The organism is Nocardioides terrigena (genome assembly GCF_003047265.1).
GTDB lineage: Bacteria > Actinomycetota > Actinomycetes > Propionibacteriales > Nocardioidaceae > Nocardioides > Nocardioides terrigena.
The window spans coordinates 225,791-282,309 of sequence record NZ_PZYY01000003.1 but is presented as its reverse complement, the minus strand read 5'-3'; the positions used below and the strand labels follow the sequence as shown (position 1 = coordinate 282,309).

General features: G+C 70.4%; 53 protein-coding genes and 1 tRNA gene (2 of these 54 running past the window's edge). 27 read left to right on the top strand and 27 right to left on the bottom strand.

Annotation, left to right across the window (positions count from 1 at the left end):
- Window positions 1-329: the end of a sulfite exporter TauE/SafE family protein gene (locus DAE25_RS08045; RefSeq protein WP_107765685.1), read on the top strand. 430 nt of this gene lie to the left of the window's left edge; only the last 329 of its 759 coding nucleotides appear in the window; the start codon falls outside the window, past its left edge; its stop codon occupies window positions 327-329.
- 10 nt (window positions 330-339) lie between these two features.
- Here DAE25_RS08045 and DAE25_RS08040 read toward each other — a convergent pair whose 3' ends face one another.
- From DAE25_RS08040 to DAE25_RS08030, 3 genes are all read right to left on the bottom strand, one after another.
- Entirely contained in the window at window positions 340-1,293 is a 954-nt protein-coding gene (locus tag DAE25_RS08040) for an alpha/beta hydrolase (RefSeq protein WP_107765684.1), read from the bottom strand.
- A gap of 102 nt (window positions 1,294-1,395) precedes the next feature.
- Window positions 1,396-2,985 (bottom strand): catalase, encoded by a 1,590-nt coding sequence (locus DAE25_RS08035; RefSeq protein WP_107765683.1) that lies wholly within the window; start codon window positions 2,983-2,985, stop codon window positions 1,396-1,398.
- Window positions 2,986-3,112: 127 nt separating this feature from the next.
- Window positions 3,113-3,532 carry an ankyrin repeat domain-containing protein gene (locus tag DAE25_RS08030; RefSeq protein WP_107765682.1) on the bottom strand — a complete coding sequence of 140 codons (420 nt, stop codon included), beginning with the start codon at window positions 3,530-3,532 and terminating at the stop codon, window positions 3,113-3,115.
- 79 nt (window positions 3,533-3,611) lie between these two features.
- On the opposite strand from DAE25_RS08030, the gene DAE25_RS08025 reads away from it, so the two are divergent.
- The gene (locus tag DAE25_RS08025) at window positions 3,612-4,715 is read left to right on the top strand and encodes a PP2C family protein-serine/threonine phosphatase (RefSeq protein WP_159083641.1); all 1,104 of its coding nucleotides are present in this window, start codon (window positions 3,612-3,614) and stop codon (window positions 4,713-4,715) included.
- A 9-nt stretch (window positions 4,716-4,724) separates the two neighbouring features.
- Here DAE25_RS08025 and DAE25_RS08020 read toward each other — a convergent pair whose 3' ends face one another.
- From DAE25_RS08020 to DAE25_RS08005, 4 genes are all read right to left on the bottom strand, one after another.
- Window positions 4,725-5,681, bottom strand: a complete 957-nt coding sequence (locus tag DAE25_RS08020; protein WP_107765680.1) for an ABC transporter ATP-binding protein — start codon at window positions 5,679-5,681, stop codon at window positions 4,725-4,727.
- Window position 5,682: 1 nt separating this feature from the next.
- Window positions 5,683-6,507 carry an ABC transporter permease gene (locus DAE25_RS08015; protein WP_234410918.1) on the bottom strand — a complete coding sequence of 275 codons (825 nt, stop codon included), beginning with the start codon at window positions 6,505-6,507 and terminating at the stop codon, window positions 5,683-5,685.
- Window positions 6,500-7,297, bottom strand: a complete 798-nt coding sequence (locus DAE25_RS08010; protein ID WP_107765679.1) for an ABC transporter permease — start codon at window positions 7,295-7,297, stop codon at window positions 6,500-6,502. Before DAE25_RS08010 ends, DAE25_RS08015 begins: the two co-directional genes overlap by 8 nt.
- Window positions 7,298-7,363: 66 nt before the next feature.
- Window positions 7,364-7,885 carry a YbhB/YbcL family Raf kinase inhibitor-like protein gene (locus DAE25_RS08005; RefSeq protein WP_107765678.1) on the bottom strand — a complete coding sequence of 174 codons (522 nt, stop codon included), beginning with the start codon at window positions 7,883-7,885 and terminating at the stop codon, window positions 7,364-7,366.
- An 83-nt stretch (window positions 7,886-7,968) separates the two neighbouring features.
- Here DAE25_RS08005 and cobA point away from each other — a divergent pair, with 83 nt between their 5' ends.
- Window positions 7,969-9,207: a uroporphyrinogen-III C-methyltransferase gene (gene cobA / locus DAE25_RS08000; RefSeq protein WP_107765916.1), complete on the top strand. Its 1,239-nt coding sequence runs from the start codon at window positions 7,969-7,971 to the stop codon at window positions 9,205-9,207.
- Window positions 9,200-10,003 carry a TrmH family RNA methyltransferase gene (locus DAE25_RS07995; RefSeq protein WP_107765915.1) on the top strand — a complete coding sequence of 268 codons (804 nt, stop codon included), beginning with the start codon at window positions 9,200-9,202 and terminating at the stop codon, window positions 10,001-10,003. Before cobA ends, DAE25_RS07995 begins: the two co-directional genes overlap by 8 nt.
- Before the next feature lie 182 nt (window positions 10,004-10,185).
- Here DAE25_RS07995 and DAE25_RS07990 read toward each other — a convergent pair whose 3' ends face one another.
- Both DAE25_RS07990 and def read right to left on the bottom strand, forming a co-directional pair.
- Entirely contained in the window at window positions 10,186-10,980 is a 795-nt protein-coding gene (locus DAE25_RS07990) for a TrmH family RNA methyltransferase (RefSeq protein ID WP_107765677.1), read from the bottom strand.
- Window positions 10,977-11,579, bottom strand: a complete 603-nt coding sequence (def, locus tag DAE25_RS07985; RefSeq protein ID WP_107765676.1) for a peptide deformylase — start codon at window positions 11,577-11,579, stop codon at window positions 10,977-10,979. The genes DAE25_RS07990 and def overlap by 4 nt, the downstream gene beginning before the upstream one ends.
- 95 nt (window positions 11,580-11,674) lie before the next feature.
- Between def and DAE25_RS07980 the strand changes: the two genes are divergently transcribed.
- Both DAE25_RS07980 and DAE25_RS07975 read left to right on the top strand, forming a co-directional pair.
- Window positions 11,675-13,054, top strand: coding sequence for an acyl-CoA dehydrogenase family protein (locus tag DAE25_RS07980; RefSeq protein ID WP_107765675.1), 1,380 nt, complete (start codon window positions 11,675-11,677; stop codon window positions 13,052-13,054).
- Window positions 13,054-14,268 (top strand): acyl-CoA dehydrogenase family protein, encoded by a 1,215-nt coding sequence (locus DAE25_RS07975; protein WP_107765674.1) that lies wholly within the window; start codon window positions 13,054-13,056, stop codon window positions 14,266-14,268. Before DAE25_RS07980 ends, DAE25_RS07975 begins: the two co-directional genes overlap by 1 nt.
- A 26-nt stretch (window positions 14,269-14,294) precedes the next feature.
- On the opposite strand, the gene DAE25_RS07970 is transcribed toward DAE25_RS07975, so the two are convergent.
- Window positions 14,295-14,585, bottom strand: coding sequence for a YiaA/YiaB family inner membrane protein (locus DAE25_RS07970; RefSeq protein WP_056886650.1), 291 nt, complete (start codon window positions 14,583-14,585; stop codon window positions 14,295-14,297).
- Between the two features lie 97 nt (window positions 14,586-14,682).
- Here DAE25_RS07970 and DAE25_RS07965 point away from each other — a divergent pair, with 97 nt between their 5' ends.
- Genes DAE25_RS07965 through DAE25_RS07955 form a run of 3 tightly spaced genes read left to right on the top strand, consistent with a single transcriptional unit; the run spans window position 14,683 to window position 18,209 of the window.
- A complete protein-coding gene (locus DAE25_RS07965; protein WP_199907488.1) occupies window positions 14,683-16,131 on the top strand; it encodes a pyridoxal phosphate-dependent decarboxylase family protein in 1,449 nt (482 codons plus the stop codon).
- Window positions 16,132-16,146: 15 nt separating this feature from the next.
- Window positions 16,147-16,761 carry a hypothetical protein gene (locus tag DAE25_RS07960; RefSeq protein WP_107765673.1) on the top strand — a complete coding sequence of 205 codons (615 nt, stop codon included), beginning with the start codon at window positions 16,147-16,149 and terminating at the stop codon, window positions 16,759-16,761.
- A gap of 11 nt (window positions 16,762-16,772) precedes the next feature.
- Window positions 16,773-18,209, top strand: coding sequence for a GuaB1 family IMP dehydrogenase-related protein (locus tag DAE25_RS07955; protein ID WP_107765672.1), 1,437 nt, complete (start codon window positions 16,773-16,775; stop codon window positions 18,207-18,209).
- A gap of 34 nt (window positions 18,210-18,243) precedes the next feature.
- On the opposite strand, the gene DAE25_RS07950 is transcribed toward DAE25_RS07955, so the two are convergent.
- The gene (locus DAE25_RS07950; RefSeq protein ID WP_107765671.1) at window positions 18,244-20,010 is read right to left on the bottom strand and encodes a BCCT family transporter; all 1,767 of its coding nucleotides are present in this window, start codon (window positions 20,008-20,010) and stop codon (window positions 18,244-18,246) included.
- 99 nt (window positions 20,011-20,109) lie between these two features.
- Between DAE25_RS07950 and DAE25_RS07945 the strand changes: the two genes are divergently transcribed.
- A complete protein-coding gene (locus DAE25_RS07945) occupies window positions 20,110-20,664 on the top strand; it encodes a nucleosidase (RefSeq protein ID WP_107765670.1) in 555 nt (184 codons plus the stop codon).
- Here DAE25_RS07945 and DAE25_RS07940 read toward each other — a convergent pair.
- Window positions 20,648-21,238 (bottom strand): LysR substrate-binding domain-containing protein, encoded by a 591-nt coding sequence (locus DAE25_RS07940; protein ID WP_234410917.1) that lies wholly within the window; start codon window positions 21,236-21,238, stop codon window positions 20,648-20,650. The two genes, DAE25_RS07945 and DAE25_RS07940, sit on opposite strands and share 17 nt — an antisense overlap.
- 23 nt (window positions 21,239-21,261) lie before the next feature.
- Here DAE25_RS07940 and DAE25_RS07935 point away from each other — a divergent pair, with 23 nt between their 5' ends.
- On the top strand, window positions 21,262-21,876 hold the full coding sequence (locus DAE25_RS07935) for an HAD family hydrolase (protein WP_199907487.1): 615 nt from the start codon (window positions 21,262-21,264) through the stop codon (window positions 21,874-21,876).
- A gap of 28 nt (window positions 21,877-21,904) precedes the next feature.
- On the top strand, window positions 21,905-22,096 hold the full coding sequence (locus DAE25_RS07930; protein WP_107765669.1) for a hypothetical protein: 192 nt from the start codon (window positions 21,905-21,907) through the stop codon (window positions 22,094-22,096).
- 59 nt (window positions 22,097-22,155) lie between these two features.
- Here the strand turns inward: DAE25_RS07930 and DAE25_RS07925 are convergent.
- Window positions 22,156-22,241 (bottom strand) — tRNA-Leu (locus tag DAE25_RS07925).
- A 79-nt stretch (window positions 22,242-22,320) separates the two neighbouring features.
- Here DAE25_RS07925 and DAE25_RS07920 point away from each other — a divergent pair.
- Complete coding sequence (locus DAE25_RS07920) at window positions 22,321-23,658, top strand: M20/M25/M40 family metallo-hydrolase (RefSeq protein ID WP_107765668.1); 1,338 nt, start codon at window positions 22,321-22,323, stop codon at window positions 23,656-23,658.
- A gap of 6 nt (window positions 23,659-23,664) precedes the next feature.
- Here DAE25_RS07920 and DAE25_RS07915 read toward each other — a convergent pair whose 3' ends face one another.
- From DAE25_RS07915 to DAE25_RS07905, 3 genes are all read right to left on the bottom strand, one after another.
- On the bottom strand, window positions 23,665-24,321 hold the full coding sequence (locus tag DAE25_RS07915) for a hypothetical protein (RefSeq protein WP_107765667.1): 657 nt from the start codon (window positions 24,319-24,321) through the stop codon (window positions 23,665-23,667).
- A gap of 126 nt (window positions 24,322-24,447) precedes the next feature.
- Window positions 24,448-24,675 carry a DUF5703 family protein gene (locus DAE25_RS07910; protein ID WP_107765666.1) on the bottom strand — a complete coding sequence of 76 codons (228 nt, stop codon included), beginning with the start codon at window positions 24,673-24,675 and terminating at the stop codon, window positions 24,448-24,450.
- Complete coding sequence (locus tag DAE25_RS07905) at window positions 24,675-25,622, bottom strand: aldo/keto reductase (protein WP_107765665.1); 948 nt, start codon at window positions 25,620-25,622, stop codon at window positions 24,675-24,677. The genes DAE25_RS07910 and DAE25_RS07905 overlap by 1 nt, the downstream gene beginning before the upstream one ends.
- Before the next feature lie 76 nt (window positions 25,623-25,698).
- Between DAE25_RS07905 and DAE25_RS07900 the strand changes: the two genes are divergently transcribed.
- On the top strand, window positions 25,699-26,523 hold the full coding sequence (locus DAE25_RS07900; protein ID WP_234410916.1) for an undecaprenyl-diphosphate phosphatase: 825 nt from the start codon (window positions 25,699-25,701) through the stop codon (window positions 26,521-26,523).
- Here DAE25_RS07900 and DAE25_RS07895 read toward each other — a convergent pair.
- Both DAE25_RS07895 and corA read right to left on the bottom strand, forming a co-directional pair.
- Complete coding sequence (locus DAE25_RS07895; protein ID WP_107765663.1) at window positions 26,489-27,739, bottom strand: MFS transporter; 1,251 nt, start codon at window positions 27,737-27,739, stop codon at window positions 26,489-26,491. The two genes, DAE25_RS07900 and DAE25_RS07895, sit on opposite strands and share 35 nt — an antisense overlap.
- Window positions 27,730-28,707 (bottom strand): magnesium/cobalt transporter CorA, encoded by a 978-nt coding sequence (gene corA / locus DAE25_RS07890; protein WP_107765662.1) that lies wholly within the window; start codon window positions 28,705-28,707, stop codon window positions 27,730-27,732. The genes DAE25_RS07895 and corA overlap by 10 nt, the downstream gene beginning before the upstream one ends.
- 32 nt (window positions 28,708-28,739) lie before the next feature.
- Here corA and DAE25_RS07885 point away from each other — a divergent pair, with 32 nt between their 5' ends.
- Genes DAE25_RS07885 through mshC form a run of 4 tightly spaced genes read left to right on the top strand, consistent with a single transcriptional unit; the run spans window position 28,740 to window position 32,115 of the window.
- On the top strand, window positions 28,740-29,468 hold the full coding sequence (locus tag DAE25_RS07885) for a histidine phosphatase family protein (RefSeq protein ID WP_199907486.1): 729 nt from the start codon (window positions 28,740-28,742) through the stop codon (window positions 29,466-29,468).
- 10 nt (window positions 29,469-29,478) lie between these two features.
- Window positions 29,479-30,060 carry a DUF3090 domain-containing protein gene (locus DAE25_RS07880; protein WP_056886665.1) on the top strand — a complete coding sequence of 194 codons (582 nt, stop codon included), beginning with the start codon at window positions 29,479-29,481 and terminating at the stop codon, window positions 30,058-30,060.
- Window positions 30,061-30,067: 7 nt separating this feature from the next.
- Complete coding sequence (locus DAE25_RS07875) at window positions 30,068-30,841, top strand: SCO1664 family protein (protein ID WP_234410915.1); 774 nt, start codon at window positions 30,068-30,070, stop codon at window positions 30,839-30,841.
- Window positions 30,842-30,876: 35 nt separating this feature from the next.
- Window positions 30,877-32,115, top strand: a complete 1,239-nt coding sequence (mshC, locus tag DAE25_RS07870) for a cysteine--1-D-myo-inosityl 2-amino-2-deoxy-alpha-D-glucopyranoside ligase (protein WP_107765661.1) — start codon at window positions 30,877-30,879, stop codon at window positions 32,113-32,115.
- Here mshC and DAE25_RS07865 read toward each other — a convergent pair whose 3' ends face one another.
- A complete protein-coding gene (locus DAE25_RS07865) occupies window positions 32,116-32,961 on the bottom strand; it encodes a PAC2 family protein (RefSeq protein WP_056886667.1) in 846 nt (281 codons plus the stop codon).
- Window positions 32,962-33,388: 427 nt separating this feature from the next.
- Here DAE25_RS07865 and metH point away from each other — a divergent pair, with 427 nt between their 5' ends.
- Window positions 33,389-37,072, top strand: a complete 3,684-nt coding sequence (metH, locus tag DAE25_RS07860) for a methionine synthase (RefSeq protein ID WP_107765909.1) — start codon at window positions 33,389-33,391, stop codon at window positions 37,070-37,072.
- Here the strand turns inward: metH and DAE25_RS07855 are convergent.
- On the bottom strand, window positions 37,017-37,748 hold the full coding sequence (locus tag DAE25_RS07855; RefSeq protein ID WP_107765660.1) for a histidine phosphatase family protein: 732 nt from the start codon (window positions 37,746-37,748) through the stop codon (window positions 37,017-37,019). The two genes, metH and DAE25_RS07855, sit on opposite strands and share 56 nt — an antisense overlap.
- Window positions 37,749-37,882: 134 nt before the next feature.
- On the opposite strand from DAE25_RS07855, the gene DAE25_RS07850 reads away from it, so the two are divergent.
- From DAE25_RS07850 to DAE25_RS07835, 4 genes are read left to right on the top strand one after another with little or no spacing between them, the layout of a single operon-like run.
- Entirely contained in the window at window positions 37,883-38,218 is a 336-nt protein-coding gene (locus DAE25_RS07850) for a three-helix bundle dimerization domain-containing protein (RefSeq protein WP_107765659.1), read from the top strand.
- Window positions 38,219-38,245: 27 nt separating this feature from the next.
- Window positions 38,246-39,052 carry an adenylate cyclase gene (locus DAE25_RS07845; protein WP_107765658.1) on the top strand — a complete coding sequence of 269 codons (807 nt, stop codon included), beginning with the start codon at window positions 38,246-38,248 and terminating at the stop codon, window positions 39,050-39,052.
- 16 nt (window positions 39,053-39,068) lie between these two features.
- Window positions 39,069-40,820, top strand: a complete 1,752-nt coding sequence (locus DAE25_RS07840; protein WP_107765657.1) for a SulP family inorganic anion transporter — start codon at window positions 39,069-39,071, stop codon at window positions 40,818-40,820.
- Complete coding sequence (locus DAE25_RS07835; protein ID WP_107765656.1) at window positions 40,817-42,358, top strand: Ppx/GppA phosphatase family protein; 1,542 nt, start codon at window positions 40,817-40,819, stop codon at window positions 42,356-42,358. Before DAE25_RS07840 ends, DAE25_RS07835 begins: the two co-directional genes overlap by 4 nt.
- Before the next feature lie 77 nt (window positions 42,359-42,435).
- Here the strand turns inward: DAE25_RS07835 and DAE25_RS07830 are convergent, their stop codons facing one another.
- The 3 genes from DAE25_RS07830 to DAE25_RS07820 form a co-directional block, all read right to left on the bottom strand.
- The gene (locus DAE25_RS07830) at window positions 42,436-43,200 is read right to left on the bottom strand and encodes a helical backbone metal receptor (RefSeq protein ID WP_107765655.1); all 765 of its coding nucleotides are present in this window, start codon (window positions 43,198-43,200) and stop codon (window positions 42,436-42,438) included.
- Window positions 43,197-46,424, bottom strand: a complete 3,228-nt coding sequence (icmF, locus tag DAE25_RS07825; protein WP_107765654.1) for a fused isobutyryl-CoA mutase/GTPase IcmF — start codon at window positions 46,422-46,424, stop codon at window positions 43,197-43,199. Before icmF ends, DAE25_RS07830 begins: the two co-directional genes overlap by 4 nt.
- 62 nt (window positions 46,425-46,486) lie before the next feature.
- Window positions 46,487-47,005 carry a MarR family winged helix-turn-helix transcriptional regulator gene (locus tag DAE25_RS07820; RefSeq protein WP_107765653.1) on the bottom strand — a complete coding sequence of 173 codons (519 nt, stop codon included), beginning with the start codon at window positions 47,003-47,005 and terminating at the stop codon, window positions 46,487-46,489.
- Window positions 47,006-48,025: 1,020 nt separating this feature from the next.
- Between DAE25_RS07820 and DAE25_RS07810 the strand changes: the two genes are divergently transcribed.
- Window positions 48,026-49,099, top strand: coding sequence for a DUF262 domain-containing protein (locus DAE25_RS07810; protein ID WP_199907485.1), 1,074 nt, complete (start codon window positions 48,026-48,028; stop codon window positions 49,097-49,099).
- 533 nt (window positions 49,100-49,632) lie between these two features.
- Window positions 49,633-50,073: a hypothetical protein gene (locus tag DAE25_RS23110; RefSeq protein ID WP_159083640.1), complete on the top strand. Its 441-nt coding sequence runs from the start codon at window positions 49,633-49,635 to the stop codon at window positions 50,071-50,073.
- 469 nt (window positions 50,074-50,542) lie between these two features.
- Here DAE25_RS23110 and DAE25_RS23105 read toward each other — a convergent pair whose 3' ends face one another.
- Together DAE25_RS23105 and DAE25_RS23100 are read right to left on the bottom strand one after the other, a co-directional pair.
- Entirely contained in the window at window positions 50,543-51,271 is a 729-nt protein-coding gene (locus DAE25_RS23105; RefSeq protein ID WP_159083639.1) for a hypothetical protein, read from the bottom strand.
- A gap of 303 nt (window positions 51,272-51,574) precedes the next feature.
- Window positions 51,575-52,243 (bottom strand): hypothetical protein, encoded by a 669-nt coding sequence (locus DAE25_RS23100; protein WP_159083638.1) that lies wholly within the window; start codon window positions 52,241-52,243, stop codon window positions 51,575-51,577.
- A gap of 470 nt (window positions 52,244-52,713) precedes the next feature.
- On the opposite strand from DAE25_RS23100, the gene DAE25_RS07800 reads away from it, so the two are divergent.
- Entirely contained in the window at window positions 52,714-53,034 is a 321-nt protein-coding gene (locus tag DAE25_RS07800; RefSeq protein WP_159083637.1) for a hypothetical protein, read from the top strand.
- Window positions 53,035-53,352: 318 nt separating this feature from the next.
- Here the strand turns inward: DAE25_RS07800 and DAE25_RS07795 are convergent, their stop codons facing one another.
- Both DAE25_RS07795 and DAE25_RS07790 read right to left on the bottom strand, forming a co-directional pair.
- Window positions 53,353-54,435, bottom strand: a complete 1,083-nt coding sequence (locus DAE25_RS07795) for a tartrate dehydrogenase (protein ID WP_107765649.1) — start codon at window positions 54,433-54,435, stop codon at window positions 53,353-53,355.
- 119 nt (window positions 54,436-54,554) lie between these two features.
- Complete coding sequence (locus tag DAE25_RS07790; RefSeq protein ID WP_107765648.1) at window positions 54,555-55,445, bottom strand: LysR family transcriptional regulator; 891 nt, start codon at window positions 55,443-55,445, stop codon at window positions 54,555-54,557.
- A gap of 112 nt (window positions 55,446-55,557) precedes the next feature.
- On the opposite strand from DAE25_RS07790, the gene DAE25_RS07785 reads away from it, so the two are divergent.
- Window positions 55,558-56,519 carry the 5' portion of an SLC13 family permease gene (locus tag DAE25_RS07785; protein WP_107765647.1) on the top strand. Its footprint extends 670 nt past the window's final position, so 962 of the gene's 1,632 nt are visible here — the first part of the coding sequence; its start codon is at window positions 55,558-55,560; its stop codon lies beyond the right edge, outside the window.

The window sequence follows — 56,519 nt, the reverse complement described above, 5'->3', positions numbered from 1 at the left end:
CGGGGATGTTCGCGTGCGGTGTCTACGGCGGCTACTTCGGTGCCGCCCAGGGCGTGCTGATGATGGCGGTGCTCGGCATCGGCGTCGACGAGACCCTCCAGCGCCTCAACGGCGCCAAGAACGTCCTCGCCGCCCTGGTCAACGGGATCTCCGGGGTGCTCTTCGTGCTGCTCGCCGACGTCGACTGGAAGATCGTCGGACTCATCGCGGTGGGCGCCGTCATCGGTGGCGTGATCGGCTCCTCGGTGGGTCGACGCCTGCCCGCACCGGTCCTGCGCGGCTTCATCGTCGTGGTGGGCGTCGTGGCCCTCGTGGCGTTCCTGGTCTGAGCCCCGAGGCTCAGCGGTCGACGTAGGTCGACAGCCAGGTGTCGATCTCGTCGTAGACCCGCGCCCGGACGTCCGGCAGCGACAGCACCACGTCGTGGCGGGCACCGTCCACGGCGATGCTGGTGACGTGGCGTCCCAGGCTGGAGGCCCAGCGCCGGATCTGCTCGACGTCCAGCACGACGTCGTTGCTGTGCACGGCGTCGCCCATCGTCGTCGGCCACGCCGAGGTCGTCGAGGAGAGCACCAGGCACGGGCCGGGGACGTCGAGGCCGCGGTGCAGCTCGGCGTGGCCGCGGCGCACGGCGCGCAACCACCCGGCGTACACGGGGTAGGACTCGACGGGCTTCCAGTCGAGGTTGAAGTCGAACTCGCCGTGGTGGTCGCGGTGCAGCGACTGGGTGTAGACGCCGCTGACCTTGCGGGGGATCAGGCGGCGCGGCTGCCGGGCGCCCATCCGGTCGAGGGCCAGGCGCGCGGCGGGGTTGCGCAGCCAGGCGCTGCCCTGCAGGTCGAACCACGGGGAGTTGAGGACGACGCCGGCCAGGCCGTCGGGCCGACGGTCGTGCAGCCACAGCGGCAGGGTCAGGCCGCCGGTGGAGTGGGCGGTCGTGACGATCCGGGTGTGGTCGACCGCGATGCGCCCCCAGGCAGCGTCGAGGTCGGGGAAGTACTCCCGCAGGTCCTCGACGTAGTTGGGCGTCTGGTGCTCCCGCAGCGAGCGGCCGTACTTGCGCAGGTCGAGGGCGTAGAAGTCGTGGCCGCGCGCGTTCCACCACTCGGCGTACTCGGTGTGGAAGAAGTAGTCGGCGAAGCCGTGCACGTGCAGGACGGCGCGGTCGGTCGGCTCGGGAGCCGGGCGGTGCACGAGGGTCGCGTGCACCGGGCCCTCGGCGTCCTCGCCGAGGTCGAGGGTCTCGACGGTGTACGGCGCACCGAGCACGTCGTACGTCGGGTCAGGGGCCATGGCGCGCACGATAGCGGGCCGTCGTCCGAGGCCCCGGACGGCACGTGGGCCCCGGACGGTGTCCGGGGCCCACGTGGGTCAGGCAGGTGTCGAGCGAAGCGGTCAGCGGGCCGCGTGCGTGTCGCTCTCCCTGACGGGGTCCGACGCGTCGTCCTGCGCGTCGTCGGGCTGTCCGCCGGGGTTGTCGTTCGGGCCACCGGCGCGCACGAGCTCCTCGATCTGCTTGCCGCAGTCGGCGTCGACCGCCTTCCAGTAGGCGAAGGCGCGCTCGAGGACGTCGCCCTCGACGCCGCCGAGGAGGTGGCCGGCGACGGTCTTGACGAAGTTGGCGCGGATCTCGTCGTCCCACACCTCGCGGACCAGCGTGCCGGCCTGGCCGAAGTCGTCGTCGTCCTGGCGCAGGGCGTAGGCCTGGCGCACCATCGCGCCGTCGGCCTCCCAGCCGTCGGAGACCTCGCCGACCTCGTCGGCGTAGCCGCGACCGAAGGAGTTGGGCGCGTAGACCGGGTCGTCCGAGCGGTGCTCGAAGGCCATCGGGCCGTCCTGGGTGTAGGTGTTCATCTCCACCCGGGGACGGTTGACGGGGAGCTGCAGGTAGTTGGGGCCGATCCGGTAGCGGTGCGTGTCCGAGTAGGCGAACGCCCGGCCCAGCAGCATCTTGTCGGGGGAGAAGCCGATGCCGGGGACCGTCGCGGACGGCTCGAAGGCCGCCTGCTCGATCTCGGCGAAGAAGTTCTCCGGGTTGCGGTTGAGGGTCATCGTGCCGACCTCGATGAGCGGGTAGTCGCTGTGCGGCCACACCTTGGTGAGGTCGAACGGGTTGTAGCGGTAGGTCTTCGCGTCCTCGTAGGGCATCGCCTGGATCGACAGCGTCCACGAGGGGTGCTCGCCGCCCGCGATCGCGTCGTACAGGTCGCGGCGGTGGAAGTCGGCGTCCTCACCGGCGATGCGGGTCGCGTCGGCGTCGCTGAGGCTCTCGACGCCCTGCTTGCTGTGGAAGTGGTACTTGACCCAGTGCTTCTCCCCGGCCGCGTTGGTCCACAGGTAGGTGTGCGAGCCGTAGCCGTTCATGTGGCGGTAGGACTTCGGGATGCCGCGGTCGCCCATGAGGTAGGTGACCTGGTGGGCCGACTCGGGGTTGAGCGACCAGAAGTCCCACTGCATGTTGTTGTCGCGCAGGCCGCTGCCGCCGCGACGCTTCTGCGAGCGGATGAAGTGCGGGAACTTCATGGTGTCGCGGATGAAGAACACCGGGGTGTTGTTGCCGACGAGGTCGTAGTTGCCCTCGTCGGTGTAGAACTTCAGCGCGAAGCCGCGCGGGTCGCGCCACGTGTCGGGGGAGCCCTGCTCGCCGGCGACGGTGGAGAAGCGGGCCAGCATCTCGGTCTTCACACCGGGCTGGAAGAGGCCGGCGCGGGTGTAGGCGCTGACGTCCTCGGTGGTGACGAACCCGCCGAACGCGCCGGAGCCCTTGGCGTGCACGTTGCGCTCCGGGACCCGCTCGCGGTTGAAGTGCGCCATCTGGCTCAGGAAGTGCACGTCGTGGAGCAGGATCGGGCCGTCGGACCCGAGCGTGAGCGAGTTGCGGTCGCTGGGGGCGGGTGCACCCGTGTCGGTGGTCGATCCGAGCCGGGCCTCCTCCGAGGGGGCCGTGGCGATCGAGCTGTCCGTGGGCTGGGGCAGGTCGGGCATGTCACTCCTTGGGGGCGGGGTCGGGTGGGGTCGGTACGACGGTGCAGGCCCCCGGTGTCCAACGTCGCACTCACTCTGGAACAGGTCAAGAAAGTCCGCCCGTGGGGGTGGAAGTCGTGCGACCCCGTCACCCCAGCAGGTCGGAGCGACCGAACATCTCGGCCGTCGCCCGGGCGGTGGGGGCGCCGGCGTCGGGGTCGGCACCGCCGGCGAGCAGGCGGCGTACGACGTCGTCCTCGCCCTTGAAGACCGCGCCGGCGAGCGGGGACTGACCCCGGGCGTTGAGCCGGTCGGGGTCCGCCCCGCGGTCGAGGAGCAGGCCGACCGTGCCGGCGTGGCCGTGGTAGGCGGCGAGCATGAGCACGGTGTTGCCGTCGTCGTCGGGGTGGTCGACCGGGAACCCGCCGTCGAGGTAGCGCGCCAGCAGGTCCGTCTCGCCCTGGCGGGCGCAGTCCATCGCGAACGCGACCACCTCCGCGAGCAGGGCTGCGGGGTCGGCGGCGGGATCGGCGGCGGGCTGGGTGGACTGGTCCGGTGAATCGGTCATCAGGCTCCCGAGCCTAGGGGCTGGTGCGGACATCGCCCGAACGGCCCCGACGGTGGTCCCCGAGACCTATTCTCAGGAGGTGTCGACTGCTCTCGGGTCCGTGCCGCGCCGTCTGGCGCTGCACGTCCACGACCGGGTGCAGAGCTGGCGGACGGGGTCCCGGGGGAGCCAGGTCTACGTGCTCTGCCTGCTGCTGGGGGGCTCGGCGGCGTCCTTCGCGGCGGCGTGGGTCGCGCCGGACCTGGTGCCGGTCACGGTGTGGTTCGTCTGGCTGCTGCTGGGCGTGCTGCTGCTGCGCACCCTGCCGCTGGTCGTGCTGTCCGGATTCATCCTGGTCGCGGCCGGCGCCACGACCCTCCACGAGGGCGTGGACGGACCCGCGGTCGCCACCCTGGTGACCCTCGCGGTGTCGGTGGGCCTGGTCGTCTACCAGTCCAGCCGTCAGCGCTCCGGCCTACCGGTGGCCCTGAGCGAGCCGATGCTCGCCCAGCTCCGCGACCGCCTCCAGCGCCAGGGGGTCGTGCCTCCGCTGCCCGACCCGTGGCGCACGCAGTCGGCGATGCTCAGCGCGCACGGCACCGGCTACGCCGGCGACTTCCTCGTGGCCGACCTGCACGACGACCGTCACCTGGAGATGGTGCTGGTCGACGTGTGCGGCAAGGGGGCCTCGGTGGGGCCGCAGGCGCTGCAGTTCGCCGGCGCGCTGGGCGGCCTCCTGGGCGCGCTGCCCCCGGACGCGCTGATGCGGGCGGCCAACGCGTTCCTGCTGCGCCAGGAGTCCGACGAGTCCTTCGCCACCGCGGTGCACGTGCGGGTCGACCTCGAGACCGGTGACTACACGATCACCAGCGCCGGTCACCCGCCGGTGCTGCACTGGTTCCCCGCTCGGAGCGAGTGGGAGGTCGACAACGCCCGGGGCACGGCGCTCGGGGTGGTGCCCGACCCCGAGCTGCACGCCAGCGAGGGCCGGCTCGGGGCGGGCGAGGCGCTGATGTTCTACACCGACGGGGTCATCGAGACCCGCGGTCGCGACCTCGACGACGGCCTGGAGTGGCTGCGCGGGGTCGCCCGCACCCGCGTGCTGGCCGCGGGGTTCGCCGGCTTCGCCCGTGCGGTGCTGGCGAAGGTGCCCCGGGGCGACGACGACCGGGCCGTGCTCGTCCTGGACCTGCGGGCCGACTGACCTCGGTCGTCAGGCGCCGCGGGAGTAGAGGTCACGGATGACCTCCTCGATGTCCGGCTCCTGGATGGACAGGTCGGCCACGTCGTACGACGCCGCGACCGCCGCGACGATCGGTGCGGCGCTCGCCTCAGTCGGGAAGGACAGCCACTGGCGTGGTCCCTCGACCCGGCGCACCACGGCGCCCGGGACCTCGATCGCGGGCGCCTCGTCGACCAGGTCGACCACCAGCGTGCGCGTCGAGCCGCCCTGCGCGTGCAGCGCGGGGAGCGGACCGTCGAAGACGGCCGTGCCGTGGTCGATGACGATGACCCGGTCGCAGAGCGCCTCGATGTCCTGCAGGTCGTGCGTCGTCAGCACGAGCGTGGTGCCTCGCTCGGCGTTGAGGGCCCGCAGGAACTCGCGCAGCCGCCCCTTGCTCACCACGTCGAGCCCGATCGTGGGCTCGTCGAGGTAGAGGATCTCCGGGTCGTGCAGCAGCGCGGCCGTGATGTCACCACGCATCCGCTGCCCGAGCGACAGCTGGCGGACCGGCGTGTCGAGCTGGTCGCGCAGGTCGAGCAGCTCGACGAACCGCTCGAGGTTGGCGCGGTAGCGCTCCGTGGGGATCCGGTACATCTTCTGGAGCAGTGCGAAGGAGTCGCGCAGGGGGAGGTCCCACCACAGCGTCGTGCGCTGGCCGAAGACCACGCCGATCCGGCGGGCCAGGGCCACCCGGTCCTTGCTCGGGTCGAGGCCGGCGACGCGGAGGTGGCCGGCGGTGGGGACCAGGATCCCGGTGAGCATCTTGATGGTCGTGGACTTCCCGGCGCCGTTGGGGCCGATGTAGCCGACCATCTCGCCCGCCTCGACGGAGAACGTGAGGTCGTGGACCGCCCGCACCTCGTCGCGCAGCCGGCGGCGACCGCCGTCGACCTTGCGGCGCACCACGAAGGTCCGCTCCAGGTCCTGTACGTCGATCAGGGCCATCTCAGCTCCCGGTGGAGGTGTAGTGGCGCACTCCGGTGCGCCAGACGAGCAGGGCCGCGGTGACGACCACGGCCGCGGCGAGAGGAGAGCAGAACTGCAGCCACTCGGGCAGGCCGAACGGGTCCGGCCGGCCGAGCAGGTAGAGGCAGGGGTACCAGTTCACGAAGGCGATCGGCAGCACCACGGTGAGGGCGATGGCCAGCTCGCGGGGGAAGATCGTCAGCGGGTACTGGGTGAGGGTGTTGCCGCCGTACGTGAAGGCGTTGGCGAACTCGTTCGCGTCCGTCGTCCAGAACTGGATGCAGCTGAAGAGCACGAACAGGCCGAAGAACAGCGCGCTCGAGCTCAGGACCATCACAAGTGCCATCCCCACGCGGGACGGGGTCCAGTCGACGACCGGGAGCGCCCAGACCAGGACCACGGTGGCCTGGGTGATCCGGCCGAGCCGACGCAGGGTGAACCGGTCCGAGCAGACCTGGACCAGCAACGGGACCGGCTTGGTGAGCATCTGGTCGAGCCGGCCGGTCCGCACGTACTCCCCGATCCGCTCGACGCTGCCGATGAGGGTGTCGGCGACGCCGATGCCGATCCCGGTGGCGCCGTAGAGCAGCGCTATCTCGCGCAGCTCGAACCCGCCGAGCTGGTCGATGCTCGAGAACATGATCGCGATGCCGACGAAGTCGAGTGCGTTGATCAGCATGCTGCCCACCACCAGCATCGCGAAGGAGGCCGGGTACGAGATCTCCGCACGGATCCACAGCCGGGCGATCTCGCCGTAGCGGGCGAGCGGGTGCCACGGGCGCACCAGGGTCGCGAGGTCAGCCACCCTGGACCACCACCTTGCGGGTGGCCCGCGCGAGCACGAGCCAGCAGGCTGCGAGCAGCACCACGGCCCAGCCGGCCTGGAAGGCCAGGGCACCGAGCAGGTCGACGCCGGTGTGGCGACCGAGCCAGATGTCGTTGGGCACCTGGATCATCGCGGACCAGGGCAGTGACTCGGCCAGGATGCCGAGCCAGCCGGGGAACAGGACCAGGGGGAGGGCCATCCCGCTGAAGAAGATCGCCAGTGCTCCGCTGAGCGTGCGTGCCCCCGTCGCGTCGAGCAACCAGAACGCGGTGCTCGCGACCAGGAACCTCAGCCCGAAGCTGACCACGACGGCGAGCGGGACGCTGACGAGGAAGCCGAGTGCAGCCGCCGGGGAGTCCGGCATGGCGATCTGGAAGAGGACCGCACCGACGACGGTGGGAGCCAGGCCGCGCGTGAGCAGGTGGTACGCCGCGCGTCCGAGGTCCGCGGCGAGGTACCACTGGATCACCCCCACCGGCCGGTAGAGGTCGATCGCCACGTCCCCGGACCGGATGCGCTCGGCCAGGTCGTCGGTGGTGCCCCCGCCCCACAGGGCGACGGTCATCAACAGCGCCTGGCCGAGCCAGACGTAGGTGACCGCGTCCACCTTGTCGTAGCCGCCCGCCGTCGGGTTGGCGTCCCACAGCGCCAGGTAGGCGAAGGAGTAGATGACTCCGAAGACCGAGTTCGTGAAGACACCGGCGAGCGTGGCCGCCCGGTACGTCGAGTAACGGCGGAACGCGCGCGTCGCGATGGCGACGTAGAGCATCCCGGCCTCCCGTGATCGGCGACCGGGATCCTCTCACACGTCAGCGCTGGATCGAGCCGGGTCCGCTCAGTGCTGGTAGGTCCCGTGGATGATCGCGCGTCCCAGGGTCTTGAAGGCCAGGTTGAAGGAGACCACCGCGTTGGAGGCGTCGGCGTCGACGCCGAGGGTCTCCTCCTGCACCGCGTGCACGACGAAGAAGTAGCGGTGGGGCTGGTCGCCCTGCGGGGGAGCGGCGCCCATGAAGCCGGCCTCGCCGCCGTCGTTGCGCACGTGGAAGGCGTTGCCCGGGAGGTCGCCGGAGGAGGCGCCGGTGTCGAGCGAGGTGACGTCGGCGGGGATGTCGACCAGCGACCAGTGCCAGAAGCCGCTGGGCGTCGGGGCGTCGGGGTCGAAGCAGGTGACCACGTAGCTCTTCGTCCCCTCCGGAGCGCCCTCCCAGCTCAGCTGGGGAGAGGTGTTGCCGTGCTCGGCGACCTGGTCGTCCTTGAGGGGCTGGCCGTCGGTGACGTCGGTGCTGGTGACCGTGAAGGACGGCACCGCCGGGAGGAGGTCGTAGGGGTTCGGGGCGATGGGGCGCTCGAGGCTCATACCCCGAACCTAGGAGTGCCGTGGTTGCCGTTTCAAGCGTGGACGCCGGTGCCGCCGATCCCGTGGCGCGCGAGAATGGCGAGATGAGCGACCCCACGCCGTACCTCTCGGGACTGATCCTGCGCGACCGCAGGGTCGTGGTGGTGGGCGGCGGTCACGTGGCGCAACGCAGGGTGCCGATGCTCATCGCGGCGGGTGCCCGGGTCACCGTGGTGTCACCCGTGGTGACGCCCGCGCTGGAGGGCATGGGCGGCGAGATCACCCTCGAGCTGCGCCGCTTCGAGCCCGCCGACCTCGACGGTGCGTGGTACGTCATCGCCGCCACCGACGACCACGCGGCCAACACCTTGGTCTCCGAGGCCGCCGAGGAGCGCCGGATCTTCTGCGTGCGCAGCGACGACGCGACGGAGGCGACCGCCTGGACCCCCGCCGTCGGGCGGCACGGCACGGCCACGGTCGGGGTGCTCGGCAACCGCGAGCCCCGCCAGTCGGCGACGCTGCGCGACGACATCATCACCGCGCTCCGCGACGGGCACCTGACGGCGTCCGGAGCCCTGGACCGCTCGCCCGGCGTGGTACTGGTCGGCGGGGGACCGGGGGACCCCGAGCTGGTGACGGTGGCCGCCCGGCACGCGCTCGCCTCCGCCGACGTGGTGGTGGCCGACCGCCTCGCACCGCGGGAGCTGCTGGACGAGCTCGACCCGGGCGTGGAGCTCATCGACGTGGCCAAGCTGCCCCGCGGCCGCTCGGCCCTCCAGGAGCACATCAACGAGATCATCGTCGACCGGGCGCGGGCCGGGAAGCGGGTCGTGCGCTTCAAGGGTGGCGACAACTTCGTCTTCGGCCGGGGCTACGAGGAGGTCCTGGCCTGCGAGGCCGCCGGGGTGCCGGTGACGGTGATCCCCGGGCTCTCCTCCTCGGTGGCCGTGCCCGGCGTCGCCCAGATCCCGGTCACCCACCGGGGCATCACCCACGAGTTCACCGTCGTCTCCGGGCATCTGCCCCCCGGGCACCCCGAGTCGCTCGTGGTCTGGCCAGCGCTCGCCCAGCTGCGGGGCACGCTCGTGCTGATGATGGCCGTCGAGAACGCCCCGCACATCGCCGCCGCGCTCGTCGAGGGAGGTCGTCCGGCCGAGACCCCCGTCGCGGTCGTGGTGGAGGGGACCATGCCCGAGGAGCGCACCGTGCTGGCCACCCTCGGCACGCTGGCTGACGAGCTCGCGGCGCACGAGGTGCGGCCGCCGGCCATCATCGTGGTCGGCGAGGTGGTGGCGGTGGCACACCCCGTGCACTACGGGCGGCATGCTGCTCCCCGTGGCTGACCTGATCGAGATCACCGACCCCGCCGACCCGCGGCTGGCCGACTACCGCGACCTGCGCGACGTCGAGCTCCGCAAGCACCTCGAGGCCGAGCACGGGCTCTTCCTGGCCGAGGGGGAGAAGGTCGTACGCCGCGCGCTCGAGGCGGGCTTCGTCCCGCGGTCGCTGCTGATGGCACCGCGCTGGCTCGACGGCCTCGCCGACGTCCTGGCAGCAACCGACGCTCCCTGCTTCGTGCTCGACGAGGCCCTGGCCGAGCAGGTCACCGGCTTCCACGTCCACCGCGGGGCGCTGGCCTCGCTCGAGCGTCGACCCCTGCCCCCGGTCGCCGATGTGCTCGAGGGTGCCCGCTCGGTGCTGGTGCTGGAGGACATCGTCGACCACACCAACGTCGGTGCCATCCTGCGCAGCGGCGCCGCGCTCGGCTTCGACGCCGTCCTGCTGTCGCCGCGCTGCGCCGACCCGCTCTACCGTCGCGCGATCAAGGTGGCGATGGGCGCGGTGTTCACCATGCCGTGGACCCGCCTGCCCGACTGGTACGACGCCCTGCCGGACCTGTCGGCGGCCGGCTTCACCACCGTGGCACTGACGCTCGCGCCGGACTCCACGCCGGTCGAGGAGGCCGTGGCCGGGGTCGAGCGGCTGGCCCTCGTCCTCGGCTCCGAGGGCCACGGGCTCTCGGCGCGGTGGGAGCAGTCCGCCGACCGTCGGGCGATCATCCCCATGCGGGAGGGGATCGACTCCCTCAACGTGGCCGCCGCTACCGCCGTTGCCTGCTACGTCGCCGCCCGCCGCTGACCCTGCCGGCCGGGCCTGCCTGCGCACCTGCGCAGCCATGGGGCGGGGCGTGGGTCGCTTCCCTGCGCACCTGCGCACCTGCGCACCTGCGCAGGCAAGCCAGCGCGGTGGCTTCCCAGAGCTGCGCACGTGGGCAGGAATGGGCCCCGGCCCGATCGCGGTCGCTCCCGTCGGGCGCGACGCTACCGTCCGGCCCGACGCTGGCGGGCCGCCTCGTCGAGCACGATCGACCCGGCGGTCGCGGCGTTGAGGGAGCTCGCCGAGCCGGCCATCGGGATGGACACGAGCTCGTCGCAGGCCTCTCGCCAGGCCGCGGTCATCCCGGAGGTCTCGTTCCCGACGACCACCAGGAGAGGACCGGTGAGGTCCGCGGCCCGTAGGTCGGTGGTGCCCGTCTCGTCGGTCCCCACCACGCGGACGCCCGCCGGCCGAGCCCAGTCGAGCACCTCACGGTGCGACGGCGCCCGCACGACGGTCAGCGCGAAGAGGGACCCGGTGCTCGCCCGGACCGCGCGGGGGTCGTAGGGGTCGGCGGCGTGCCCGGTGACGACCAGCCCGGTGGCGCCGAAGGCGTCGGCCGAGCGGGCCAGGGTGCCGATGTTGCCCGGCTGGGTCGGGCGGTCGAAGACCACGGTGAGACCGGTCGGGTCCAGGCGGGAGAGGTCGTCCGGGGGCATGCCCACGATCGCCAGCAGCTCGGAGGGCTCGTCCTTCTCGCCCAGCTCGGCGACGAGCTCGGGCGCCATCACCACCCGCTCGGCGTCCGTGGTGCCCCACACGCCCGCCGCCCAGGCCGACATGCGGGGCCGACCGTCGGAGATGAGCGCGCGGACGGTCCAGCCGTGCTCGATCGCCAGGCTGATCGGCCGGACGCCCTGGACGACGAGCTCGCCGAGCCGGTGTCGCTTGGTCCGGTTGTGCAGCAGCGACTCCCACTGCTGGAAGCGCGCGTTGCGGCTGGTGATCCGGACGGTCACGACCCGGCCGGCCAGTCCAGCGGGTAGTCGTCGGCCGCCTTGTCGTGCTGCTTCTGGAGCTTCTTGCGGGCCTTGGTGGGCAACCGGTCGCCGAAGACAGTGCCCAGCGTGTGGTCGGTCTCGTGCTGCAGGCACCGGGCCAGCAGCCCGTCACCCTCGAAGTGCACCGGCTCACCGTCGAGCCCGGTGCCGTCGACGGCGGCCCAGTCGGGTCGGGCGCACTCCACGAATGCACCCGGGTAGGACAGGCAGCCCTCGTCGCCGTCGTCGAGGCTGCGGTCGCGGCCCTCGGGGAGCGTGACCACGGGGTTGCAGACGACTCCGACGGTGTGCTCCCCGCTCTCGTCGGGGCAGTCGAAGACGAACATCGCCACGTCCTCCCCGACCTGGCACGCGGCGAGACCGACCCCGTCGGCGGCGTACATCGTCGCGACCATGTCCGCGGCCAGGGACCGCAGGGAGTCGTCGTACGACGTCACGAGCTGCTGCGGCGCGTGCATGACCGGCGTGCCCCAGCGGGTGACGGGGCGGACGGTGCCACCGGTGGGGAGCTCGCCGTGCGGGGCGTGGACAGGGGGGCCCGAGGGGTCGGTCGGCATGGCGCAGATCCTAGTGAGGTGCCTCGTGACGCCCGACACGCAGACCGGACCGGGAAGGTGTGGCCTCGTGTGTAACTCAGAGTTACATTAGAGCCATGTACTTCACCGCAGACTTCCTCAGGCGAGGACTCCGGCCGGGCGGCAAGCACGGCCTGTCGTCCCGGGAGAGCCGCGACCCGATCGGTCTGGCCGTGGCCGGTCTCAACCGGCTGGCGCAGAGCGAGGTCATCGACCGGCTGGGGCTGCGCCGCCAGACCGAGCAGGCGGTCTTCACCGTGACCCGCAGCGGCTTCCGCGGGGCCACCGCCGCCGGGCGCACGTTCGCCCGGATGGGCACGCGCGGGGCACCCGGCACCCGGCCCGGGGCCGCGCGGGCGGACGACCGCTTCGACCTGACCCCGACCGAGGACGAGCAGATGCTCGTCGACGTCGTGGCCGAGTTCGCCGCCGAGGTCGTGCGACCGGCGGCGGCCGACGCGGACGCGGCATGCGCCGCCCCCGAGACACTCCTGCGGGCCAGCCTCGAGATCGGGCTGCCGATCCTGGGAGTCCCCGAGTCCCTCGGCGGCATCTCCGACGAGCGCTCCGCGGTGGCCGGCACCCTCGTCGCCGAGGCGCTCGCGAGGGGCGACATGGGGCTGGCCGTCGCGGCCCTCGCCCCCGGCTCCGTCGCCACGGCCCTCGGGCTGTGGGGCACCGACGCCCAGCAGCAGACCTACCTCCCCGCCTTCACCGGCGACGACGTGCCGACCGCCGCGCTGGCGCTCACCGAGCCGACGGTGCTCTTCGACCCGTTGACGCCGGCCACCACGGCCCGGCGCGACGGAGACGGCTTCGTGCTCGACGGCCTCAAGTCCGCGGTCGTGCGCGGCGCCGAGGCCGAGCTGTTCGTCGTCGGCGCCGAGCTCGAGGGCCGACCCGTCCTCTTCCTGGTCGAGTCGTCCGCCGCGGGCCTGACCGTCGAGGCCGACCCGGCCATGGGGGTCCGCGCCGCGTCGCTGACCCGGCTGGGCCTGTCCGGCGTGCGGGTCCCGGCGGACGCCGTCCTCGGCGAGACCGACGGCTCGACGTACACCGAGTGCGTGCGGCTGTCCCGCCTCGCGTGGTGCGCCCTCGCGGTCGGCACCGGGCAGGCCGTGCTCGACCACGTCACGACGTACGTCAACGAGCGCGAGGCCTTCGGCGAGCCGATCAGCCACCGCCAGGCCGTGGCGTTCATGGTCGCCGACATCGCGATCGAGCTCCAGGCCATGCGGCTCGTCACCTACAAGGCGGCGTCGCGCGCCGCCCGCGGCGAGGACTTCGCCCGCGAGGTCGCCCTCGCGCGCTCGCTGTGTGCCGACAAGGGCATGCGGATCGGCCTCGACGGCGTCCAGCTGCTCGGCGGCCACGGCTTCGTCAAGGAGCACCCGGTCGAGCGGTGGTACCGCGACCTGCGTGCCATCGGGATCATGGAAGGAACGGTGCTCGTCTGATGATCAACCTCGAGACCCCCAGGAAGCACCGCACGCTCGTCGACCAGGCCCACCAGGTCGCGATGAACATGCTGCGGCCCATCTCGCGCAAGTACGACCGCGAGGAGCACGCCTATCCCCAGGAGCTCGACCTGCTCGCCGCGATGATCGACGGGCTCTCCGAGTCCGGGTCGGCGGAGGGGGCGGGCGCGTCCGGCGTACGCCGCGACGAGGCCGAGGACGACTCCGGCGGTGTCCGCAACGGCGCCAACCTCGCCTCCGTCATGTCGATCGCCGAGATGTGCTGGGGCGACACCGGCCTGCTGCTGTCCATGCCCCGCCAGGGCCTCGGCAACTCGGCCATCGCGTCCGTCGCGACGCCCGAGCAACAGGAGAGGTACGCCGGGACGTGGGCCGCGATGGCCATCACCGAGCCCAGCACCGGCTCGGACTCCGCGAGCATCTCCACGACCGCTCGCCTCGACGGCGACGAGTACGTCATCAACGGCGAGAAGATCTACGTCACCTCCGGCGAGCGCGCCGACAGCGTGGTCGTGTGGGCGACGCTCGACAAGTCCCTGGGCCGGGCGGCGATCAAGTCGTTCGTGGTCCGCAAGGACAACCCCGGGATGAAGGTCGAGCGTCTCGAGCACAAGCTCGGCATCCGGGCCTCCGACACCGCCGCGATCACGTTCACCGACTGCCGCGTGCCCGCCGAGGACCTCCTCGGCTCCCCGGAGGTCGACGTCAAGCAGGGCTTCGCCGGGGCGATGGCGACCTTCGACAACACCCGGCCGCTGGTGGCCGCGATGGCCGTCGGCTGCGCCCGTGCGTCCCTGGACCTCACCCGCGACCTGCTCGAGCAGGCCGGGGTCGAGATCGACTACGACCGCCCCGCCCAGGTGCAGTCCGCCGCGGCGGCGACGTTCCTCCGGCTCGAGGCCGACTGGGAGGGCGCCCAGCTGCTCACGATGCAGGCCGCCTGGATGGCGGACAACCGCCGGCCCAACTCGCTGGAGGCCTCGATGGCCAAGGCGAAGGCGGGCCGGGTCGGCTCCGACATCACGCTCTCGTGCGTCCAGCTGGCCGGCTCGCTGGGCTACAGCGAGGTCGAGCTGCTGGAGAAGTGGTCGCGCGACTCCAAGATCCTGGACATCTTCGAGGGGACCCAGCAGATCCAGCTGCTCATCGTCGCCCGGCGGCTGCTGGGGCTGACGAGCGCCCAGCTGCGCTGAGCGACGCGCCGTCCGGGCCCGGGCGATCAGGCCGACTTGAACGGGTCGTGCTGCGACAGCGCCTTGTCGAGGCGGGCCTGGTCGAGCCGGTGCATGACGGTCGTGTCCTCCTGCATGTCGCGCACGACCTTGGCGAGCGTGAAGGTCGAGGTCGTCAGGTAGAGCGTCCCGAGGGCGAGGAATCCCTTGACCCACGGGTCGGCGTCCATGAAGTAGACGGCGACGAGCATCGCGAACAGCGCGGCCCCGAAGGAGATCGCGGCCTGGGCGGCGAAGGCGGTGGTGTTCTTGGCGGTGGTGCTGGCTGTGTTGGGCATGGGAGGAGCCTCGTCGCGGCGGGTTCGCCGCGGACCTGTCGCGCTACCCGACGTCCCCTGAGTACGACGGCTCAACCGCGCGCAGTACCTTCGGGCCATGTCTGACAACGCCGGGCACATGTCCCCCGAGGAGTTCCGCCGGCAGGGGTACGCCACCATCGACTGGATCGCCGACTACTGGGCGTCCCTCGACGACCTGCCGGTGCTCTCGCAGGTCGCTCCCGGCGACGTACGACGCGCGCTCCCGGCCTCGCCGCCGGAGCAGGCCGAGGGGTTCGACGCCCTCCTCGCGGACCTCGACGAGGTGGTCGTGCCGGGCCTGACGCACTGGCAGCACCCGCGCTACTTCGCCTACTTCCCGGCCAACTCCTCGCCGGCCGCCATCCTCGGCGACCTCCTCTCCAGCGGGATCGGCGCGCAGGGGATGATCTGGGCCACCAGCCCGGCGGTGACCGAGGTCGAGCAGGTCGTCGTCGACTGGCTGGCCCAGGCCCTCGGGCTGCCCGAGCAGTTCCAGCACCGCGCGGAGGGTCCCGGCGGGGGCGTCATCCAGGACACCGCCTCGACGGCGACCTTCACCGCCCTGCTCGCCGCGCTCCAGTCCGCGGGCGCCGGGACCGTCCGCGAGGCGGGGCTCGGCGACACGCGCTGGACCGTCTACGGCTCCTCGCAGGCCCACTCGTCGCTGGTGAAGGCCGCCATGATGGCGGGGATCGGTGCCGAGAACGTCCGCATGGTCGAGGTCGACCCGGCCACCCAGGCCATGGACGTGGCCCACCTCGAGCGACTGCTGGCCGACGACATCGACGACGGTTGCCGGCCCGTCTTCGTCCAGGCCTGCGTCGGCACCACCTCCACCGGGGCGATCGACGACGTGCAGGCCATCGCGGAGGCCCTCGACGGTGTCGGCGCGTGGCTGCACGTCGACGCGGCCTGGGCCGGGGTCGCCGCCGTGTGCCCCGAGCACCGGGAGGTCCTGACCCGGGGGCTGCACCTCGCGCAGTCGTTCGTGACCAACCCCCACAAGTGGCTGCTGACGACCTTCGACTGCAGCGTCCTGTGGGTGCCGGACCGCGAGTCGGTCGTCGACGCGCTCTCGCTGACCCCGGAGTACCTCCGCAACGCGGCCTCCGAGTCCGGGGAGGTCGTGGACTACCGCGACTGGCACCCGCAGCTCGGCCGTCGGTTCCGGTCGCTCAAGCTCTGGGCGGTGCTGCGCACCTACGGGCTGGAGGGGCTGCGCGCCCACATCCGCGACGGCGTCGAGCTCGCCCGACGGGTCGAGGACCTGGTGGCGGAGGACGACCGCTTCGAGCTGGTGACCGCCCGCAGCCTCAGCCTCGTGGTCTTCCGCGCGGTGGCCGGTGACGAGGAGACGATGGCGATCATGGATCGCGTCAACGCCTCCGGGGTCGCCTACCTGAGCCACACCCGGGTCGAGGGCCGGGCCGCGATCCGCTGGGCCGTCGGGAGCTGGCGCACCACGGCAGCGGACATCGACCGCACCTGGGCCGCCCTCACGGAGGTGGCCACCGGCCCCCGGTGATGCTCGGATGGGGGCATGAAGCTCTACGCCGACAGCCCCGGCCGCCGTACCGCCCAGATCGTCGCCGACCTCCTCGTCCTCGGGTGGATCGTCCTGTGGGCCCGGGTCGGGGGAGCCGTCCACGACGGGACCACGGCGCTGGCCGAGCCCGGCCGGCAGACCGACGAGTCGGCCACGGCGATGGCCGGCCAGCTGCGGGACGCGGGCGGGCGGCTCGGCGAGGCACCCCTGGTGGGCGACGAGCTGGCGACGCCGTTCGACAGGGCGGCCGACGCCTCGGAGGGCATCGCGTCGGCCGGACGGGCGTCGGTGGAGGCCATCGAGCAGCTGGCCGTCGTGCTCGGCCTGGCCATCGCCCTCATCCCGATCCTGGTGATCCTGGCCGTCCACCTGCCCCGGCGGTGGCGGTTCGTGCGCGAGGCCACGGCCGGGGCACGTTTCATCGACTCCGCCGACGACCTCGACCTGTTCGCCCTGCGGGCCCTCGCGCACCAGCCGATGCGGGTGCTGGCCCGGGTGAGCGACGACCCGGCGGGGGACTGGCGACGCCAGGACCCGGAGGTCGTACGCCGCCTGGCCGAGCTGGAGCTCGAGGACGTCGGCCTGCGCCCGCAGCACCGACTCACGTAGATTCCCGACACGTGCGCTTCCTCCACGACGCGGCCCCGCCGCACGACCTGACCTACGACGACGTCTTCATGGTCCCGCGCCACTCGGCCGTGGCCAGCCGGTACGACGTCGACCTCGCCACCCACGACGGCACCGGCGCGACGCTGCCGCTGGTGGTGGCCAACATGACCGCCATCGCCGGCAAGCGGATGGCCGAGACGACGGCCCGCCGCGGCGGCCTCACCGTCATCCCGCAGGACATCCCGATCCCGGTGGTCACCGACGTCGTGCAGTGGGTCAAGCAGCGCCACCTCGTCTTCGACACCCCGATCGAGCTGGCGCCCACCCAGACGGTGGCCGAGGCGCTGTCGCTCATCCCCAAGCGGTCCCACCATGCCGCCGTGGTCGTCGAGGACGGTCGCCCCGTGGGCGTCGTCTCCGAGGCCGACTGCGCCGAGGTCGACCGCTTCGCCCAGGTGGGTGCGGTGATGCGCCGCGACCTCGTGACGGTCGCCGCCGACGCGGACCCGCGGGTCGTCTTCGACCGGCTGGACGCTGCCAAGGCACCGCTCGCCGTCGCGGTCGGCGAGGACGGCTCGCTGGTGGGCGTCCTCACCCGGCTGGGGGCGCTGCGGGCCACGCTCTACACCCCGGCGGTCGACGCGTCCGGCGGCCTGCGGATCGCGGCCGCGGTGGGGGTCAACGGCGAGGTCGCGGCCAGGGCGGCCGCCCTGCTGGACGCCGGCGTCGACTGTCTCGTGGTGGACACCGCCCACGGGCACCAGGACCGGATGCTCGAGGCGCTCCGCGCGGTGCGGGCGCTCTCACCGGCGGTGCCGATCGTGGCGGGCAACGTGGTCTCCGCCGAGGGCACCCGCGCGCTGGTCGAGGCGGGCGCCGACATCGTCAAGGTCGGCGTCGGCCCGGGCGCCATGTGCACCACCCGGATGATGACCGGTGTCGGGCGCCCGCAGTTCAGCGCGGTGCTCGAGTGCGCTGCCGCTGCCCGGGAGCTCGGCAAGCACGTGTGGGCCGACGGGGGAGTGCGGCACCCGCGCGACGTCGCGCTCGCCCTGGCCGCCGGCGCCAGCTCGGTGATGATCGGCTCGTGGTTCGCCGGGACGCACGAGTCGCCGGGCGACCTCATGCACGACGCCGACGGGCGGGCCTTCAAGGTGTCCTTCGGGATGGCCTCGGCGCGGGCCGTCGCCCACCGCACGTCGACCGAGTCGGCGTACGACCGGGCCCGCAAGGGCCTCTACGAGGAGGGCATCTCCTCGTCGCGGATGTATCTCGAGCCGGCCCGGCCCGGCGTCGAGGACCTCATCGACCAGATCTGCTCCGGGCTGCGGTCGTCCTGCACGTACGCCGGCGCGACGACGCTCGAGGAGCTCCACGAGCGCGCGGTCGTCGGCCTGCAGTCCGCCGCCGGCTTCCACGAGGGACGGCCGCTGAGCACCTCCTGGTGAGGAGGCGCCCAGCGGCCGCCGGGGTGGTGCTGGGTCAGGCCTTCGTCTGCGAGGGGCGCGCGGTGGACGTGTCGTCCGCGCCGGGCTCCTGCTCGACGGAGAGGCGGAAGTCGTCCCCGTGCTCGGTGACGCCCGCGATCACGGCGTCGTGGACGGCCTCGCGGGCCACCCGCGTCCGGACGATCATCGGGTCCTGGCTGAGGTCCTTCACCAGGGACACGCACAGGCCGATCATCACCACCACGAACGGCACGGCCGCCACGATGGTGATCGTCTTGAGGCCGTCGAGGGCGGTGTCTCCACCGACCAGCAGCATGACCGCGGCCACGCCGCCGGTCGCGACGCCCCAGAAGATCACCGGCGCCTTGCTGGGCTCGATGGCACCGTTCTGCGAGAGCGACCCCATCACGATCGACGCCGCGTCGGCACCGGAGATGAAGAAGATCGCCACCAGGACCATCACCAGGATGCTGGAGACGGTGGCCAGCGGGAACTGGTCGAGCACGGTGAAGAGCTGGTCCTCGAGGGCACCGGCGCCGTAGACGTCGGTGCCGTCCATCTGGAGCTTGATGGCCGCGCCGCCGAAGATCGCGAACCAGACCAGGGTGACCAGGCTGGGGACCAGCAGCACGCCGGTGACGAACTGGCGGATCGTGCGCCCGCGCGAGATCCGTGCGATGAACATCCCGACGAACGGGGTCCACGAGATCCACCAGGCCCAGTAGAAGACCGTGTAGCTGCTGAGCCACGCGGCCGCGGCCTCGCCGTCGGCGTTGGTGCGACCGGCCATGGTCGGCAGCTCGCGCACGTAGGAGGCGATCGACGTCGGGATGATGTCAAGGATGAACATCGTCGGACCGACGACGAACACGAACACCGCGAGCGTCAGCGCCAGCACCATGTTGATGTTGGAGAGCCACTGGATGCCCTTGGCGACGCCGGAGACGGCCGACAGCACGAAGCAGACGGTGAGGACCGCGATGATGGCGACGAGCACGCCGTTGCCGACCTCGCCGAGGCCGGTGACGATGCGCAGGCCGCTGGCGATCTGGATGGCACCGAGACCGAGCGACGCGGCAGAGCCGAAGAGCGTCGCGAAGATCGCGAGGATGTCGATGACCTTGCCGGCCGGGCCGTTGGCGTGCTTGCCGAGCAGGGGCTCGAAGGCCGAGCTGATGAGCTGGAGGCGACCCTTGCGGTAGACGCCGTACGCGATGGCGAGACCGACGACCGCGTAGATGGCCCACGGGTGCAGGGTCCAGTGGAACAGCGTGTGCGCCATCGCGTTCTCGGCGCGCTGCGGGTCGGCGAGGGTCTCGGAGCCGGGCGGCGCGAAGCCGTCGGTGTCGGCGAAGAACGTGAGCGGCTCGTTGACGCCGTAGAACATCAGCCCGATGCCCATGCCGGCGGAGAACATCATGGCGACCCACGAGGTGGTGGAGAACTCCGGCTCGTCCCCGTCGCGACCGAGGGGGATGTTGCCGTACTTGCCCAGGGCGAGCCACAGGGCGAAGACGACGAAGGCGGACGACGTGAGGACGAACAGCCAGCCGAGGTACTCCATCGTGCCGGTGAGGGCCGTGCCCGAGGCGCTGGCCAGCGAGGCGGTGTCGAGGAACCCCCACAGCAGGAAGCCGATCGCGATCGCGGCGGTGACGCCGAAGACGACCTTGTCGAGGAGCTGGGGGCGCTCGGACTCGGCGGAGGGCTCGACGTCCAGAGCGGGGTGCGGGATCACCGTGTCGGTGGGTGACTTGAAGGGGTCGGAGAGCGGGCGCTCCGACGTCTTTTCCTGGGTCACTGGAAGGTGACACCTCCTGGAGCTACTCGGGTGAACGGGCCCGTCGACACTAGGTGCTGGGTTGTCAAAGGGCTAACCAGGAAGGGCTAGCGTGACGAGGTGCACACCCTCGTCGTGGCCGCCACCGCGGCCGAAGCCGCCCACGTCCCGCCCGACCTCCCGCTCGTCGTCACCGGCATGGGCAAGACCGCCGCGGCCGTCGCCACGGCGCGTGCGCTGGCGGCGTACGACGACGTCGCTGGGCTCACCGTCGTCAACATCGGCACCGCCGGCGCGTTGCGTGACGGGCTCACCGGCCTGCACGAGCCGGGTGTCGTGATCAACCACGACATCAACGCCGACATCGTGCGCTCGCTCGGCCACGACCCCGAGGAGCGGCTCGTGGTGGGGGAGTCCGGCGTGGTGCTGGCGACGGGCGACGTGTTCGTCACCGACCCGCTGGTCCGCGACCGGCTGGCGCTCGCGGCGCACCTCGTCGACATGGAGGGGTACGCCGTCGCGTTCGCCGCGCGGTCCTTCGGCGTGCCGGTCCGGCTGGTCAAGCACGTGAGCGACGAGGCCGACGAGTCCGCGATGGACTGGCCGAGCCGGGTGGAGGCCAGCGCGGTGGTGCTGGGCCGGTGGCTCGAGGAGTGGCTCAGCGCGAGCTCGTGACCCGGCGTCCCCGGACCACGCCGACGAAGGCCTGCGTCACGTCGTCGTCTCGGTCCCGGAGCCAGACCAGAGCGATGGTGGTGGGCTCCAGGTCCGTCACCGGCCGGCTCACCACGTCCTTGCGCTGGTGGAGCCGGGCCACGCTCATCGGCACGACCACCACGCCGGTGCCGGCGGCCACGGTCTCGATCGCGTCCCTCTCCGACATCGGCGGCCAGTCGAGCTGCTCGGCGGTGGGCGTCCAGCCGCTGGCGTGCGGGCGCACCAGCTGCTCGTCGGCCAGGTCGTCGAGGGTCACCTCGTCGACCGCGCCGACGACGTGCTCGAGGCCGGCGACGACGACCGGCACCTCGTCGTACAACCGGATGCAGTGGAGGTCGTCCGTGTCGACGGGCAGCCGGACGAGGGCCATGTCGAGGCTGCCGTCGCGGACTCCCTCGACCTGCTCGTCCTCGCTGACGGGGACCAGCTCGAGCCGCTCACGTCGGCGCTCGCGCCAGGCACGCGCCCACTTGTCGGGGGTGGCACCGGTCACGAAGCCGACCCGCAGGGTCGGGCGCAGGTTGGCGGTCACCCGGCGAGCCTAGGGTGAGCCTCGTGATCACGCACGTGCTGCTCGACGCCGACGGCGTCGTCCAGGACCTTCCCGGCGGCTGGTACGCCGCGATGGAGCCCTTCCTCGGCGACCGCTCCCGCGGGTTCCTCCACCGGACGTGGGCCGACGAGGAGCCCACCCTGGCCGGCGAGGGCGACTACCTGCCGATGCTCGAGGCGAGGCTGCTGGAGTACGGCGTCGCGACCCCGGTCGCGGAGGTGTACGCCGCGGTGTGGCACCGCATCGACGAGGTCGCCTCGTCCTTCGAGGTCGTGTCGGCGCTGCGCAGCGCCGGCTACGGGGTGCACCTCGCCACCAACCAGGAGCGCCACCGCGGCACGTACATGCACGACGTGCTCGGCTACCGGGACCGCTTCGACGTGAGCGCCTACTCGTGGGAGGTCGGGGCCGCCAAGCCGGACCCGGAGTTCTTCCACCGCGTCGTACGACGCATCGGGGCGCCGGCGCACGAGGTGCTCTTCGTCGACGACAACGAGGCCAACGTCGAGGGCGCGCGGGCGGCGGGACTGGTCGCCGAGCACTGGCACTTCGAGCGCGGGCCCGGCTCCTTGGCCGACCTGCTGGCCTCGCACGGGATCCGGCTGGGCACTCCCTGAACGGACGCCGCGAGCGTAGGGTCGCGCCATGGTGTGGATCGTGGTCGGCGCCCTGGTCGCCTACTTCTCCGTCGCCGGCTGGTTCCTCGAGCGCCGCTGGCGTCGCGACCCCGACGGGCCGATGGAGTCGGACGCCCCGGGGGTGCGGGGCCTCGGTGAGGCGCCGGCCCGGGTGCACCACAGGATGGGACCTTCGGGCCGTCCTCGCCGCGGGCGTTGACCCGCTCCTCCGTGGCCCCGAAATGAAGAAAAGGCCCCGTGGAGCCGGAGCCTTCTCAGTGTCCGAGGGGGGACTTGAACCCCCACGCCCTAATACGGGCACTAGCACCTCAAGCTAGCGCGTCTGCCAATTCCGCCACCCGGACGAGTGCTGGAGAACCGTAGCAAAACGCCTGCCCAACACCCGAATCGGGGTCCCCCCGTCCCTGGGGCAGGATGGGGGTCATGGCTGACGAGACCTCGGTGACCCCTCTCGACCCCGCCCACGACCCCGCGGGCGAGGTCGTCGACCTGTGCCGCGACCTGATCCGCATCGACACCTCCAACTACGGCGACGAGGACGGCCCGGGGGAGCGGAAGGCGGCAGAGTACGTCGCCACGCTGCTCGACGAGGTCGGCATCGAGTCGCGTCTCTACGAGTCCGAGCCGGGCCGGACCAACCTCGTCGCCCGGTGGGGCGGGTCGCCCGGCTCGACCAAGCCGCCGCTGCTCGTGCACGGCCACCTCGACGTGGTCCCCGCCGCGGCGGACGACTGGCAGGTCCACCCCTTCTCCGGCGAGGTGCAGGACGGCTTCGTGTGGGGTCGCGGCGCCGTCGACATGAAGGACTTCGACGCCATGCTCCTCAGTGTGGTCCGCGCCCGGGCCCGGGCCGGCCGGCTGCCCGACCGCGAGCTGGTGCTCTGCCTGACGGCCGACGAGGAGGCCGGCGGCCACAAGGGTGCCGAGGTCCTCGTGGAGCAGCACCCGGACGAGATCGCCGACTGCACCGAGGCGATCGGTGAGGTCGGCGGCTTCAGCGCGACCGTCCGCGGCCGTCGGATCTACCTCATCGAGGCCGCCGAGAAGGGCATGGCCTGGATGAAGCTCACGGCCCGCGGGCGCGCCGGCCACGGCTCGATGATCAACACCGACAACGCGGTCACCCGCCTCAGCGGCGCCGTCGCCCGGATCGGCGCCCACGAGTGGCCGGTGCGGCTGACGCCGACCATGGAGGTCCTGCTGGCCACCGTCGCCGACATCGCCGGCACCGAGGCCACCCCGGACAACGCGGTCGAGCTGATCGACGAGTTCGGCAGTGCCGCGCGGATGCTCGGCGCGGTGATCCGCAACACCGCCAACCCGACGATGCTCGGCGCCGGCTACAAGGTCAACGTGATCCCCACCGAGGCGACCGCGCACGTCGACGGCCGCTTCCTGCCGGGCTACGAGGACGAGTTCTTCACCACCCTGCGCGAGCTGTGCGGGGAGGGGGTCGAGATCGACTTCCTCTCCCACCAGCAGCCGTGGGAGATGCCCTACGAGGGCCACCTGGTCGACGCGATGACCCGCTCGCTGATGGCCGAGGACCCCGACGCCGTCGTCGCGCCGTACCTCATGAGCGGCGGCACGGACGCCAAGCACTTCACCAAGCTGGGCATGACCTCCTACGGCTTCGCGCCGCTGCGGCTGCCGGCGGACCTGGACTTCACGGCGCTCTTCCACGGCGTCGACGAGCGGGTGCCGGTGGATGCGCTGGAGTTCGGGGCGCGGGTCTTCGACCGCTTTCTCGACGAGCTCTGAGCCGGCTCACCACCCGTGCTCCGACGGGTGGGCGTCGTAGCGGGAGCGGGAGGACGTGAGCCCGCGGGCCCGGTCCAGCCGGGCCATCGCGGCGTAGCGCGCCTCGTCAGGGGTGGCAGGAGGGACGCGGCACAGCAGCGCGGACACCAGCCGAGCCGTCAGCTCCTCGTCGAGGCCACGAGCGACCACCTCGTCGCAGACCTCGCGCACCGCGCCGGCGTCGGCGGTCTCGCAGTGCAGGAGCGCCCACGCCGCCTCGAGCAGCAGCGCCACCTCGAGCCCGGCGGCGCCGGCGAGGTGCTCGACCCGTTGGACCACGGGCGCCGGGGGAGGGAGCCGGACCATGATCTCGGCCCACGGGTAGTCCGGCTGCTCCCGGACGTGCCCCCGCAGCGTCGGGAGCACCCGGTCGGCGAGGATGGCCCGCTGCTCGGGCGGCAGCAGGGCGCGCAGTCGCGGGGTGACGGCGCCCTCCGTGCGCTCCAGCGCGTCGGCGATCGCGGGCACGTCGTGGCCCTCGCGGACCAGCGCCACCAGCCGCTCGTAGTCCTCGTCGGCCCAGGGCTGACCGGAGCGGCCGGGGCGCCCTCGGGCGTCGCGACGTGGACGAGGGACCTGGGGTGGCGTGCCGTGCGGGGCGTTGACGTCGTGGAACGGGGTCATGGACCCAGCGTGCGCCGACGCCGGGATCGCGTCGAACGCTCCTCCACAGGGAGCGTGGGAGATGGACGATCCACAGGTCCGGTGGCCCTGAGTGGCCCGCTCCCGGCCGGGGCGACCGCAGGAGGCTCAGCCGGCGAAGAGCGTCAGGCGCTGGCGGATGATCTTGCGGCGCAGCACCACACGTCGTACTCCGTCGTTGCCGATCCGCAGCCGGTCGAGCTCCCAGCCGCCGTGCTCCGCGCGTTCGACGAGCACCCTGGTCACCACGTTGCGAGAGAAGTCACGGGGCAGGGTCAGCGTCTCGAACTCCCACTCCACCCCCGCCCGCGGCGGTCGCCGGTGCGCGCGAGCCATCAGTCGCCGCTCACGTCGTCGAGGGCGTCCACGATCTCCCGGGGCAGCGTGAGCTCCTCGATGCCGAGCGCGCCGCGGAGCTGGGCCGCGGTCCGCGCTCCCACGATCGGGGCGGTGACCCCGGGCCGGTCGCGCACCCACACCAGCGCCACCTCGAGCGGGGACCAGCCCAGGCCGTCCGCGGCCCGGGCCACGCCCTCGACGATGGAGCGACCCCGCTCGTCGAGGTAGACACCGACGAAGCGACCGAAGTGCTCGGTGGCGCCGCGAGAGTCCGACGGCGTGCCGGAGCGGTACTTGCCGGTGAGCACCCCGCGCCCCAGCGGCGACCAGGGGAGCACCCCGAGGCCGAGCGCCCGCGCCGCGGGGACGACCTCGTGCTCGATCCCGCGGTTGAGGAGCGAGTACTCCACCTGCGTGGAGGCGAGCGTCGTCCGCCCGGGCACGGCCCGCTGCCAGGTGGCGGCCTGCGCGGTCTGCCAGCCGGTGTAGTTGGAGACGCCGACGTACGACGCGCGCCCGGACGTGATCGCCAGGTCCAGCGCGCTGAGGGTCTCCTCGATGGGGGTCTCGTCGGTCCACACGTGCACCTGCCACAGGTCCACGTGGTCGACGCCGAGGCGCCCGAGGGATGCGTCGAGCGAGGTGAGCAGGTGCCCACGCGAGGTGTTGGTGACCTGCTCGCCGGTGCGCCTCGAGATGCCGGCCTTCGTCGCCAGCACGATCTCGTCCCGGCCCACCACGTCGCCGATGAGGGTGCCGATGAGCTCCTCGCTGGCGCCGTCGCCGTAACCGGCCGCGGTGTCCAGGAGCGTGCCGCCGGCCTCGGCGAAGGCGATCAGCTGGTCGCGCGCCTCGTGCTCATCGGTGTCACGCCCCCAGGTCATGGTGCCGAGACCGAGCCGGGAGACCTTGAGGCCGGTCGAGCCGAGCGAGCGCTGCTGCATGCGGCAGAGATTAGTCATGCCCACCCCGGCGGGCCCTTCGGCTCGCCGCAACCACCTCCCCGTAGGCTCCTGCGGCGTGTCAGATTTCCTCAAGGCCATCGTCCTCGGGACCATCCAGGGACTCACCGAGTTCCTGCCGATCTCCAGCAGCGCGCACCTGCGGATCTTCCCCGAGCTCTTCGGGTGGGGCGACCCGGGCGCCGCCTTCACCGCGGTGATCCAGATCGGCACCGAGCTGGCGGTGCTCATCTACTTCCGCAAGGACATCTGGCGCATCGGCAAGGCGTGGCTGCTGTCGCTCTTCAAGCCGGAGTGGCGCGGGCAGTTCGACGCCCGCATGGGCTGGTTCATCATCATCGGGTCGCTGCCGATCGTGGTGCTGGGCGTCTTGCTCAAGGACGTCATCGAGGAGGACTTCCGCAACCTGTGGATCGTCGGCACCACGCTGGTCGTGATGGGCATCGTGCTCGGGCTGGCCGACCGCTTCAGCAGCGACGACCGCGAGATCAAGCAGATCACCCTGAAGGACGCCGTGCTGATGGGCGTCGCCCAGGCCATGGCGCTCATCCCCGGCGTCTCCCGCAGCGGCGCGACGATCTCGATGGGCCGGGTGCTCGGCTTCGAGCGCGAGGCCGCCACGCGCTATGCCTTCCTGCTCGCCATCCCGGCCGTCGTGGGAGCGGGGCTCTTCGAGCTGAAGGAGATCCCCCACGGCGACAACTCCTACGGCTGGGGCCCGACCCTCGTCGCCACGGTGGTGTCGTTCGTCATCGGGTACGCCGCCATCGCCTGGCTGCTGCGCTACGTCTCGACGAACTCCTACACGCCGTTCGTCATCTACCGCGTCCTGCTCGGCTCGGCGACGCTCATCCTGCTCGCGACCGGCGTGCTGTCCGCCTGAAGGTCTGCAGCAACAGGGCCAGCGCCAGCAGCTGGCTGATCGCGACGACCACGACCAGCGCCGTCAGGGAGCGCTCGTAGAGCCAGCCCGCGCCGGCCCCGCCCACGATCGCCAGCAGGCCCTGGATGCCCGCGAAGACGCCGTACGCCGTGGCCCGGCGCGGCGCCTCGACCAAGTCGGCGACGGCCGCCTTGATCGTGGAGTCCTGGACACCGTGGGCGAATCCCCACACGACCACGCCGACGACCACGGTCGCGAGGGTGGGACCGAGTGCCAGGGCGGGCACCAGCGCCACGAGCACCGGCACGACCAGCAGGACCGCCGCCCCCGTGCGGTCGTAGACCCAGCCGACGAGCAGCGCCGCGACCGCCTCGACGGCCATCGCGGCGGCGTACACGAGGGGCACGGCGGCGACGGGGACGATCCCCTCGACGGTCAGGTGGTAGCCGATGATCCCGAAGGTGACCAGGGCGCCGGTCGTGAGCGAGGCCGCGACGGCGTACCGGAAGAAGTCTCCGGGCAGGCCGGCGCCGACCGCGTCGGCCCACCAGCCGCGGGTCGGTGCCTGGGTGGCGTCCGGGGAGGGGGACGACGACGGGTCGTAGACGCTCGGGTCAGGCACCCGTCGACGCAGCGTGAGCAGCAGCACCATCGTGATCGCCCCGGGGATCGCCAGCACCGCCATGCCGGCCCACAACGTCGCGCCGGCCACCACGGCAGCCACGAGCAGCGGTCCCGCGAAGGCGCCCACCTGGTCGAGGGCCTTGTGCACCCCGAAGCCGCGTCCGCGGCCCACGGCACCAGCCACGTGGGCGAGCAGCGCCGACTTGGAGGGGGAGCGCACGGCCTTGCCGAGCCGCTCGAGGAGGATCAGTGTCACCGCGAAGCCCAGTCCGGCGGAGCCCAGCCGGGGCGCCAGGAAGAGGAGAGGCACGCAGACGGCGGTCAACCCGTAGCCGACGATCGTGAGGGTCCAGTAGCGACCGGTCCGGTCCGCGACCGGCCCGAAGAACAACCGCAGCACCAGCGCCATCGCATCGCCGGCACCGGTGACCGCCCCGACGAGGACCGCTGACGCCCCCAGGGCGGCGAGCACCGGGCCGTACATGGACCGGGCGCCCTCGTAGACCATGTCGGCGGCCAGGCTGACGAACCCGAACCACCACACCACCCGCCAGGCGCTCGGCCGGGTGGTCGCGGGACCGCTCAGAGCCATCCCGACTTCTTGAAGAACCACAGCAGGACCGAGGAGACTCCGACCATGAGCGCGATGGCGAACGGGTAGCCATAGGTCCAGTGCAGCTCGGGCATCTGGTCGAAGTTCATGCCGTAGATCCCGGCGATGAGGGTGGGCACCACGATCAGGGCCGCGCCGGCGGAGATCTTGCGCATGTCCTCGTTCTGCTGGACCGAGATGCGGGCCAGGTGGGCGTCGAACGCGGTGGACAGCAGCACGTCGAGGTTGTCGATGACCTCCGACACCCGGTGGAGGTGGTCGGAGACGTCGCGGAAGTAGGTCGCGGTCTGCTCGTCGATCCCACTCAGCTCGGCTGAGGCGAAGCGGCGCATCGGCTCGCGCAGCGGCATCACCGCGCGGCGTACCTCCGCGATCTCCCGCTTGAGGGTGTAGATGCGGACGGAGTCGTCGGTGCGGGCGGGGGAGAAGACCGACTCCTCGACCTCGTCCACGTCGATCTCGAGGGAGGCGCCGACCTTCTCGTACTCGTCGACCACGCGGTCGCAGATGGCGTACATCACCGCCATCGGGCCGTGCTCGAGCACCTGGGCCCGCTGCTCGAGGTCCCGGCGGGCGGTGCCGAGGTTGATGCCCTGCCCGTGCCGGACGGTGATCACGAAGTCGGGGCCGATGAACAGGTTGATCTCCCCGGTCTCCACGGCGTCGTCCTCGTCGACGTACCAGAGCGTCTTGAGGACGAGGAAGAGCGTGTCGCCGTAGCGCTCCACCTTGGGGCGCTGGTGGGAGTCGCCCGCGTCCTCGACCGCCAGCGGGTGCAGGTCGAAGGTCGTGGCGATCTGCTGGAGCTCCTCGTCGGTGGGGTCGTGGAGGCCCACCCACTGGAAGTCGCCGCGACCGCACGGGACCCGGGCGTGACCGAGGCTGGGGTCCCCGTCGTCGAGGGGGACACGCACGCCCTCGTGGTAGAGCGCGTTGTCGACGATCACCCGGTCAGGCTATGCCCATTAGGGTCGCCACCATGGCAACCGTGATCCTCGTGCGACACGGCCGGACCACCGCCAACGCCACGGGCGTGCTGGCGGGTCGGCTGCCCGGTGTCCGGCTCGACGACCGGGGCACCGAGCAGGCGGTCGCGACCGCCGACCGGCTCGCCCCGGTGCGCCTGGTGGCGGCCGTCTCCAGCCCGCTCGAGCGCTGCAAGCAGACGACCCGGGCCATCACGCGGGCCCAGGCCGGCGACCTGGCCATCACCACCGAGCGCCGGCTCAGCGAGTGCGACTACGGCGAGTGGCAGGGCCGCGAGCTCAAGGACCTCGCCAAGGAGCCGCTCTGGAAGGTCGTGCAGGGCCAGCCGTCCGCCGCCGCCTTCCCGGGCGGGGAGTCGATGCGGGCGATGCAGGACCGCGCCGTCGAGGCCGTACGACGCCACGACCGCCTGGTCGAGGCCGAGCACGGCCCCGGAGCGGTCTGGCTGGCGGTGAGCCACGGCGACGTCATCAAGGCGATCCTGGCCGATGCCCTCGGCACCCACCTCGACCTCTTCCAGCGCATCCAGGTCGACCCGGCGTCGGTGTCGATCGTGCGCTACACCGAGTCGCGCCCCTACGTCCTCGGCACGAACACGTCCGCGGGCGACCTCTCCTGGCTCAGCCCGCCGCCGGCGAAGAAGGCGTCCAGGCGTCGTCGTACCGCCGATGCGCCGGTCGGCGGTGGTGCCGGGCCGGACACGTCCCCGGCTGGGTCCTAGGGTGAGTGGCATGCCTCTCGTCCACGCCTTCGACCCGCCCGAGCGCTTCGTCGCCGGCACCGTCGGCGAGCCCGGTCAGCGGACCTTCTTCCTGCAGGCCCGCGACGGCGCCCGCCTCACCAGCGTCGCCCTCGAGAAGCAGCAGGTCGAGGCGCTCGCCGAGCGTGTCGACGAGCTGCTCGACGAGGTCATGCAGGCCGCCGGCGGCAGTGCGCTCGTGCCTGCCGTCGCACCCTTCGACCTCGTCGACAACGACCCCCTCGAGCAGCCCATCGAGGAGGAGTTCCGCGCCGGCACGATGACGCTGTCCTGGGACTCCGCGACCGAGCGGATCGTCATCGAGGTGTTCCCCTACACGGAGGCCGCAGTCGTGTCCCCCGAGCAGCTCGACGAGGACCTCGAGGAGCCGGAGCCCGACGAGATCTTCCTCGTCCGGCTGACCGCCGGTGCCGCACGCGCCTTCGTCGGGCGAGCCCGCACCGTCATCGGCGCCGGTCGGCCCGACTGCCCGTTCTGCGGCAACCCGGTCGACCCCGCGGGCCACCTGTGCGTGCGCGCCAACGGCTTCAAGCGTCGCGACCCGCAGGCCTGACCCGCCCGTGACCGAGCGGACCGGCGCCGACGTGCTCGCGGGCGAGATCACGCTCCACGGACGCGTCATGCCCGCCTCCAACGCGACCTTCGTCGGCGAGATCGACGGCGTGCGCTGCGTCTACAAGCCCATCCGCGGGGAGCGCCCGCTGTGGGACTTCCCGGACGGCACGCTCGCGGCGCGCGAGGTGGCGTCGTACGCCGTGTCGGAGGCGTTCGGGTGGGACGTCGTCCCGCTCACGATCCTGCGCGAGGGGCCGCACGGGCCCGGCATGGTGCAGCTGTGGCGCGAGCCCGACCCGGGCCAGGACGCGGTGGACCTGGTGCCCGGCGGCCGGGTGCCCGACGGCTACCGCCACGTCTTCGACGGCCTCGACGAGTCCGACCGGCCGATCTCGCTCGTCCACGAGGACACCGACGCGCTGCGCCGGATGGCGGTCCTCGACGTCGTCGTCAACAACGCCGACCGCAAGGGTGGCCACGTGCTGGCCATGCCCGACGGGCACCGGTACGGCGTCGACCACGGTGTCACCTTCCACGTCGAGCACAAGCTGCGCACGGTGCTGTGGGGCTGGGCCGGCGAGCCCCTGACCGAGGAGGAGATCGCCGGGGTCGAGACGGTGCTCGACGCACTGCGCGGTGACCTGGGGGAGCGGCTCGAGGACCTGCTCGCGGTCAGCGAGGTCGACGCCACCCGCCGGCGCGCGGAGCGGCTGCTGCGCACCGGCGTGCTGCCCGATCCGCAGGGATCCTGGCCGGTCATCCCCTGGCCGCCCTTCTAGGTCTCGCGCCCGCACCGCCGGATAGGCTGCCCGGCATGCGCAGCTGGTCCTCTCCCGACGTCCCCGCCCTCCCCCTCGCAGGGCCCGTCGTGCGGGTGCACGACACCGCGACGGGTGAGCTCGTCGAGACCCGTCCCGAGGGCCCGGCACGCCTCTACGTCTGCGGCATCACGCCCTACGACGCCACGCACATGGGCCACGCGGCGACGTACGTCGCCTTCGACCTCCTCAACCGGGCCTGGCGCAGCGCCGGGCACGAGGTCCGCTACGTCCAGAACGTCACCGACGTCGACGACCCGCTGCTCGAGCGGGCCACCAGGGTCGGCGTCGACTGGGTCGAGCTGGCCGAGCGGGAGACCGAGCTCTTCCGCCACGACATGGAGGCGCTGCGGGTCCTCGCCCCGGACCACTACATCGGTGCCGTCGAGTCGATCCCGCTCGTCATCGAGCTCATCCAGCGGCTCCAGGAGGCCGGCGCCGTCTACCAGGTGGAGACCGACCTCTACTTCTCCGTCACCGCGGACCCGGCGTTCGGCGACGTGTCCGGTTGGGACCGCGAGACCATGCTCCGCGTCTTCCCCGACCGCGGCGGCGACCCCGACCGCCCGGGCAAGAAGGACCCCCTCGACTGCATCGTGTGGCGTGGGGAGCGCGACGGCGAGCCGGCGTGGGACAGCCCCTTCGGTCCGGGACGACCCGGGTGGCACATCGAGTGCAGCGCGATCGCGCTCGAGCACCTCGGCTCGGCGTTCGACGTGCAGGGCGGCGGGAGCGACCTGGTCTTCCCGCACCACGAGATGTCCGCGGGTCACGCGCAGGTCGCCTCGCCGGGCGAGCGCCTGGCCCGCGCCTACGCCCACGCCGGGATGGTGGCGTACGACGGCGAGAAGATGTCCAAGTCCAAGGGCAACCTGGTCTTCGTCTCGGCGCTGCGCAACAGCGACGTCGACCCGATGGCCATCCGCCTGGTGCTGCTGCGCCACCACTACCGCAGCGACTGGGAGTGGACCGACGCCCAGCTCTGGGACGCGGTGGACACCCTCGACTCCTGGCGCAAGGCGTTCTCCCTCGGCGCCGGCGCCCCGTCCGGACCCGTCGTCGAGGCCGTGCTCGCTGCCCTGGCCGACGACCTCGACGCCCCGACGGCCGTCGCCGCGGTCGAGGGCTGGGTCGCCGCCACCCTGGGAGACCACGGGCTCGCCGACACCAGCGACCGGGACGCGGCCGCGACCCTGCTGCCGGTGCTCGACGCGGCGCTCGGGCTCGCTCTCTGATCAGTCCTGGTCGCGGCGCTTGAGGTAGCGCTCGAACTCGCGGGCGATCGCCTCGCCGCTCGCCTCGGGGAGGTCGGCGGTGTCCCGCGTCTCCTCGAGCGCCCGGATGTAGTCGGCGACGTCCTCGTCCTCCTCGGCGAGCTCGTCGACCCCCCGCTCCCAGGCCTTGGCGTCCTCGGGGAGGTCGCCGAGGGGGATGCTGCACTCCAGCAGGTCCTCGAGCTGCCCGATGAGGGCCAGGGTCGCCTTGGGGCAGGGCGGCTGCGCGACGTAGTGCGGCACGGCGGCCCAGTAGGACGCGGCCGGGATGTCGAGCTGGATGCACGCGTCCTGGAAGACGCCGACGATGCCCGTCGGACCCTCGTACGTCGACTGCTCGAGCTTGAGCCGGTCCACCAGGTCGGGCTCCGTGGCGGTCCCGGTGACCGGGATGGGGCGGGTGTGCGGTGCGTCGGCCAGCAACGCCCCGAGGGTCACCACGAGCTCGCCCCCGAGGTCGTCGCAGGCGGCGAGCAGCTCGGCGCAGAACTGGCGCCAGCGCATGTTGGGCTCGATGCCACGGATGAGGATCACGTCGCGGTGCAGGCCCGGGGGAGAGGCGATCGCGATCCGGGTGGTGGGCCACGTGAGCCGCCGGTGGCCGTTGTCGTCGGTGCCCACCATCGGGCGGTTGACCTGGAAGTCGTAGAACTCCTCGGGGTCGATGGCCCCGATGACGTGGGCGTCCCACACGTCCATGAGGTGGTCGACGACCGAGGACGCGGCGTCCGCTGCGTCGTTCCAGCCCTCGAAGGCCGCGATCACCACGGGAGACACCAGGTCCTGGACATCGTCGAACTCGATCACCGTTCCAGCGTAGTCCGCGCGGCGGCCCGAGCGGCGGCCAACCGCGGCGGCGGGTCCGAGCGAGCGCCGCCGCCCCCGTCACGGCGGCGGTCGCTCCCCACGAACAAGGTCCCCGGCCCCCTGGCTCGAACACCCCACGCCGCGACGCTAGGCGTCCCGGGCGGCGCGGGGATCCCCCGACCGGTCGGCGCTCGACCCCCACGCGGGCCATGCCCGGCGCCCGGACGGCACCACCGGGACCGACTCCCGGGGGGTGCCCGGGATTTCGGGGGCACCGCCGGGCGGTGTCACGATCTGGGAATGGTGTCCACACAGTGGAACGCCGAACCTAGGCTGGCGATCCCAGCCGAGAGGAGCCGAGAGCCCTGTGAGTCCCGAGTCCGTGAGCCAGCACCGCCCCGATGCCACCGAGGAGCTCGCCGCCACCATGCGCGAGCGGATCCTGGTCATCGACGGCGCCATGGGCACGGCCATCCAGCGGGACCGGCCGGACGAGGCGGGCTACCGGGGCGAGCGCTTCGCGGACTGGGAGAGCGACCTGGTCGGCAACAACGACCTGCTGACGCTGACCCAGCCGCACATCATCGAGGAGATCCACCGCGAGTACCTCGAGGCCGGCGCGGACATCATCGAGACCAACACGTTCAACGCCAACTCGATCTCGCTGTCGGACTACGGCTTGGAGGAGCTGGCCTACGAGATCAACCTCGAGGCCGCCCGGCTCGCCCGCACCGTCTGCGACGAGGTGAGCGCCCGGACGCCCGAGCGGCCGCGCTACGTCGCCGGCGCGCTCGGGCCGACGACCCGCACCGCCTCCATCTCGCCGGACGTCAACGACCCGGGGGCCCGCAACGTGTCCTACGACGAGCTCGTCGCGGCGTACTCCGAGGCGACCCGCGGCCTGCTCGACGGCGGCGCCGACCTCGTCATCATCGAGACGATCTTCGACACCCTCAACGCCAAGGCGGCCATCTCGGCGGTCGACCAGGTCTTCACCGACCTCGGGCGTCGCTGGCCGGTCGTCATCAGCGGCACCATCACCGACGCGTCCGGGCGCACCCTGTCCGGGCAGACGACCGAGGCCTTCTGGAACTCGGTGCGCCATGCGCGCCCGTTGCTCGTCGGGCTCAACTGTGCTCTCGGCGCCCGGGAGATGCGTCCGTACGTCGCCGAGCTGTCGCGCATCGCCGACGTCTTCGTGTCGGCGTACCCCAACGCCGGCCTGCCCAACGCCTTCGGTGAGTACGACGAGGCGGCCGAGGAGACCGCGGCCATCGTGTCGGAGTTCGCCGAGAGCGGCCTCGTCAACCTCGTCGGCGGGTGCTGCGGCACCACGCCCGCCCACATCCGTGCCATCGCGGACGCCGTGGCGGACAAGACCCCGCGGGTGCCGGTCGAGGTCGCCCCCGCCATGCGCCTCTCCGGCCTCGAGCCGTTCACGATCAACGCCGACAGCCTCTTCGTCAACGTCGGCGAGCGCACCAACATCACCGGCTCCGCCCGCTTCCGCACGCTCATCAAGGACGGCGACTACGACGCCGCCCTGTCGGTGGCCGCGCAGCAGGTGGAGAACGGCGCCCAGGTCATCGACGTCAACATGGACGAGGGGATGATCGACGGGGTCGCGGCCATGGACCGCTTCCTCAAGCTGATCGCCTCCGAGCCCGACATCAGCCGGGTGCCGGTGATGGTCGACTCCTCCAAGTGGGAGGTGATCGAGGCCGGCCTCAAGTGCGTCCAGGGCAAGGCGATCGTCAACTCCATCTCGATGAAGGAGGGGGAGGACAAGTTCCGCGAGCAGGCACGCCTGTGCCGCCAGTACGGCGCGGCCGCGGTCGTGATGGCCTTCGACGAGGACGGCCAGGCCGACAACCTCGAGCGCCGCAAGCAGATCTGCGAGCGGGCCTACCGGATCCTCGTCGACGAGGTCGACTTCCCGCCCGAGGACATCATCTTCGACCCCAACGTCTTCGCCGTGGCGACCGGCATCGAGGAGCACGCGTCGTACGGCCTCGACTTCATCGAGGCGACCCGCTGGATCAAGCAGAACCTCCCCGGCGCCAAGGTCAGCGGCGGCATCTCCAACGTGTCGTTCTCGTTCCGCGGCAACAACCCGGTGCGCGAGGCCATCCACGCCGTCTTCCTCTTCCACGCCATCGAGGCGGGACTCGACATGGGCATCGTCAACGCCGGCGCCCTGACCGTCTACGACGAGGTCGACCCCGCCCTGCGGGAGCGGATCGAGGACGTCGTCCTCAACCGCCGACCCGACGCCGCCGAGCGGTTGCTCGAGATCGCCGAGGAGCACAACCGGGCCGGTCAGGCGGCCGAGGTGACCGAGGAGGAGTGGCGCGCGCTGCCGATCGGCGAGCGCATCACGCACGCCCTGGTCAAGGGCATCGACGCCCACGTCGAGTCGGACACCGAGATCCTCCGTGCCGAGATCGCCGAGCGCGGCGGCCGCCCGATCGAGGTGATCGAGGGCCCGCTGATGGACGGCATGAACGTCGTCGGCGACCTGTTCGGCGCCGGCAAGATGTTCCTCCCACAGGTGGTGAAGAGCGCCCGGGTGATGAAGAAGGCGGTCGCCTACCTGATCCCCTTCATCGAGCAGGAGAAGCTCGACAACCCGGAGTACGCCACCGCGAAGGACACCAACGGCACGATCGTGATGGCCACCGTCAAGGGCGACGTCCACGACATCGGCAAGAACATCGTCGGCGTGGTCCTCCAGTGCAACAACTACGAGGTCATCGACCTCGGGGTGATGGTGCCGGCGCAGAAGATCCTCGACACCGCCGCCGAGGTGGGCGCGGACATCATCGGCCTGTCCGGGCTGATCACCCCGTCGCTGGACGAGATGGTCAACTTCGCCACAGAGATGCAGCGCCAGGGCCTCGAGATCCCGCTCATGATCGGCGGCGCGACGACCTCACGCGCCCACACGGCGGTCAAGGTGGACCCGAGGTACGACGGGCCCGTCGTGTGGGTCAAGGACGCCTCACGCTCGGTGCCGACGGCTGCCGCACTGCTCGACGCCAAGCAGCGCACCCGGCTGCTGGCCGACGTCAAGGCCGACTACGACTCGCTGCGGACCCGGCACTCGGCCAAGCACGACCGCCCGATGCTCACGCTCGAGGGCGCACGCGCCAACGCGACGCCGATCGACTGGAGCGACTACCGGCCGCCCGCGCCCGCGCAGGCCGGCGTGCACGTGCTCGACGACTACGACCTCGGCGAGCTGCGCGACTACATCGACTGGCAGCCGTTCTTCAACGCGTGGGAGATGAAGGGCAAGTTCCCCGACATCCTCAACAACCCGACCACCGCCGAGGTGGCCCGCAAGCTGTACGACGACGCGCAGGACATGCTCGACCGGATCGTCGAGGAGGGGTGGCTGACCGCCCGCGGGGTCTACGGCTTCTTCCCGGCCAACGGGCTCGGCGACGACGTCGAGGTCTACACCGACGACACCCGCTCCGAGGTGCTCACCACGCTCCACCACCTGCGCCAGCAGGGGGAGCACCGCTCAGGGGTCCCCAACCGGGCGCTCAGCGACTTCGTGGCCCCCCGGGAGACCGGGCTCGCGGACCACGTGGGCGGCTTCGCCGTCACGGCCGGGCACGGCATCCGGGAGCGGATCGAGAAGTTCAAGGCCGAGCACGACGACTACTCGGCGATCCTGCTCGAGTCGCTCGCCGACCGGCTGGCCGAGGCCTTCGCCGAGCGCCTGCACCAGCGGGTCCGCACCGAGTTCTGGGGTCACGCGAGCGACGAGACCCTGGCCAACGAGGACCTGATCGCGGAGCGCTACACCGGGATCCGCCCGGCGCCGGGCTACCCCGCGTGCCCCGACCACACCGAGAAGCTCACGCTGTGGGACCTCCTGGACGTCGAGGCGCGCGCCGGCATCGAGCTCACCGAGTCGATGGCGATGTGGCCGGGCGCCGCGGTGTCGGGCTGGTACTTCTCCCACCCGCAGTCGCAGTACTTCGTCGTCGGTCGCCTCGGCCGCGACCAGGTCGCCGACTACGCCGAGCGCAAGGGCTGGAGCCTCACCGAGACGGAGCGCTGGCTGTCGCCCAACCTGGGCTACGACCCGGAGGACTGAGGGGAGTCCTCGGCTGCCTCGTCGGGGTCGAGGTCGCCCCGGTCGGGTCCGGGGCGGACAGGTCGTCGAGCCACGCTCCGCCGATGGGCTCGCGGTGCCACGAGGCGACCGTCCAGCCCTCGTCGGGGCTCCCGTCGAGGGTGATGCAGCCCGTGTTGTGCAGGCCCTCGTGGATCGGCGCGTGGTCGCCGCCGGCCCGGTGGGTGACCCAGGTGCGGATCGCGGCACCGTGGCTCACGACCAGGGTGACGTCGCTGCCCCGGGCGCAGACGCGGGCGACAGCGGCGTCGTACCTCGCGAGGAACTCGTGCCCGGTCTCGCCGCCGGGCATCCGGCGGAGGAGGTCGCCCTCGAGCCACCCCCCGATGGTGCCGAGGTAGCCCTCGATGGCCTCGTGGTCGTTGCGCATCTCGAAGTCGCCGGCCGCGATCTCGCGGAGTCCGTCGTGCCGGACCGGCTCCAGCCCGAGCGACCGGACGAGCGGCATCGCGGTCTGGCTCGTGCGGGTGGCCGTGGAGACCGCGACGGCGCCGATGCCGAGCGTGCCGAGGGCGCGGCCGGCTGCCCGCGCCTGACGGAGGCCGAGCTCGGTGAGCTCGTGCCCGGGGGCGGCGGTGTCCAGCGCGGCGGTCGTGTTGGCAGAGGTCTGACCGTGGCGGAGGAGCAGCAGGCGCATGGGTCAAGGCTAGGCGCATCCGAACGACTCACCCGCTCCGGAGGATGCGGCGACCGCGGGGAGTGCTCATCGTGGATGCACCAGCCATGGGTCCGGAGGGCCCGAGGATCCTGAGAGCGGAAAGTGGGCCAGCCATGACGATCGAGGTCGACGACCCGGGTCCGCGCACTCCGCTCCAGCGGGGGGAGAAGGACGAGGGGCTGGCGATGAGCTCGCTCGTGCTCGAGCTGCAGGCCGAGTTCCCGTCGGTCCCGGGCGACCAGGTGTCCGTCCTCGTGCAGTGCCTCTGGTCGCACTACGACAGCGCGCCGGTCCGGGACTTCGTGGTGCTCCTGGTCCGCAAGCAGGCCAAGGAGGAGCTGTCCGACCACCTCGGTCCTCCCGCGGAGGCGCCAGCGCGATCATCGCTGCCCGCACCTCGACGTTGGGGCTCGTGGCACCCGGCCCCCGCGGCCGACAACCCGGTCTGACGTCCAACGAGTAGAAGGAAGCACGCGATGTCCAGCAGTGCAGAGGAAGCCCCGGCCCGACTCACCGACGCCCAGGTCGGCGAGGTGCTGGCGCTGGCCAGGGACGCGGACAGCGTCGAGCTCAAGCTGACGGTGCCGGACTCCTATCGACGCGCGGCCGTGGCGGCCCTGGGCGTGGACCCGCTCGACGCGCAGATCCGGCAGGTGTACTTCTTCGACACCCCTGACCTGGCCCTCAACGGGGTGGGTGTGGTCGTCAGGGCTCGGCGGGTGCAGGGGCGGGGGGACGACTCCGTGGTCAAGCTGCGGCCCGTGGTGCCGGCCGAGGTGCAGCAGGAGCGGAGCTCGGACAACCTCGTCGTCGAGGTCGACGCGATGCCGGGCGGCTTCGTGTGCTCCGCGACCATGAAGGCCACCTTGGGCTCCGCGGACGTGCTGGACGTCGCAGCGGGCCGCAAGGGCATCCACAAGCTGTACTCCAAGGAGCAGCGGCAGTTCTACAAGGCGCATGCGCCGGAGGGCCTCGAGCTGGACGACCTGTCGATCCTCGGCCCGATCACGGTCTTCAAGCTGAAGCTGCGTCCCCCCGAGCTGCGCATGCGCCTCGTCGCCGAGCTCTGGTTCTATCCCGACGGGTCGCGGATCGTCGAGCTGTCGGCCAAGTGCCCTCCCGCCGAGGCCTTCCAGGCCGCGGCTGAGCTGAGGGCCTTCCTGGCCGCCAAGGGCCTGGACGTCTCGGGCGAGCAGCAGACGAAGACCAAGACGGCCCTCGAGTTCTTCTCTGCCGAGCTCGTCGAGGAGCAGCGCGCGCAGCCGCCCCACGGTTCGGCGTGAGCGGGGTCGGCCCGCCATGACGGTGGAGGTCCCGCCCACCCGGTGGCGGGTGCTGCAGGTCCTGCCGATCGTCGAGCAGCTGCGCGGCTACCAGTCGGCCTGGCTGCGGGGAGACCTCGTCGCCGGTGTCGTGGTGGCGGCCCTGATCATCCCGAAGAACCTCGGGTACGCCGAGATCGCCGGCGTACCGCTCGAGAACGGCCTGTACGCCGCGGCCGCCGGGACGATCCTCTACGCGCTGTTCGGGAGCTGCCGGCAGATCTCCATGGGTCCCAGCTCGGGGCTCGCGGCGGTCGCCGGCGGTGCCGTGCTGGCGACCGGTCTGACCGACCCCTCCGACGTGGCCACCCTCGTCGCCGGGATCACGCTCACGAGCGGTCTGTTCTTCCTCGCCCTCGCCGTTTTCAAGATGGGGTGGCTGTCGCAGTTCCTCTCCCGCGCCGTCGTGACCGGGTTCCTCTTCGGTGCCGCCATCGACGTCGTCATCGGGGAGCTGCCCAAGCTGACGGGCACCGACAGCGAGGGCGACAACTCGTTCCAGGAGCTCTGGTCGTGGCTGTCCACGCTGGACCAGGCGCACCTCGCCACGCTGGTGGTCGGCGTCGTCGCGCTCGCCGTCGTCTTCGGCCTCCGGTGGGTCGCTCCCCGGGTCCCCGGCGCCCTGGTCCTGCTGGTGGGCGGCCTCCTCGCGGCTGCGGTGCTCGACCTGGGCGCACGCGGCGTGGCCCTGGTCGGGGACATCCCCCGCGGGCTGCCGTCCCTCGACGTGCCCGACCCCGGACTGCTGGTGGACCACGCCGGCACGGTCCTGGTGGCCGCCTTCGCGCTCGTGATGATCGGGTTCTCCCAGACCGCCGGGGACGCCCGGGCCATGGCGGCCCGGCACCGCTACCAGGTCGACATCGACCAGGAGTCGGTCGCCCAGTCGGCCGCCAACATCGGCGCCGGGCTCCTGCAAGGGATGCCGGTCTCGACGAGCCTGTCCGCCAGCTCGCTCAACGACCGCTCGGGGGCGAGGACCGGCCTGGCGTCGCTGACCTCGGGCGTCACCGTCCTCCTGGCGCTCCTCGTGCTGGCGCCCCTCTTCTCGTCCCTGCCCAAGCCGGTCCTCGCCGCACTCATCATCGAGGCGGTGGTCATGGGGATGATGGACGTCGGCGAGATGCGACGGCTCCGCCGGGTGTCGAGGTCCGACTTTTGGGTGGCGACGGCCGCGATCCTCGGGACCCTCGTCTTCGGCATACTCGCCGGGGTGGTCATCGGCATCGCGCTGTCCCTGCTGTGGCTGGTGTACGTCGCGACGCACCCGCAGCTCTCGACGCTCGGCCGTGAGCGCGGGACCCAGGTCTTCCGGGACCTCGACCAGCACCCCGAGGACGAGACGCTGCCCGGGGTCGTGGTGATGCGCATGGACGGCGGCGTCTTCTTCGCGACCGCGGACGCGATCGAGGACCGGATGCGCACCGTCATGCTGGCCCCCGACCTCCGCGGGGTGGTGCTGCACTTCGCGGGGGTCAACTTCGTGGACTCACAGGGCGCCTCGACGGTCTCGGAGATCATCCGGATGGCGGCGGAGTCGGGGATCGAGCTCCGGCTGGCGGCGGTCCGGCCGGCCGTCCGTGCCATGCTCGAGCGCGAGGGTGCGGTGGAGCGGCTCGGGGCCGACCACATCCACGGCAACGTCCACCGGGCCGTGTCTGCCCTGTCGGCGTCCCGGGCCGCGCCGGGGGACGGGCCCGTCGGTTCCGAGGAAGGTGAGGGACAGTGACCACGAGCGACCGGACGACCCACCCGACTGCGCCCGCCGTCGTCCCGCGGTGGGAGTGGCGCACGTTCGGCGAGGACCTCGCCGACCTCGACCCCGCGCTCGCATCGTTGCGGACCGTGGAGGCTGTCGAGACCGACGAGACGTATCTCCTGTCCATGCACAGCGACGCCTCCGTCAAGGTGCGTGACGGCGTCCTGGACGTCAAGGTGCTGCATCGGGTGGACGGCTCCGGCCTGCAGCTGTGGGTCCCGGTGATGAAGGCCCCCTTCCCGCTCGATGCCGGAGCGGTCACGGCGGCGTTCGCGGCGCTCGGCGCGTCGCCACCGGGCTCCCGGCGCGCCGAGCACAGCATGGAGCAGCTGGTGGACGAGCTGGTCGGCACGAGCGACGACCTACGTGCCGTGGGGATACGCAAACGCCGTCGCCGCTCGGTGCTGGACGACTGCATGGTCGAGCTCACCGAGGTCATCGCCGAGGGGAGGGCCATCCGAACGGTCGCCGTGGAGTCGCCGGATCCTGGCCTCGTGTCCAGCACGGTCCGCCGACTGGGGCTGGACGGTCGGTCCAACACCTGCGTCGCCCAGGGACTCAAGTCGCTGCTCGGTTGGGGACCGAGGAGGTTCGCCGTCATCGACGTCGGCACGAACTCGGTCAAGTTCACGCTCGGTCACCGTGATGAGGCTGGCACCCCGCACACCGATCTCGACACCGCCGTGATCACCAGGCTCGGCGAGGGCCTGGCCGCGGCCGGCGAGCTGACCGCCGCGTCGATGGGACGCACGGTCGACGCGATCGGAGACCTGGTCGACGAGGCCCGACGCGGTGGCCCGCTCGACATCGTGGCAGTGGGCACCGCGGGCCTCCGGCAGGCGTCGAACAGGGATGACTTCGTCGAGGCCGTCCACACCCGCTGCGGAGTGGTCGTGGAGGTCATCTCGGGGCGGGAGGAGGCCAGGCTCGCGTACCTGGCCGCCGTGTCCGCCCTGCCGCTGACCGGTGACCGACTGCTGGTGTTCGACTCCGGTGGGGGCAGCAGCCAGTTCACCTTCGGCCGGGTGGACCGGATCGAGCAGCAGTTCAGCGTCGATGTGGGCGCGGTGCGGTTCACCGAGCGCTTCGGGCTCGCGGACGCCGTACCGCGTGCGACCGTCGAGGCGGCGCTCGGCGCCATCGCGACCGACCTCGCCGAACTGAGGAGTCGGCCACGCCCGGACGCGGTGATCGCGATCGGGGGCACCTCGACCAACCTCGCCGCCGTCAAGCACGGCCTGGATCACTACGATCCGGACGTCGTCCACGCGACCGTCGTCGACGCGGACGAGGTGGATCGTCAGATCGAGGTGTTCCGCGGACGCTCGGCGGACCAGCGCCGGGACATTGCCGGCCTTCAGCCTGCGCGGGCCGAGGTGATCCTCGCCGGCGCCTGCATCATCCGCACGATCCTGATGCTCACGGGCCAGCAATCCCTGACCGTCAGCGACCGCGGGTTGAGGCACGGGGTCATCGCCGAGAGGTTCGGCTCGCCGGCGCCCCCGTAGCACCACAGGTCACTCGTGGGACCACGCCGGCCACGCCTGCCGCGCCCGAATCGTCAGCGGCGCGCCACACTCGCGACCTACGGTGTGCTGGAGCGGGCCAACGTCCGGTGCGCCTCCAGCAGGCTCGGGCCGTACCACGTGAGCAGCCGTCCGCTGACCAGCTCGGTGGGCGTTCGGGTGAATGCCTCCGGGCCGTCCTCGGGGGTGAAGAGGTAGGGCTCGTCCGGCAGCAGCAGCGCGTCCGCGCCGGCGGCGTCGAGGTCGGCGAGGTCGACGTGCGGGTAGCGCTCGGGGTGGTCGGCGTAGACGTTGGCGAGGCCGAGTCGTCGGGCGAGGTCGCCGGTGAAGGTGTTGCTGCCGACGACCATCCACGGGTCTCGCCAGATGGGGATCGCGATCCGGCGACTGACCGGCGGCAGCGGTCCGGTCCACAGGGCGGTGGCCTCCGCGAGCCAGTCGGGGCGTGGCCAGCGCAGGCCCTCGTCGAAGAGGCGGCCCAGCGAGGTCAGGGCTTGGGGGACCGTCTCGATGTCGGTGACCCAGACGCGGACGCCGGCCCCGCGCAGGCGGCGTACGTCGAGCTCGCGGTTCTCCTCCTTGTTGGCGACCACGAGGTCGGGGGAGATGGCCACGATCTTCGCGACGTCGGGGTTCTTGGTGCCCCGCACCCGGGTGACGTCGAGGTCGGCGGGGTGGGTGCACCAGTCGGTGGCGCCGATGAGTGCCTCTGGCCGGGCACCGGCGAGCGCCTCGGTGATGGAGGGGACCAGCGAGACGACCCGCCGGGCCGCTCCCGGGGAGGGGAGCGGCTCGATCGGGTGTCCGAGGTCGTCGGCGCTCACACGTTGCGGCGGTACTGCCCGCCGACCTCGAAAAAGGCCTCGGTGACCTGCTGAAGCGAGCAGACCCGGGCGGCGTCCATCAGGACGGCGAAGACGTTCTCGCCGGACACGGCCGCGTCCTTGAGCCGGGCGATGGCCTCGGTGGCCTCGGAGGTGTGGGCGGCCTGGAACTCCCGCACGCGGCGCAGCTGGGACTCCTTCTCCGCCTCGGTGGCGCGGGCCAGCTCGACCTCGGGAGGGGACACGTCGGAGTCGGGCTTGATGAAGGTGTTGACGCCGACGATCGGCAGGGAGCCGTCGTGCTTGCGGTGCTCGTAGAGCATCGACTCGTCCTGGATGCGACCGCGCTGGTAGCCGGTCTCCATGGCACCGAGCACGCCGCCGCGCTCGTTGATGCTGTCGAACTCGGCCAGCACGGCCTTCTCCACGAGGTCGGTGAGCTCGTCGATGATGTACGACCCCTGCAGCGGGTTCTCGTTCATCGCCAGGCCCCACTCGCGGTTGATGATGAGCTGGATCGCGAGCGCGCGGCGTACGGACTCCTCAGTGGGGGTGGTGACGGCCTCGTCGAAGGCGTTGGTGTGCAGGCTGTTGGCGTTGTCGTAGATCGCGATGAGGGCCTGCAGGGTGGTGCGGATGTCGTTGAAGTCCATCTCCTGCGCGTGGAGCGACCGGCCGGAGGTCTGGACGTGGTACTTCAGCTTCTGGGATCGCGCGTTGGCGCCGTACTTCTCCTTCATGGTGACCGCCCAGATCCGGCGGGCCACGCGGCCGATAACCGAGTACTCGGGGTCCATGCCGTTGGAGAAGAAGAACGACAGGTTGGGAGCGAAGTCGTCGATGTCCATGCCACGGGCGAGGTAGGCCTCGACGTAGGTGAACCCGTTGGCGAGGGTGAACGCCAGCTGGCTGATGGGGTTGGCCCCCGCCTCGGCGATGTGGTAGCCCGAGATGGAGACCGAGTAGAAGTTGCGCACCTGCTGGGCGATGAACCACTCCTGGATGTCGGCCATCATCCGCAGCGAGAACTCCGTGGAGAACAGGCAGGTGTTCTGGCCCTGGTCCTCCTTGAGGATGTCGGCCTGGACGGTGCCGCGGACGTTGGCCAGGGCGTACGCCGTGAGCTCGGCGTGCTCGGTCTCGTCGGGGTCGCGGTCGTGCTCGGCGCGGAACTTGTCGACCTGCTGGTCGATGACGGTGTTGAGGAAGAACGCGAGCACGGTCGGTGCGGGGCCGTTGATCGTCATGGACACGCTGGTGGACGGGGCGACCAGGTCGAAGCCGTCGTACAACGTCTTCATGTCGTCGAGGGTGGCCACCGAGACGCCCGACGTGCCGACCTTGCCGTAGACGTCCGGGCGGGGGTCGGGGTCGCGACCGTAGAGGGTCACGGAGTCGAAGGCGGTGGAGAGCCGGGTCGCGTCACCGTCGTGGCTGAGGATCTTGAAGCGACGGTTGGTGCGGGCCGGGTCGCCCTCGCCGGCGAACATCCGGGCGGGGTCCTCGCCGTCGCGCTTGAAGGGGAAGACGCCGGCGGTGAAGGGGAAGAAGCCCGGCAGGTTCTCGTTGCGCCAGAAGCGCACCAGCTCGCCGTGGTCGGTGAAGCGGGGGAGCGCGACGCGGGGGATCTTGTTGCCCGACAGGGACTCGCGGGTGAGCTTGGTGTGCAGCTCCTTGTCGCGGACCTTCACGACCTGCTCGTCGCCGGAGTACGACTCGACCACCGCCGGCCAGGCGTGGATCTGGTCGGTGATCTCGTGGGGGAGTGCCTTGCGGGCCTTCTCGAGGAGCCCGCCGACACCGTCGGTCGGCTCACCGGCCTCCACGAGCTCTCCCTGGACGACCTCGAAGCGCTGCACCCGGCTCGCGGCCGCGGCGTACTCCTCGGTCCGTGCGTGGTAGCCGCGGACGGTGTCGGTGATCTCGGCGAGGTAGCGCACCCGGTCGGTGGGGACGACCTGGCGGATGCCGGAGGAGTGGCGTACGTCGACGTGGGGCAGCGTGCCCTCGGTGACCGGCAGGCCCTGTCCGGCGAGCTGGTCGCGCAGGTGCTGGTAGAGCGCGGTGACGCCGTCGTCGTTGAACGTCGCGGCGCTCGTGCCGAAGACCGGCATGTCGGAGGGCTGCTTGCCGAAGGCCTCGCGGTTCCGGACCATCTGTCGCCCGACGTCGCGCAGCGCGTCCTTGGCGCCACGGCGCTCGAACTTGTTGATGGCCACCGTGTCGGCGAAGTCGAGCATGTCGATCTTCTCCAGCTGGGAGGCGGCGCCGAACTCGGGCGTCATCACGTAGAGCGAGGAGTCGACGAAGGGCACGATCGCGGCGTCGCCCTGCCCGATGCCCGGGGTCTCGACGACCACGAGGTCGAAGCCGGCGGCCTTCATGACGGAGATGACGTCGGCGAGGTGCGCGGGCACCTCGTGCGCCCCGCGGGTGGCGAGGCTGCGGAAGAAGACGCGGTCACCGTCGAGGGAGTTGGCGCGGATCCGGTCTCCGAGCAGCGCGCCACCGCCCTTGCGGCGCGTCGGGTCCACCGCGATGACACCGATGCGCAGCTTGTCCTGCTGGTCGACCCGGAACCGGCGGACCAGCTCGTCGGTGAGGCTGGACTTGCCCGAGCCGCCGGTGCCGGTGATGCCGAGGACCGGGGTGGTGCGTGCGGCCGCGGCCTGCTGGATGCGGGTCAGGGTCTCCTCGTCGAGCTGTCCCGTCTCGGCGCCCGTGATGGCGCGCGCGATGGCCAGCCGGTCACCCGCCAGCACCGAGTCGACCTCGGCCTGGCGCTTCTCCCACGGGTCGAAGTCGCAGTCGGCGACCACGGAGTTGATCATGCCGACCAGGCCCATCTTCTGCCCGTCCTCGGGCGAGAAGATGGTCACCCCGGACTCACGCAGCCGCGTGATCTCCGCCGGCACGATGACGCCGCCCCCACCACCGACGACCTTCACGTGGTCCGCGCCCGCCTCGCGCAGGGACTGCACGAGGTACTCGAAGTACTCCACGTGCCCGCCCTGGTACGACGAAACCGCGACGCCCTGGACGTCCTCCTCGAGAGCCGCGTCCACGACCTCCTGGACCGAGCGGTTGTGACCGAGGTGGATCACCTCACAGCCCTGGCTCATGAAGATGCGCCGCATGATGTTGATCGACGCGTCGTGACCGTCGAACAGGGCGGACGCGGTGACGAGTCGGACGGGGTGCTGCGGCTGGTGGAGCTCGGCCATGGGAATCCCTCGGGAAGATGGTTGGACGTCCTACGAACAGCAATAGTAGGACATCCAACTAACTACTGCGAAGTAGCCGGGTCGACCACGAGGTCACCCGCGGCCGCGCGAAGCTGGCCCAGCAGCTCGGTGAGCCGGAGCACGTTGTCCACGGGAATGCCGGGGGACTCGAAGACCTGCGCGTTGAGCCCGGCCGTGGCCTCGTCGACGACGGTGCGGCCCTGGTCGGTCAGGGCGGCGAGGACCACGCGACGGTCGGTCTCGCGGCGCAACCGCTCGACGTACCCCTGGCGCACGAGCCGGTCGACCGCACTCGTGACGCTGGTGGGGTGCACCTGCAGCAGGGATCCCAGGCGCGTCATCGGCATTGACCCCGACTGCACGAACGACAACAGGCGCAGGATCTCGTAGCGGGCGAAGGTCAGGTCGAGCGGGCGCAGGACGGTGTCGATCCGCTCCATCAGCAGCTGCTGGACCCGGACGATGGACGTCACCATGGCCATGCCGTCGGCCGCGTCGGTCCACCCGTGGCGGATCCACTGGTTGTGCGCCTCGTGGATGGGATCGCGGTCCGCAGTCATGCGTGCAGGCTACGGGAATGTGCTAGGACGTCCCACAACCTGCGCTGTGCGACCCTCCCTCCGGACTCCACCCGCACGTGGTCGGTCACGATGCTCCGTGCCGGTGTGTCCCGTTCTAGGGTGGTTTCGTCGCACGGAACGCTTCGGAGGTCATCGTGAACACCGTCAATTCTCCTGTCTCGGCAGGGCAGCGCACGGGTGAGGTCGCGCGGCGGCCGGCGGCCGTCCTGTGGGACATGGACGACCGAGGTCATGCGCAGGATTCCCCTGTGACGCGTTGAGACGTACGTTACCGCAGGTCAGACGCCATACAACGGTCTTGCCCCGCAACGCCGTGCGTCTGGCGGGATTGACGATCGGGGCCGTCTGTCGCATGACTCGTCGCATGGGATGGCGCATGAGATCCGGGACGGCCGTGCTCGGTACTCGGACGTAGTCGGGTCCGAGAGCCGGCCCGATACTGGTGCATAGAGTGCTTGTTGGCGCACCGCAAGAATTGCCTCTCCGCTCGGACGACATGGGAGGCCAGGGGACGACGGCGTCGGACGGGCACCGCCCCCTCACCATGGCGCTCACCATCGCGCTCACCACTTCCGTCCAAATTGGGAGACTGCGTTCGCATGCCGTGCGGCGCATCCCCGCAGCAGGCAGCGCCGCTGACAAGCGTGATTGCGTTCTCGATGCCCAGACTCCGGATTGGGGCGCCCAGTTCGCCCAGATAGACGCAAGGTCGGGGAGCTGCAAGAGCATCCCCGGCTACTTGTAATGACCCATCTGAGAGTCGTGCGGGCGCCGCTCGCGGTCACGGTGCCTCGAATCAGTCGTATCAGACCGTCGGCCGGATGCACCGCAGCCGCTTAAGGGCTGCTGAGGATGCCGAGTGTCCCTGGCCCGCAAGCTCGCGCGTGATTGTGCTACGTCATTCCGGGCAACAGGTGCGCGATACAGGACGACGCGATAGCGTCCGGATCGGCAGTCCGAATTGAGAGACTGATTCCACTCAACAGTGAAAGGACAGCCGTGAGCCACGACCGAGTGATTGTTGACAGGTTTCAGCGAGCACAGGAGGCCCTGATTCTGCAGCACAATGACCTCGGCCTAAGCACTCTCGCGCAAATGGTGGGCAGCGGAACGATTGATGTTGCTCCCGACTTTCAGCGTCGCGACCGCTGGGCGGCAAAGAAGCAGTCGCTGCTCATAGAGTCCCTGCTCCTGAATCTACCGGTTCCGCCAGTATACCTATCGGAAGATCTTAACGGTACTTTTTCTGTCATTGATGGCCGACAGCGACTCACGGCGATCTCACGGTTCATGAACAACGAACTCGTCCTTCAAGGCCTCGCGGAGTTTCCCGAACTTAACGGCACGAGATACGAGGCCATGCCACAGATGTTGAAGACCTCACTTGCTATGAGACCCCTACGATCGGTCACCCTGATGAAGCAGACCGATCCGGAACTGAAGTACACGGTGTTCCATAGGTTGAACAGCGCCGGCGAGGTCCTCAACCCTCAAGAAATTCGGAACGTAATCTTTCGGGGTCCTCTAAACGACTTGATTCACGAGTTGGCCGAGTCTGAGTTCCTCCGGCATCAACTCAAGATCCGTAACGAGCAAGCGAGTGCTTTTCGGAAGATGCAGGATCTCGAGTACGTCTTGCGTTTCCTGACCCTCACCGGCTCCTGGGAACGGTTCAGTGGTGACTTATCGAGGTCAATGGACGTCTTCATGGAGGAAAACCAGTACGCGGATGCTGATCAACTTCACTCCTATTCGCTGGCTTTCAGGCGTGCAATCGACGCGGCGGCGGGAATCCTCGGAGAATTTGCCTTCAATCGCCCCGAGGGTAACGGATGGCGCAGTCAGGCTCTTGCGGGCTTGTACGACGCCCAAATGATTGCTTTCCATGAACTCGCTCGCGTAGAACTGCAGACCCTTGCATCAAAACCAGATCGAGCGATCATGGCCGTCCGGGACCTCTTCGAGAATCGAGAGTTTGAGAACGCAGTACGCGTGGGGACGAACACTCCGAGCCGCATCAGGTACAGAACGGGCGCGATGATCGAAGCGTTCAGTCGAGCCGCTAACGCATGACGTCGGCCAGGGAAGCGCTGCTCGAACGACTCATGGCGGCAGACGCATTGTGTGCTGGTACTGACTTGCAGGACGTTCCTGTAATTGGCAGCAGTGACCCCGCGGCCGCCGCAACTACCAACCGAAACAGGCAATACTTTCGACGCGGGGTGATGGTGGGCTGCTTCGCGGCGTTTGAGGACTTTGTCCACGAGCGCACTAGAGAACTTTCTCACCAATTGTCGTTGGCGGCTCTTCCTGCTTCTGCATTTCCTGACTCGATGGTTGCCGCCACTCGCGCCCCGGCCGTCGGGGTGCTTCAGAGCCTTATGAGTCGCGACAGTTCAGCAACTCAAGCCGCACTCGCAACGCAGGAACTCGCTGCCGCGTGGTCTAGTGAAGCTGTGGGGGGCGCATGGACTGTCCCGCATGCTGCTTTTCTGTGGCCAGGCAGCAATTTGTCCTCGGGATCGCTCGTCAGCGCTCTCGCCACGATTGGTACGGCTTCAGACTGGAGCGACCTAACAGGTGTCGTCCAAGCAACGGGTGTAAGCGTGCTGCCGACCAAGCCCGTCTTTGACGACATTGCGCAAGAACGCCATAAGGCGGCGCATGACGCGAAGGCTGCGGTGGACATCATCGCCCTTTCGCCGATACCGAAACAACTCGTCCGACTTGGCTTCGCGGTAGATGCTTTACTTTCAGTCGGGGCCGCCCGAATCGTCCAGCGATCCGCAAGTTCGGCTAAGGGTCGGCAGGCAGTGACGTTTACCAGGCTCGTTCGTCGACCCGGGACGAGCGAGACCTGGGCCCAGTATGCAGGCCCTGCTCGGGCGGCCGTTCAGCGCGCGGTGAAGGTTCACGTCGCCTCACTCAATGATGTCGTTGATGGCCTGGGCCAACACCAGAAGGGCTCTGGGGATGTCGTATGCGTCCTGGAACCGGACATCTCGGGGAAGCTTGATCTGGTCAACTGGCGCTGCTTGGGCATCTGATCGTCCGACCGATGATCGCAGGTGCCGCAGTGCCTATGCACGCAAAGTCGGATGCCGCGAGGACCCGGGGGTCACAGGGGCTGCGACTCACACCCATTGGTACCACCTCGGTCGTTGCGGGGAGCGCGAATTTTTCGCCCGTACTCCAACCCCTCCGAATGAGTCGACCGCGATTTCCCACTCGCCCGCCTCGGCTTTGCGCGCTGAGCTCCACGAGGGCAGGGCGCCCCTCGAGCAACCGGCAACGCGTTGCCCCGCGCCCACCAGATGTGCACGGGAGGGCTTGAGGCCTTCTGGTCGGCCTGACACAGGCACTCGAATGATGCGATGAATGCCTCCCAAGGCACGTCATCGCGTGACTGCGCGCTCCGACATCGTCGCGGGGTCTGTGCGACGCCACTGCGTAGATCTCCCTGTGGCTCGACACAGTTCCCAGCCCAAGCCGGCACGACGGCCGCTCGCTCGCTCGCTACGCAGCCCGGGGTATGCGCAGTATCTCTTTGACTCGCTCGTTGCGAAGGGGCTCGAAGTCGCCCGTAATGACTTGGTCGCCCCCGAAGATCCGCTTTAGCTCGTTGGACGCTCGCTCATCGATCGCGGGGCTACCCGACTGGAGCACCCTGTTGAGGCTCGCCGTGATCTCAGGAACTGAGAGCTTCTCGATGGCCGCCTGTAGATTTACGGATAGATCGTCATCGATCTGAGCGGCCGAGAGGGCTCTCATGTTGTCGGCAATGACCGCCGCCGCAAGCATGATCTTGACGAGACGTTGCTGAGCTTCAGCGTTGCTCATATGCACCCATTGCTCCTCGAGCATGACGTTCACCTCGGACGCGAAGTTCGCGGCCGCAATGGTGGCCTCTTGGGCTTTAAGCTCGACGAGCTCTGGTTTAGGTTGCGCCGGCGTCCCCTTCGACCGTCGTCGTTCTTGCCACCAGGCCCTCACATGTGGTGCCGCCTTCAGGGTGCCCAGTGTTGCCAAGACTCCTGCCGCAGCCGCCGCAGCTGCAACAAGAAGGTCGGGTTCATTTCTGTCCTCCTCCACACGTCCACCGAGGGTGGCGTGTGCTTCCAACTTGTTCGTCTCATTGTCACGAGCAAGCGGGCTCGACCCGTCAGCCGAGAAGTGTGTGTCGGCGGGCCGCCCCACCCACATCTTCTCCCACTCCAAGTTCGAGTCCCGGTCGTTTGTAGCCACGGTCGGATCGTATCTTGCAGAAGGCCACTGCGGTGGCCCCATGCAAGTCAAGGCGTCCGGTTTGGGTATCGGCACGACCCAGCCAGTCTGAAACCAGCTGGAGCTATCGCCGGCCCTACTCCCGCCAAGTGGCACGTTCCAAAGTTGGTTGCCGCGCCGCGGGCAGGGCGCTGCAGCAACCGCGCTTTCCGCCGCTCAAGAAGGGCGGGGGGCGCGCTCCACTTGAGTTCTTGGGAGCGCACGGCGGTGTTTGCGGACGCCTGGTGACGTCTAGCCGCACCAAGCGGCACGGAAGCTAAGCAGTCAAGGTGTACGTCGGCCGCGCCACCGAACGAGACCTGTGCCAACCAAGATCGAACCAGCAACCGCAAGGACGCTATAGCCGCGCCGCTCTTGCCCCTCAAAGAGGTAGAACGCTCCGGCCGATATCAATGCCAGTGCAACGACGAGGAGGAGGGCTGTCCACGGCGCCGTCTGAGCGTCCAGCAAGACGAGAACTATTGCTCCGGCCAACACCCCGACCAAGGACGCTGCCGGCGGCACCTCGTTCATGACCGTCTCGGCCGACACGGAAACCAGTTGGGAAGTGATCGCAGACCCCAGCGCGTATGAGCCGAGCAAACCAGCCCAGAATGGTTTGGTGGCGAGGTGCGCGCGCAGTGCGCCCGAGACGGCCGAAGCATCATCTTGCGCTTGGCCAGTAGTGGTGACGAAGGCGCTTGCACGCGTGTGAGTCAAGTGACGGCCGAAAACCACAAAGGCTGTGAGCAGTGAGGCTCCTCCTCCAAGGAAGGAGCCAAAGCACCCGAGCCAGTAGAGCCACTCGGACTCCACAAAAGATGTGGCTAGAACGAGGGTCCCACTAAAGACAAATCCTGAGGTCAGTCCAGCGAACAGGCGACGCTCTGCTGACGAGTCTGACACTTTTGGTGCTGCTCCTGGAGCGGCATCCTGATTCTGATTGACGGTCACCGGCCTCAGCCTACTGTCGAGAGTCTTGCGTCGTTGACCGCTCGGCCTTCTTAAGGCAAACCCTTCGTTGGTCTCGAATCTGGACACCACTCAGCCTCGATCCTGCAGAACCGCCGACCTGACGTGCGTCTTACCGCCGCCTGAGCCCGGTCCAGTTCGTAGGCGTGTCCTCGACACAGCGCCTCCCTCCTCCTAGCGTGCTCTCCATGTCTGGGCGATCGAGGGGTAGGCCGCTGGTCGGCGCTCATGGGCTCTTCTGGGATCGGCATGAGATCGATTGGGACGCGAGCCGTGGCACTACTTACCAAATGCTGGGCTATAGGGGAGATCGTCGACCGCGGCTAGAAGTGTGTAACTTTCGTAGGGCGCGGGGCACCTACGTTCTCTACAACGACTATGGGCCCACGTACGTAGGAAGAGCTCGAGGAAATCAGGGTTTCGGTAATCGCCTGTCTGCTCACCATCGTGATGTGTCCAAGGACTGGGTGCGGTTCTCGTGGTTCGCGTTTGATTCGGTTGAGGACTGGCCGGAGCACGATGGCTGGCGGCGACCGGTCGCAGACGATGCGTCCAACTCCGTAGATAGTCAAGGCGCGATTGACGGGGTTGAGGCCTTAATGATCGCCGCCTTTGGCCTAAGCGGTCAGAACCAGATGAAGCTAGGCGGCGGAGCCCCTTGGAAGCAGGTCACCTACCAAGACTGTGGTCCAGGTGGCGTCATCCGGCGGGTGGCCGCCACGCCCATTCGCATGCCGGCGCTGCGCGAGGCGCTGGCCTTCCACTGGAACTAGGTCTCGGTGGAAGGGAGGTAGTCGCGCTGACTGAAGCAGATAGTGCACGCGGCCGCGCTGGGGACCGCGTCATACCGCCGCCTGTCGGCGTCCCCCCGAACCTGACTCAGCCGAGACTTGGGGGTGGCTCAGCGGGGTCTTGGATGCTGACCGCCGTGAGGGACGAGCTCGTGCGGGCCGTCGTGCGGAAAGCCCAGTTGAGACCGGCGTGCGTTGCAGCCGCACGGAAACGCCGCCGAAGGCCTATAAGAGGCCGGCGACGGCGTCGTCCGTTTGGCGAAGGGTGCCGCTCAGGCTTTGAGCGGCAAGAGGCGTACGTCAGTCGGCGAGGTTGTCGATGATCGCGGTGGTGACGTCGTCGGTCGAAGCGGTGCCGCCCACGTCACGGGTGAGGATCCCGGCAGCACAGGTTGCCTCGATGGCGCGCTGGATCCGCTTGGCCTCGTCGGGGAGTCCGAGGTGCTCGAGCATGAGCGCGGCGCTGCCGATGGCCCCGACCGGGTTGCAGACACCTTGGCCCGCGATGTCCGGGGCGGAACCGTGGACGGGCTCGAACATGCTGGGGAAGCGTCGTTCGGGGTTGAGGTTTGCCGAGGCGGCGAGGCCGAGGCTCCCTGCGAGTGCGCTGCCCAAGTCCGAGAGGATGTCGGCGTTGAGGTTGGATGCGACCACGACGGAGAGGTCCTCGGGGCGCAGCACGAACTTCGCGGACATGGCGTCGACCAGGACGCTTTCGGTCTCGACATCGGGGTAGTCGGCGGAGACTCGCGTGAAGACCTCGTCCCACAGGACCATGCCGTACTGCTGGGCGTTGCTCTTGGTGACGCTGGAGACCTTCTTGCGGCTGCGCGTGCGGGCGAGGTCGAACGCGAAACGCATGATCCGCTCGCACCCCACCTCGGTGAAGACTGCCGACTGGGTCGCGATCTCGCCGAGGCCTTCGCGTCCGGCGAAGTTGCGCCCGCCGAAGCCGGCGTACTCGCCCTCGGAGTTCTCGCGGACCACGACCCAGTCGAGCTCGGTGTCGTCTGCCTTGCGCAACGGGCTGGTGATGCCGGGGAGGAACTGGACGGGGCGCACGTTGGCCCACTGGTCGAACCCCTGGCACAGCCGCAGGCGCAGGCCCCACAGGCTGATGTGGTCGGGGACGTTCTCCCAGCCGACGGCGCCGAAGTAGATGGCGTCGTGGTCGCGGACCTGCTCGGGACCGTCGTCGTCCATCATCTTGCCGGTCTTCGCGTAGTACTCCGAACCCCAAGGGAACTCGTCGACGTCGAAGGCGAAGGCGCCGTCGGAGTTGGCGGCTAGGGCGTCGAGGACGCGCAGGCCTGCGGCAACGACCTCCTTGCCGACGCCGTCTGCGGGGATGGATGCGATGCGGAATCGCTGGGTCTCGGTCATGGTCTTCCTCCGGTGCTCGTGGACGTGACTCGAGTCAAACCCGTGGGCCGGGCACCCGTCCAAGACCAAGCAGCGATCCTGATCATAGGCGTGGGCTATGGGTCTCCGGGTTGCTCGCCCTACTCGGACGGCGCCACGTACCGGTCGAGCACGTCGAGGAACGCCCGGGCGCCAGGAGTCACCGATCCCTCGCGCCACACCGCGGCGACCCGCAGGACCGATCCCGGGTCGATCCTCCGCACCTCGGCGCCTACAGCGGTTGCGATCGAGTTCCACGACGAGGGCATGACCGCGTGGCCGACGCCGGAGAGCACGAGGGGCAGGATCGAGGTGCGGTGCGCCACCTCTGCGGCGATGTGCACATCGGTGCCGCTGGCCAGCACCTCGTCGACGAGCTGACGCATCAGGCTGCCGCGCTGGGAGACGATGAGCCGCAGGCCGCTGAGGTCGCGGCGGCCGACCACGTCCCCGGGTGACAGCCCCGAGTCGGCCGGAGAGATGAGGACGAGCGGTTGGTCCTCGATGTGCTTGACCGCGAGGTTGCCTGTGTAGGGCTGTCCCGATGACCCGAGCAGGCCGATCTCGGCCGTTCCCGCCAGGACGGTCTCCACGACCTCCTCGGGGGTGAAGACGCCCGCCACGTCCACGGTCATCGCCGGCCAGGCCGCGGTGAAGTCCGTCATGATCGAGGTCAGTGGCTCGATGCCCGGTGACGGCATCGTCACCAGCGTGACCGTCCCTCGGCGCAGTCCTTTGGCGGATCGCACGACCTGCGTGGCGTCGTCGAGCTCCCGCAGGACGCGGCGCGCTGGTGCCACCAGCTGGGTGCCGGCGTCGGTGAGGGTGACCCCTCGCCCGGCCCGTACGAAGAGCTTGACGCCGAGCTCGCGCTCCAGCCCCGCCATGGCCTGGGACAGCGAGGGTTGAGCGACGAGGAGGTGGTCCGCCGCGCGGCCGAAGCCACCGTGGTCGACGATCGCGAGGAAGTACCCCAGTTGTCGGGCGTCCACCGCCCACCTCCCTCGATAGGCACCACCTATGACTCCAAGAGCATATCTGTCTTGGACGTGACGTCGCTCACGTCCGCATGGTGTGACGAACCCCAGCCCAAGGAGAAACGCTATGGCTTCCGTGACATCACCGCCCGCCGACCCGGACACCTCGACCTCCGCCAAGCGCACCGACGTCGAGGAGGCGCTGCTCGGCGGGCGGACCTACCGCAGCCTCTCGGAGCAGAGGCTGTCGCCGGCCGAGGAGCGCTTCGAGCGCGGCCGCCGCACCGTCGGCTGGTTCCTCGCCCCATCCGTCGCCCTGGTGTTCGGACTGCTGCCCCTCGGTCTGGAAGGAGATCAGCAGACCTTGGCGGCCGTGCTGCTCGGTGTCATCGTGCTGTGGATCTGCGAGCCGGTGCCCATCCCGATCGCGGGCTTGATGGGGGTCAGCGCGATCATCCTGTTCGGTGTCGCCCCTTCCGATGAGGTGCTGGCGCCGTTCGGGTCGACGACCGTGTTCACCTTCATCGGGGCCTTCATCCTGGCCCAGGCCATGCTCAAGCACGGCGTCGCGCAACGGGTTGCGTTCTTCGTGCTGGGCTTGCCGGGGGTGGGGAAGTCGACGTTCCGCATCATTCTGGCCTTCGGTGCGGTCACTTGCGTGCTGTCCGCTTTCGTGTCCAACACCGCGACCGTCGCGATGTTGATGCCGACCGCGCTCGGCATCCTGGCCGTCATCGCCCGGCTCATGCAGGACCGCGGCATCGTCAAGCCCGACTTCGACCCGATGCGGATCCGGGTCGGCACCGCACTGATGCTCATGCTGGCCTACAGCGCCAGCGTCGGCGGGTTGCTCACCCCTGTCGGCGCCCCGCCGAACCTCATCGGCCGCGGCCTCATCGAGGAGGCGACCGGTGAGCGCATCTCCTTTGCCCAGTGGACCGCCACCGCCCTGCCCATGTGCCTGGCGATGTTCGTCGTCCTCGCTGTTGTCCTGCTCCTCATCAACCGGCCCGAGGTACGTCGGATCGAGGGCGTTGCGGAGTACATCCGCGAGCGCCGGATCGAGCAGGGGCGCATGAGCCGCGCCGA

Excerpts from the sequence above, each read along its gene's own strand:
- DAE25_RS07795 (WP_107765649.1), bottom strand. The coding sequence starts at position 54,435 with ATGACCGAGACCCAGCGATTCCGCATCGCATCCATCCCCGCAGACGGC.
- DAE25_RS07970 (WP_056886650.1), bottom strand. The coding sequence starts at position 14,585 with ATGCCCAACACAGCCAGCACCACCGCCAAGAACACCACCGCCTTCGCC.
- DAE25_RS08005 (WP_107765678.1), bottom strand. The coding sequence starts at position 7,885 with ATGAGCCTCGAGCGCCCCATCGCCCCGAACCCCTACGACCTCCTCCCG.
- DAE25_RS08040 (WP_107765684.1), bottom strand. The coding sequence starts at position 1,293 with ATGGCCCCTGACCCGACGTACGACGTGCTCGGTGCGCCGTACACCGTC.
- DAE25_RS07845 (WP_107765658.1), top strand. The coding sequence starts at position 38,246 with ATGTCCAGCAGTGCAGAGGAAGCCCCGGCCCGACTCACCGACGCCCAG.
- DAE25_RS07930 (WP_107765669.1), top strand. The coding sequence starts at position 21,905 with ATGGTGTGGATCGTGGTCGGCGCCCTGGTCGCCTACTTCTCCGTCGCC.
- cobA (WP_107765916.1), top strand. The coding sequence starts at position 7,969 with ATGAGCGACCCCACGCCGTACCTCTCGGGACTGATCCTGCGCGACCGC.
- DAE25_RS08035 (WP_107765683.1), bottom strand. The coding sequence starts at position 2,985 with ATGCCCGACCTGCCCCAGCCCACGGACAGCTCGATCGCCACGGCCCCC.
- DAE25_RS07885 (WP_199907486.1), top strand. The coding sequence starts at position 28,740 with ATGGCAACCGTGATCCTCGTGCGACACGGCCGGACCACCGCCAACGCC.
- DAE25_RS07910 (WP_107765666.1), bottom strand. The coding sequence starts at position 24,675 with ATGGCTCGCGCGCACCGGCGACCGCCGCGGGCGGGGGTGGAGTGGGAG.
- metH (WP_107765909.1), top strand. The coding sequence starts at position 33,389 with ATGCGCGAGCGGATCCTGGTCATCGACGGCGCCATGGGCACGGCCATC.
- DAE25_RS07975 (WP_107765674.1), top strand. The coding sequence starts at position 13,054 with ATGATCAACCTCGAGACCCCCAGGAAGCACCGCACGCTCGTCGACCAG.
- DAE25_RS07915 (WP_107765667.1), bottom strand. The coding sequence starts at position 24,321 with ATGACCCCGTTCCACGACGTCAACGCCCCGCACGGCACGCCACCCCAG.
- mshC (WP_107765661.1), top strand. The coding sequence starts at position 30,877 with ATGCGCAGCTGGTCCTCTCCCGACGTCCCCGCCCTCCCCCTCGCAGGG.
- DAE25_RS08020 (WP_107765680.1), bottom strand. The coding sequence starts at position 5,681 with ATGGCCCTGATCGACGTACAGGACCTGGAGCGGACCTTCGTGGTGCGC.
- DAE25_RS07905 (WP_107765665.1), bottom strand. The coding sequence starts at position 25,622 with ATGCAGCAGCGCTCGCTCGGCTCGACCGGCCTCAAGGTCTCCCGGCTC.
- DAE25_RS07850 (WP_107765659.1), top strand. The coding sequence starts at position 37,883 with ATGACGATCGAGGTCGACGACCCGGGTCCGCGCACTCCGCTCCAGCGG.
- DAE25_RS08030 (WP_107765682.1), bottom strand. The coding sequence starts at position 3,532 with ATGACCGATTCACCGGACCAGTCCACCCAGCCCGCCGCCGATCCCGCC.
- icmF (WP_107765654.1), bottom strand. The coding sequence starts at position 46,424 with ATGGCCGAGCTCCACCAGCCGCAGCACCCCGTCCGACTCGTCACCGCG.
- DAE25_RS07840 (WP_107765657.1), top strand. The coding sequence starts at position 39,069 with ATGACGGTGGAGGTCCCGCCCACCCGGTGGCGGGTGCTGCAGGTCCTG.
- DAE25_RS07965 (WP_199907488.1), top strand. The coding sequence starts at position 14,683 with ATGTCTGACAACGCCGGGCACATGTCCCCCGAGGAGTTCCGCCGGCAG.
- DAE25_RS07880 (WP_056886665.1), top strand. The coding sequence starts at position 29,479 with ATGCCTCTCGTCCACGCCTTCGACCCGCCCGAGCGCTTCGTCGCCGGC.
- DAE25_RS07855 (WP_107765660.1), bottom strand. The coding sequence starts at position 37,748 with ATGCGCCTGCTGCTCCTCCGCCACGGTCAGACCTCTGCCAACACGACC.
- DAE25_RS07920 (WP_107765668.1), top strand. The coding sequence starts at position 22,321 with ATGGCTGACGAGACCTCGGTGACCCCTCTCGACCCCGCCCACGACCCC.
- DAE25_RS08010 (WP_107765679.1), bottom strand. The coding sequence starts at position 7,297 with ATGCTCTACGTCGCCATCGCGACGCGCGCGTTCCGCCGTTACTCGACG.
- DAE25_RS07960 (WP_107765673.1), top strand. The coding sequence starts at position 16,147 with ATGAAGCTCTACGCCGACAGCCCCGGCCGCCGTACCGCCCAGATCGTC.
- DAE25_RS07895 (WP_107765663.1), bottom strand. The coding sequence starts at position 27,739 with ATGGCTCTGAGCGGTCCCGCGACCACCCGGCCGAGCGCCTGGCGGGTG.
- DAE25_RS07820 (WP_107765653.1), bottom strand. The coding sequence starts at position 47,005 with ATGACTGCGGACCGCGATCCCATCCACGAGGCGCACAACCAGTGGATC.
- def (WP_107765676.1), bottom strand. The coding sequence starts at position 11,579 with ATGCCGACCGACCCCTCGGGCCCCCCTGTCCACGCCCCGCACGGCGAG.
- DAE25_RS07980 (WP_107765675.1), top strand. The coding sequence starts at position 11,675 with ATGTACTTCACCGCAGACTTCCTCAGGCGAGGACTCCGGCCGGGCGGC.